Annotated in this window: 45 protein-coding genes, 1 tRNA gene and 1 pseudogene (1 of these 47 only partly in view); 24 read left to right on the top strand and 23 right to left on the bottom strand. The window is 67.1% G+C overall.

Annotation, left to right across the window (positions count from 1 at the left end; all coding sequences use genetic code 11):
• From BLR05_RS02745 to BLR05_RS02740, 3 genes and pseudogenes are all read left to right on the top strand, one after another.
• A pseudogene (locus BLR05_RS02745) lies at positions 1-217 on the top strand (IS5/IS1182 family transposase); the annotation flags it as partial.
• A 134-nt stretch (positions 218-351) separates the two neighbouring features.
• The gene (locus BLR05_RS27575; RefSeq protein ID WP_353615656.1) at positions 352-459 is read left to right on the top strand and encodes a DUF6232 family protein; all 108 of its coding nucleotides are present in this window, start codon (positions 352-354) and stop codon (positions 457-459) included.
• A 199-nt stretch (positions 460-658) separates the two neighbouring features.
• Positions 659-746: transfer RNA gene (locus BLR05_RS02740), tRNA-Ser, on the top strand.
• A 110-nt stretch (positions 747-856) separates the two neighbouring features.
• Here BLR05_RS02740 and BLR05_RS02735 read toward each other — a convergent pair.
• Positions 857-1,246, bottom strand: a complete 390-nt coding sequence (locus BLR05_RS02735) for an ester cyclase (RefSeq protein ID WP_092832155.1) — start codon at positions 1,244-1,246, stop codon at positions 857-859.
• 369 nt (positions 1,247-1,615) lie between these two features.
• On the opposite strand from BLR05_RS02735, the gene BLR05_RS26735 reads away from it, so the two are divergent.
• On the top strand, positions 1,616-2,671 hold the full coding sequence (locus BLR05_RS26735) for a hypothetical protein (RefSeq protein WP_196289140.1): 1,056 nt from the start codon (positions 1,616-1,618) through the stop codon (positions 2,669-2,671).
• 64 nt (positions 2,672-2,735) lie between these two features.
• Here the strand turns inward: BLR05_RS26735 and BLR05_RS02720 are convergent, their stop codons facing one another.
• Positions 2,736-3,971, bottom strand: a complete 1,236-nt coding sequence (locus BLR05_RS02720) for an MFS transporter (RefSeq protein ID WP_092832152.1) — start codon at positions 3,969-3,971, stop codon at positions 2,736-2,738.
• Positions 3,972-4,077: 106 nt separating this feature from the next.
• Between BLR05_RS02720 and BLR05_RS02715 the strand changes: the two genes are divergently transcribed.
• Entirely contained in the window at positions 4,078-4,701 is a 624-nt protein-coding gene (locus BLR05_RS02715) for a TetR/AcrR family transcriptional regulator (RefSeq protein WP_092832151.1), read from the top strand.
• A 10-nt stretch (positions 4,702-4,711) separates the two neighbouring features.
• Here BLR05_RS02715 and BLR05_RS02710 read toward each other — a convergent pair whose 3' ends face one another.
• Positions 4,712-5,320 (bottom strand): TetR/AcrR family transcriptional regulator, encoded by a 609-nt coding sequence (locus tag BLR05_RS02710; protein WP_092832150.1) that lies wholly within the window; start codon positions 5,318-5,320, stop codon positions 4,712-4,714.
• Between the two features lie 73 nt (positions 5,321-5,393).
• On the opposite strand from BLR05_RS02710, the gene BLR05_RS02705 reads away from it, so the two are divergent.
• Positions 5,394-6,005: an NAD(P)H-dependent oxidoreductase gene (locus BLR05_RS02705; RefSeq protein ID WP_092832149.1), complete on the top strand. Its 612-nt coding sequence runs from the start codon at positions 5,394-5,396 to the stop codon at positions 6,003-6,005.
• On the opposite strand, the gene BLR05_RS02700 is transcribed toward BLR05_RS02705, so the two are convergent.
• From BLR05_RS02700 to BLR05_RS02685, 4 genes are all read right to left on the bottom strand, one after another.
• Positions 5,995-6,894: an NAD(P)/FAD-dependent oxidoreductase gene (locus tag BLR05_RS02700; protein WP_092832148.1), complete on the bottom strand. Its 900-nt coding sequence runs from the start codon at positions 6,892-6,894 to the stop codon at positions 5,995-5,997. The two genes, BLR05_RS02705 and BLR05_RS02700, sit on opposite strands and share 11 nt — an antisense overlap.
• 2 nt (positions 6,895-6,896) lie before the next feature.
• Positions 6,897-7,340, bottom strand: coding sequence for an RrF2 family transcriptional regulator (locus BLR05_RS02695; RefSeq protein WP_092832147.1), 444 nt, complete (start codon positions 7,338-7,340; stop codon positions 6,897-6,899).
• Positions 7,341-7,417: 77 nt separating this feature from the next.
• On the bottom strand, positions 7,418-7,633 hold the full coding sequence (locus tag BLR05_RS02690; protein WP_092832146.1) for a DUF3606 domain-containing protein: 216 nt from the start codon (positions 7,631-7,633) through the stop codon (positions 7,418-7,420).
• Between the two features lie 148 nt (positions 7,634-7,781).
• The gene (locus BLR05_RS02685) at positions 7,782-8,672 is read right to left on the bottom strand and encodes a LysR substrate-binding domain-containing protein (RefSeq protein WP_092832145.1); all 891 of its coding nucleotides are present in this window, start codon (positions 8,670-8,672) and stop codon (positions 7,782-7,784) included.
• 98 nt (positions 8,673-8,770) lie between these two features.
• Between BLR05_RS02685 and BLR05_RS02680 the strand changes: the two genes are divergently transcribed.
• The 3 genes from BLR05_RS02680 to BLR05_RS02670 all read left to right on the top strand — a co-directional run bounded on the left by BLR05_RS02680 (position 8,771) and on the right by BLR05_RS02670 (position 12,451).
• The gene (locus BLR05_RS02680; RefSeq protein ID WP_092832144.1) at positions 8,771-9,769 is read left to right on the top strand and encodes a Bug family tripartite tricarboxylate transporter substrate binding protein; all 999 of its coding nucleotides are present in this window, start codon (positions 8,771-8,773) and stop codon (positions 9,767-9,769) included.
• Entirely contained in the window at positions 9,766-10,965 is a 1,200-nt protein-coding gene (locus BLR05_RS02675) for a M20 aminoacylase family protein (protein ID WP_092832143.1), read from the top strand. Before BLR05_RS02680 ends, BLR05_RS02675 begins: the two co-directional genes overlap by 4 nt.
• 283 nt (positions 10,966-11,248) lie before the next feature.
• Positions 11,249-12,451 (top strand): AAA family ATPase, encoded by a 1,203-nt coding sequence (locus BLR05_RS02670; protein WP_092832142.1) that lies wholly within the window; start codon positions 11,249-11,251, stop codon positions 12,449-12,451.
• 434 nt (positions 12,452-12,885) lie between these two features.
• Here BLR05_RS02670 and BLR05_RS25645 read toward each other — a convergent pair whose 3' ends face one another.
• The 3 genes from BLR05_RS25645 to BLR05_RS02660 form a co-directional block, all read right to left on the bottom strand.
• Positions 12,886-13,137, bottom strand: coding sequence for a hypothetical protein (locus BLR05_RS25645; RefSeq protein WP_143015848.1), 252 nt, complete (start codon positions 13,135-13,137; stop codon positions 12,886-12,888).
• A 181-nt stretch (positions 13,138-13,318) separates the two neighbouring features.
• Positions 13,319-14,386, bottom strand: a complete 1,068-nt coding sequence (locus BLR05_RS02665) for a 2,3-butanediol dehydrogenase (RefSeq protein WP_092832141.1) — start codon at positions 14,384-14,386, stop codon at positions 13,319-13,321.
• Between the two features lie 87 nt (positions 14,387-14,473).
• On the bottom strand, positions 14,474-16,276 hold the full coding sequence (locus BLR05_RS02660) for an NAD(P)/FAD-dependent oxidoreductase (protein WP_092832140.1): 1,803 nt from the start codon (positions 16,274-16,276) through the stop codon (positions 14,474-14,476).
• A 337-nt stretch (positions 16,277-16,613) separates the two neighbouring features.
• Between BLR05_RS02660 and BLR05_RS02655 the strand changes: the two genes are divergently transcribed.
• From BLR05_RS02655 to BLR05_RS02640, 4 genes are all read left to right on the top strand, one after another.
• Entirely contained in the window at positions 16,614-18,554 is a 1,941-nt protein-coding gene (locus tag BLR05_RS02655) for a sigma-54-dependent Fis family transcriptional regulator (RefSeq protein ID WP_092832139.1), read from the top strand.
• 166 nt (positions 18,555-18,720) lie between these two features.
• The gene (locus tag BLR05_RS02650) at positions 18,721-19,704 is read left to right on the top strand and encodes an ABC transporter permease (protein ID WP_092832138.1); all 984 of its coding nucleotides are present in this window, start codon (positions 18,721-18,723) and stop codon (positions 19,702-19,704) included.
• Between the two features lie 15 nt (positions 19,705-19,719).
• Positions 19,720-20,634 carry an ABC transporter permease gene (locus BLR05_RS02645; RefSeq protein ID WP_092832137.1) on the top strand — a complete coding sequence of 305 codons (915 nt, stop codon included), beginning with the start codon at positions 19,720-19,722 and terminating at the stop codon, positions 20,632-20,634.
• Positions 20,635-20,675: 41 nt separating this feature from the next.
• On the top strand, positions 20,676-22,412 hold the full coding sequence (locus BLR05_RS02640) for an ABC transporter ATP-binding protein (RefSeq protein ID WP_092832136.1): 1,737 nt from the start codon (positions 20,676-20,678) through the stop codon (positions 22,410-22,412).
• 16 nt (positions 22,413-22,428) lie between these two features.
• Here the strand turns inward: BLR05_RS02640 and BLR05_RS02635 are convergent, their stop codons facing one another.
• From BLR05_RS02635 to BLR05_RS02615, 5 genes are all read right to left on the bottom strand, one after another.
• Positions 22,429-23,271 carry an NADPH-dependent oxidoreductase gene (locus BLR05_RS02635; RefSeq protein WP_092832135.1) on the bottom strand — a complete coding sequence of 281 codons (843 nt, stop codon included), beginning with the start codon at positions 23,269-23,271 and terminating at the stop codon, positions 22,429-22,431.
• 7 nt (positions 23,272-23,278) lie between these two features.
• Positions 23,279-24,871, bottom strand: a complete 1,593-nt coding sequence (locus BLR05_RS02630; protein WP_092832134.1) for an ABC transporter substrate-binding protein — start codon at positions 24,869-24,871, stop codon at positions 23,279-23,281.
• A gap of 91 nt (positions 24,872-24,962) precedes the next feature.
• Entirely contained in the window at positions 24,963-26,618 is a 1,656-nt protein-coding gene (locus tag BLR05_RS02625; RefSeq protein ID WP_092832133.1) for a hydantoinase B/oxoprolinase family protein, read from the bottom strand.
• Positions 26,615-28,318 carry a hydantoinase B/oxoprolinase family protein gene (locus BLR05_RS02620; protein ID WP_092832132.1) on the bottom strand — a complete coding sequence of 568 codons (1,704 nt, stop codon included), beginning with the start codon at positions 28,316-28,318 and terminating at the stop codon, positions 26,615-26,617. Before BLR05_RS02620 ends, BLR05_RS02625 begins: the two co-directional genes overlap by 4 nt.
• Positions 28,315-30,492, bottom strand: coding sequence for a hydantoinase/oxoprolinase family protein (locus tag BLR05_RS02615; protein WP_092832131.1), 2,178 nt, complete (start codon positions 30,490-30,492; stop codon positions 28,315-28,317). Before BLR05_RS02615 ends, BLR05_RS02620 begins: the two co-directional genes overlap by 4 nt.
• A 474-nt stretch (positions 30,493-30,966) precedes the next feature.
• Here BLR05_RS02615 and BLR05_RS25640 point away from each other — a divergent pair, with 474 nt between their 5' ends.
• Positions 30,967-31,455: a DUF2726 domain-containing protein gene (locus BLR05_RS25640; protein WP_143015847.1), complete on the top strand. Its 489-nt coding sequence runs from the start codon at positions 30,967-30,969 to the stop codon at positions 31,453-31,455.
• An 85-nt stretch (positions 31,456-31,540) separates the two neighbouring features.
• Here the strand turns inward: BLR05_RS25640 and BLR05_RS02605 are convergent, their stop codons facing one another.
• From BLR05_RS02605 to BLR05_RS02595, 3 genes are all read right to left on the bottom strand, one after another.
• Complete coding sequence (locus BLR05_RS02605; protein WP_092832129.1) at positions 31,541-32,539, bottom strand: alpha/beta hydrolase; 999 nt, start codon at positions 32,537-32,539, stop codon at positions 31,541-31,543.
• Between the two features lie 383 nt (positions 32,540-32,922).
• Positions 32,923-33,399, bottom strand: a complete 477-nt coding sequence (locus BLR05_RS02600; RefSeq protein ID WP_092832128.1) for a GNAT family N-acetyltransferase — start codon at positions 33,397-33,399, stop codon at positions 32,923-32,925.
• Positions 33,400-33,417: 18 nt separating this feature from the next.
• Positions 33,418-34,500 carry an AraC family transcriptional regulator gene (locus tag BLR05_RS02595; protein WP_092832127.1) on the bottom strand — a complete coding sequence of 361 codons (1,083 nt, stop codon included), beginning with the start codon at positions 34,498-34,500 and terminating at the stop codon, positions 33,418-33,420.
• Between the two features lie 214 nt (positions 34,501-34,714).
• On the opposite strand from BLR05_RS02595, the gene BLR05_RS02590 reads away from it, so the two are divergent.
• The 10 genes from BLR05_RS02590 (at position 34,715) to BLR05_RS02545 (ending at position 44,815) form a co-directional block, all read left to right on the top strand.
• Positions 34,715-35,875, top strand: coding sequence for a methyl-accepting chemotaxis protein (locus BLR05_RS02590; protein WP_092832126.1), 1,161 nt, complete (start codon positions 34,715-34,717; stop codon positions 35,873-35,875).
• 12 nt (positions 35,876-35,887) lie between these two features.
• A complete protein-coding gene (locus BLR05_RS02585; protein WP_092832125.1) occupies positions 35,888-36,256 on the top strand; it encodes a response regulator in 369 nt (122 codons plus the stop codon).
• Complete coding sequence (locus BLR05_RS02580; RefSeq protein ID WP_092832124.1) at positions 36,253-36,570, top strand: STAS domain-containing protein; 318 nt, start codon at positions 36,253-36,255, stop codon at positions 36,568-36,570. Before BLR05_RS02585 ends, BLR05_RS02580 begins: the two co-directional genes overlap by 4 nt.
• Positions 36,567-38,747, top strand: coding sequence for a chemotaxis protein CheA (locus BLR05_RS02575; protein WP_092832123.1), 2,181 nt, complete (start codon positions 36,567-36,569; stop codon positions 38,745-38,747). Before BLR05_RS02580 ends, BLR05_RS02575 begins: the two co-directional genes overlap by 4 nt.
• A 130-nt stretch (positions 38,748-38,877) precedes the next feature.
• On the top strand, positions 38,878-40,530 hold the full coding sequence (locus tag BLR05_RS02570) for a methyl-accepting chemotaxis protein (RefSeq protein WP_092832122.1): 1,653 nt from the start codon (positions 38,878-38,880) through the stop codon (positions 40,528-40,530).
• 20 nt (positions 40,531-40,550) lie between these two features.
• Positions 40,551-41,087 (top strand): chemotaxis protein CheW, encoded by a 537-nt coding sequence (locus BLR05_RS02565; protein WP_092832174.1) that lies wholly within the window; start codon positions 40,551-40,553, stop codon positions 41,085-41,087.
• A gap of 30 nt (positions 41,088-41,117) precedes the next feature.
• Positions 41,118-42,377, top strand: coding sequence for an EAL domain-containing response regulator (locus BLR05_RS02560; protein ID WP_092832121.1), 1,260 nt, complete (start codon positions 41,118-41,120; stop codon positions 42,375-42,377).
• A 10-nt stretch (positions 42,378-42,387) separates the two neighbouring features.
• Positions 42,388-43,191 carry a CheR family methyltransferase gene (locus tag BLR05_RS02555; RefSeq protein WP_092832120.1) on the top strand — a complete coding sequence of 268 codons (804 nt, stop codon included), beginning with the start codon at positions 42,388-42,390 and terminating at the stop codon, positions 43,189-43,191.
• 36 nt (positions 43,192-43,227) lie between these two features.
• A complete protein-coding gene (locus tag BLR05_RS02550) occupies positions 43,228-43,710 on the top strand; it encodes a chemotaxis protein CheD (protein ID WP_092832119.1) in 483 nt (160 codons plus the stop codon).
• Positions 43,711-43,750: 40 nt separating this feature from the next.
• On the top strand, positions 43,751-44,815 hold the full coding sequence (locus tag BLR05_RS02545) for a protein-glutamate methylesterase/protein-glutamine glutaminase (protein ID WP_092832118.1): 1,065 nt from the start codon (positions 43,751-43,753) through the stop codon (positions 44,813-44,815).
• 36 nt (positions 44,816-44,851) lie between these two features.
• On the opposite strand, the gene BLR05_RS02540 is transcribed toward BLR05_RS02545, so the two are convergent.
• The 5 genes from BLR05_RS02540 to BLR05_RS02520 all read right to left on the bottom strand — a co-directional run.
• On the bottom strand, positions 44,852-45,457 hold the full coding sequence (locus BLR05_RS02540) for a GspH/FimT family pseudopilin (protein ID WP_230681092.1): 606 nt from the start codon (positions 45,455-45,457) through the stop codon (positions 44,852-44,854).
• Complete coding sequence (locus BLR05_RS02535; protein WP_092832116.1) at positions 45,454-45,948, bottom strand: type IV pilin protein; 495 nt, start codon at positions 45,946-45,948, stop codon at positions 45,454-45,456. Before BLR05_RS02535 ends, BLR05_RS02540 begins: the two co-directional genes overlap by 4 nt.
• Positions 45,945-50,456, bottom strand: a complete 4,512-nt coding sequence (locus tag BLR05_RS02530; protein ID WP_092832115.1) for a pilus assembly protein — start codon at positions 50,454-50,456, stop codon at positions 45,945-45,947. The genes BLR05_RS02535 and BLR05_RS02530 overlap by 4 nt, the downstream gene beginning before the upstream one ends.
• 7 nt (positions 50,457-50,463) lie before the next feature.
• Complete coding sequence (locus tag BLR05_RS02525; protein WP_092832114.1) at positions 50,464-51,042, bottom strand: pilus assembly PilX family protein; 579 nt, start codon at positions 51,040-51,042, stop codon at positions 50,464-50,466.
• Positions 51,043-51,107: 65 nt separating this feature from the next.
• Positions 51,108-51,485, bottom strand: the end of a protein-coding gene (locus BLR05_RS02520; RefSeq protein ID WP_092832113.1) for a PilW family protein. The gene runs 666 nt beyond the window's last position; 378 of the gene's 1,044 nt are visible here — the last part of the coding sequence; its start codon lies off the right edge, out of view — the gene reads right to left on this strand; the stop codon is at positions 51,108-51,110.

The raw sequence follows: 51,485 nt of genomic DNA, 5'->3' as shown, positions 1-51,485 counted from the left end.
CAAGGTGGAGCATGTGTTTGCCGGTCTCCGTCACCTGGGCGGCAAGTTCGTGCGCACGATCGGGCAGGCACGGGCCACGGTGGGCATGACGATGATGGCCGCCTGCTACAACATGAAGCGCCTGGCGTCCTTCCTGGACCGGGGAGTGGATGCATTCTTCAAACTCAAAAGCGGCGCCTGCAAGGCACAGGTGCGCCCGCGCACGGCGAACGCATGAGTCGCTGGGGCCGAAAGGCCCCTGAGCACGGGGATCGTCCCCAGGGCAGTTGCTATCGCGCTCCCGAAGCAGGTGAATGTGTGCGGATAGCCTTGATGCTGGGCTCGGATCAGGGGTTGTGAGAGGTTCCCATCATGCTTCGTACGTCGGGTGGCGAGACAAAAGCTCTGACGACGCAACAGAAGGAGTACCTTGACAAGGTAGTTTCAGCTCTCAATGAAGCCATAGTTCATCGGGGGTAATTCTGCTGCCTGACCGTAACGTCACGGTAGGGAGGCTGGGCCGAGGCGCCTTGCGGCTCGCTCAATTTACCGCGGCCCCCTCTGGGGTGCCCACCGCGAACAGCGACAATCAAGGCCTGCTGCGGTCGCTGGGAAGGTGGGATGCTGGGACGGAGGGGACCGAGCGCAGCCCCATCGACAGCGTAGAATCACGGCCTGCGGAGACTTGGGTGAGCGGTTTAAACCAGCAGTCTTGAAAACTGCCGACGGGCAACCGTCCGTGAGTTCGAATCTCACAGTCTCCGCCAGTTCAGCCCCCAGCGGGTGCCGCAACGGCTGTGCGGCTGTGGCGGAAGCGAAAAATCTCGCGCGACATTGGAAACGTGGGCGCCGCTCGCGGCGGCCACTTTCCTCCAGTTCATGGCAGCTGCGCTTCAATCGCCGACTTGTCGATGACGGACCAGACCCGGGCGATCTTGCCATCGCGCAGTTCGTACAACACGTTTTCCGAGAACACGACCCTCCTGCCGTTCACGGGCAGGCCCAGGAACTCGCCCTGTGGCGAGCAGTTGAACCCCAGTCGGCTCCCCACGCAGTTCCCATCGGCGACCAGCAACTCCACTTCGTAGCGAAGGTCAGGGATGCGGGCAAAGTCGTTTTCCAGCATCGCCCGGTAGCCCGTCAGGCCGAGCGGGCGGTCGTTGTGGCGCACGTCGGCCTCGACGAAGTCGCCCAGCCGGGGCCAGTCCTGCGCATTGAGACAAGCGATGTATGCGAGGTAGAAGTCTTGGGTGTTCGTAGCCTGCAATTGCGTTCTCCAACGTGTTTTCGTCCATCGGCTCCCTAGGACTCAGGCAACTGCCGCCCTGCAAGCGGCGGCCTTCCGGCCGTCGTGCCATGCCAAGATAAGGCGCAGGCATCGAGCGGAAGGTGTCAGCAAATGTAAGTTCCAGCGGTTTCAAAGGGGGCCATCGTGGACCTCCAAGCTTCGACAGGACACTCGGCGAATCCGCCGGGCTACAGCGTGAAACAGAACCCATGCGCTGGCGGGGTGAACTCTGCTCGGCCTTGGTGCCAATAATTTTCCTTTGCACTGGCGTGCGCTCCGATGCGTTGCAACGAACGATGCAACCGGACGGACTGCCGCCCCCCACTCACTAGCACCCCAAGGATTTCCATGAATGCTCTCGCCATGACCCGCCGCGCTGCGGCCCTTGCCCTGACTGCCTGCCTGGCCGCCTGCGGAGGCGGCGGCGGAGGAGACGTCTTCGGAGGCGGCGGAAATGGCGGCGGCGGCGGCGGCGGTGGAGGCGTGGACGGTGGTGGCAATGGTGGCGGTGGCGGCAATGGCGGTGGCGGCACCACTCCTCCACCCCAGGTCACCGGCCAGTACATCGTCCAGCCCGCCGCCTCCGGCGCTGCGCTGCTGGCCGCCCTGAACGACCAGGGCTCGCGCGGCTATGCCTACCTGTCGGCCATGGTGACGGGAGGCAGCGCGCAGAACGAGTTCTACGTAACCGATACCGCGCACAGCGGCTCGCGGCTGACCTATGAAACGGTGGCGCAGGCCGACTCGGGCGATGGCCTGGTGGCCCAGCTCAACCAGCAGGGCGCACGCGGCTTCGTCTTCAAGGGGCCCTACATGTCCGGAGACGGCCCGGGCATCAGCCTGCTGACGGTGCGCGACGCGGCGCGCGGCGCCACCTATTCCTACGAGCGGCAGGCCATCTCCGGCAGCCTGGGCAGCGATGCCTTCCAGGCCCAGCTGAACGCAGAAGGCGCTCGGGGCTTCCGGCTGGTCGGCCCGATCGGCGCCGGCCAGGACAGCTTCAACCTCTACGCCAGGGACTCCAGCGCCACCACCTATTCCTACACCGTGATCCCCGTGTCCGGCTCCGGCGGCATGGCCAGCGGCGACGCGCTGCGCCAGCGGCTGAACGAACAGGGTGCGCAGGGCCGCTTCTACCTGGGCGCGTTCTCGCTGCAGGGCGGCGCCATCGGGCAGGTCTTCGAGAAGAGCTCGGCGCAGAACGGCGCCGTCGAATACGACCTGAGCGCCGTCAGCCTGCAGCAGACGGCGGACCAGAAGCTGGCCGCCATGAACCAGCGTGCCGCGCAAGGCTTCTTCTTCGTGAGCGACCTCTCGACCGACGACAGCAGCACCTACACCCTGTCGGCGCGCAACGCGGCCAGCCTGCGCAGCCCGCTGGTCGGCGTCGCCTTCCCGAACTGAGGCAACGCTTTCCTCCGGGGCCCGATTCCAGGACACGGGTGGTGCCGGGCCGACAGCACGTGCTTCAATGGCCCGCCACCACCATGCTGGACGACCGAGGACCGGAAGGAAAGCCCCGCGAGCGGGCGGACCAGGCCACCAGCCAGCCGACCGACAGCAGCGCCAGGACAGCCCAGGGGAGAGACGCAACCCCCTGGGTGTCCAGCAGGACGCCACCCAGCAGGCCTCCGCCGGCAATCGCGCCGTTCCAGGCCACCACGTTCATCGACAGGGCCACGTCGGCGCCATCGCCCGCGGTATCGGCCAGGGCCGTCTGCAGGAAAGTGGCCGCGCCGCCGAACGTCAGCCCCCAGACCGCGACGCCCGCGCAGACGGCCAGGGGCGAAGCCGTCCACAGGCCGAGCGCCAGCGCCGTCAGGGCGAACGCGGCAAGGCTGGCCAGGACGCCCGAGCGCAGGCGGCGATCGACCCATCGGCCGGCGATCCAGATGCTCACCAGCGCGGCGAGCCCGAACAGCAGCAGGACCCTGTCCACCTGGGCCGCCAGGCCGGCGGGAGCCACGAACGGCGCCACGTAGGTGTAGAGGATGTTGTGGGCCAGCATCCATGCGATCACGACGCCCAGGACCGGGCGCACGCCCGGCGTCGTGAACACCCGGCGCAGCGGCATCGGTTCGCGGCCTGACTGGCCCGGATAGTCGGGCACCTTCACCTGCACCCAGACGATCAGCGCCAACGTCAGCAGCGACATGATGCCGAATGCGGTGCGCCAGCCGGCTGCGGCACCGAGCCAGGTTCCGAGCGGGACCCCCAGCGAGAGCGCGACGGGTGTTCCCACCATGGCGATGGCCATGGCGCGCCCCTGCTGGTGCGGCTCGACCATGCGGCGCGCGTAGCCCGCCAGCAGGCTCCAGGCCAGCCCCGCCGCCGTGCCGGCGAAAAAGCGGGACACCAGCGTCAGCCCGTAGTTCGAGGACAGCGCCGTGACGGAGTTGAAGACCAGGAACCCCACGATGGTCAGCAGCAGCACGTTGCGGCGCCGCCAGCCGCGTGTGGCGATGGTCAGGGGAATGGCGGCCAGCAGCGACCCCAGGGCATAGGCCGTCACCATCTGCCCCGCGAACGACTGGGAGACACCCAAGCCTTCACCGATCTGCGGCAGCAGGCCCGCCGGCAGCGTCTCGGTCACGATGCAGATGAAGCCGGTCATGGCCAGGGCCAGCAGGGCCGCTATCGGCAGTCGTCCGGCATCGGCAGGGCATGTCGCGCCCTTGCAGGGAGAGAGGATGGTTTCGGTCATTGCACCACTTTAATATCGATCGGTACAAATGTAGCGATGCCCGCCAACCCTTGTCAACGACTTTTGTATCGACTAGTATTTATCTGGTCCCCCAAAGGAGTTCTTCATGGCGCAAATGGGCCGCCCCCGCAGCTTCGACCGTGACGAGGCCATCCACCAGGCCATGCACATCTTCTGGGAGCATGGCTACGAGTCCACCTCGCTCGCCCAGCTCAAGGCCGGCATCGGCGGGGGCATCACCGCCCCCAGCTTCTACGCGGCGTTCGGCTCCAAGGAGGCGCTGTTCAAGGAGGTCGTGGCGCACTACCTGGCCACGCACGGGCGCGTGGAGGAGAGCCTGTGGGACGGGCGCGTTCCGGCACGCGAAGCCATCGAACGGACCTTGCGCCGCTCGGCGAAGATGCAGAGCGAACGCGGCCACCCCAAGGGCTGCCTGATGGTGCTGTCAGCCGCCGTCTGCTCGCCCGAGCATGCCCACGTGCAGCAACTGCTGGCCAAGGCACGCGCACGCACGCGCGAGGGCATCGCAGCCTGCGTCGAGCGCGCGGTGGAGTCGGGCGAGCTGCCGGCCGGCACGGACGTGCGCGCGCTGGCGATGGTGTTCGGGAGCTTCCTGGTCGGCCTGTCCACCCTGGCACGGGATGGCCTGACGTCGGCGGCCCTGGACAGCGCGGTGACCGAGGTCATGCAGGTCTGGGACGCAGCCGCTCACCGCGCCAGGACCGCGTGACGGAGCGGCATCAACCCCTCTTCGTGATCCGCCGGATCGCGTCGTAGATCTCCTTCTCTGCATCCACCGGATCCACCTCCCCCGCCAGCGCCGCGAAGGACACCGCTTCGGCCACCCCCAGCATGGCGCGCATGGCGGCCGGCTTCAGGGGCTTCTTCGCAAAAGGCTCGAGCGCGCGGCGGCACTTGTCCATGAAGAGGGTTTCATGCTCCTTCTTCAACGCTTCCAGCTCCGGTGAGCCTGTCAGCGCCGCGCTCACGCCCGGCATTTCCCGCCCCATGGTCATGACGCAGTCGACGTAGCTCGCGGCGATGACCTTGGCCACTGCTGGAAGTGTCCTGGCACAGGCGGCAAGGGCCTCGTCCAGCAGGGCATGCTGCCTGCTGTCGTACTCCTCGTAGAGCGCCGCGAGCAGACCGTTGCGCGCCCCGAAATGGTCATAGACGACAGGCTTCGTCACGCCCGCGCGCTCGGCCAGGTAGCCCAGCGTGAGCGCATCGCTGCCTTCGCTGCGGACGATGGACCAGGCGACATCCAGCAGCTGGCGCTGCCGGGCCTCCTTGGGAAGGCGCCGCTGGATCGCACGGCCCGCGTCCGGCTTCGTCGGGTGGTTGGACATCGATAACCTACCAAAGGTAATTTAACCTGCTAACATACCAACGGTAGTTTAAACCCCTCCTCAAGGACCTCCCATGCGCGCCCTCATCGTCGCCAGCCACCCCGATCCACAATCGCTCACCCACGCTGTCGCGCACGCGTTTGCCGAGGGCGTCGAAGAGTCCGGCAAGCACACCACGGAGCTGGCAGACATCGCGGCAGAGGGGTTCCAGCCCGCCTTCAATCCTGCGGACCGGGCCACGTTCCTGTTGCAGGCATCCGCTCCGTCCGACGTCCTGCGCGAGCAGGAGCGCATCGACCGGTCCGATGCGCTGGTGCTTGTGTACCCTGTCTATTGGTGGTCGTTTCCAGGGCAGCTCAAGGGTTGGATCGACCGCGTGTTCTCCAACGGGTGGGCGTATTCGGAAACCCCGGAAGGCGCCATCGAGAAGCGGCTCGGCCGTCTTGCCGTCCACCTGGTCGGGATCGGCGCCGCTGACGAGGGAACGTATGCGCGGCATGGCTACGACGCGGCGCTGCGCACCCAGATCGACCACGGCATCTTCGACTACTGCGGAGCCAGGGTGGTCACTTCCAGGATCCTGTATGGCGTCGATGGCGAGAGCGCTGCATCCCACATCGCCGCGGCGCGGGAGCTGGGCCGCAACGCATTCGCGCAGCACGGCCCGGGTGGCGTCACGGCGTGAGCGTCTCGGGCCAGACCAGCGAGCGGTGCACCTGGGCGCCCGCCATGGCCCCGCTGCCCACGGCCAGCGATACCGAATGGGGCACGCGCGCCACGTCGCCGCAGGCGAACACCCCGGCGACCGACGTCTTGCTCTCCACGTCGGTGCGGACCTGGATGCCCATGGGCGTGTCTTCCAGCGCGCAGCCCATGCCCTCGGCCAGGGCGTTCGATGGCGACGTGCGGGGCGCCGCGAACAGGCCTGCAAAGGGCAGCAGCCGCCCGTCGGCCAGCAGCACGTCGGCATGGCCTGCGATGCGGTCGATGGGCACCGGCTCGATGGCCACGCCCCGGTGTTCCAGTTTCGCGCGGATCCCGGGGCCCACCTCCACGGCTCCGTTGACGAGCAGCGTCACGTCACCCCATTCGGTCAGCAGTTCGGCCTGGTGGAGCGACAGCGGGCTGCTGCCGACGATGCCGATGCGCCCCTGGTTCAGCTCGTAGCCGTGGCAGTACGGGCAATGGAAGACGGACTGCCCCCAGCGCTCGGCCAGGCCCGGTACCGCGGGAAGCTGGTCGGCCACCCCGCTCGCGAACAGGATGCGGCGTGCATGGTGCGAAGTGCCGTCGGCCATCGTGACCACGAATCCGTCCAGTGGCCCCGTGATCGCCCCGGCCCGTCCGTCGCGCCAAGCCAGCGTGGGATAGGCTTCGAGCTGGCGGCGCGCCTGTGCCGCGATCTCGCCCGGTGGCACGCCATCCTGGCCGAGAAACCCGTGTGAGTGGCTGGCGAACCGGTTGCGCCGTTTGCCGGCATCGATCACCAGCACGCCGCGCCGCGCGCGGACCAGTTGCAGGGCCGCGGCCATGCCCGAATAACTTCCGCCGATGACGATGGCGTCATGCTGCATGCTCATTTCCTCGTGCGCCTGACGGCCGCATGCCGGCGCGCGAAGTCGGCGGCGAGATCGGCCAGGGTGATTTCGGAGAAACGCTGGAGCAGCAACGCCTCGGCCTCGGCGAACGTGCCTTCGAGCGCGGCATTCACCGATTGCTCGACCAGGCACTCCGGCGCCTCGTGGCGGTTGCCGATGGCGAACATCGCCGGCTCGCCCAGGGCCTCGTGCAGCTGGCGGAGGGTGACGGCGCGCAGGTCGGCCTGGATGCGCCATCCACCCGCGTGGCCTCTTTCGGACTGGACGATGCCGGCGTCCCGCAGGAAACCCATGGTGCGCCGGACAACGACGGGATTGGTTCCGAGGCACCGGGCCAGGGCGTCGGAGGTCATGGGACCCGGCTGCCCGGCCATGTGCAGCAGGGCGTGGAGGACCGACGAGAGGCGGCTGTCGCGTTTCATGCAACTTATGATGTTTCATTTGAAGCGAGAGGTCAAGCCAGGGCCCGCAAAGCCCCCGCCGTCGGCACTCCGTTGATCTATCGCTCCCTGGGGGGCGCCTGCTTCATGCGGTCTTCATTGGTGGAGCTGCGGGCGCCCTTGAGATGCATTTCGACATCGGCGCCCTTCGTACCCACCTGGGCGACGGCGTCTCTCAACTGGCTCTCGGTCGTGTCCAGTTCCTTGACCCATCGCGCGACGGAATCGGGATCCTCGAGGTTCACGAGGTCTGGCTTGGCTGCGGATGACTGCATGTTCACTCCTGGTCTGGTTGGCGGCATGGCGAGATCCAAGAGTAAGTGGCACCGAGTACCACCGATGTAGGCCGAAGCACCATCGCGGAAGGCGGACAGCGCCGTGCCACTGCCGCGCTCCTGCTGGCGCCACCAGCGCGTCGTGCCATCACCCTACCACTGCCTGCGCCTCCAGCCACCCCGCGAACTTCTGCAGTGCGGGAAACGGGGGGCCGTCACGCCGCGAGCAGAGGAAGTACCCGCGTCCGCAGGACACCTCGATGTCGAACGGCATCACCAGTTCCCCACCCGCCAGCTCGCGCTCCACCAGACAGCAAGGCACGACGGCGGCCCCCATCCCGGCCTTTGCCGCGATGATCAGGTGCATCGTCAGGTCGAACCCCGGCCCGAGCCGCGGCGTGCACGGTGCACCCGCCTTGGCGAACCAGCGCTCCCAGTTGTCGGGAAAGTTGGTGTGGTGGAGCAAGGCGGCGGCCTGCAGATCCTGCGGATCACGGTACCGCTGGCGCAGGCCTGGCGCGCACACCGGGACGAACTCCCGGCCCAGCAGGTAGCGCGTGCGGACATGCGCGGGCCATCTGCGCTGCGGCCGCTTGACTTCGATCCACAGGTCCACGTCGTCCCGCGTGAAATCCTCGTCGTGCTTGAACTGGCGCAGTTCGATCTCGATGCCCGGGTGTTCCACCCTGAACGCGGGCAGCCTGGGCATGAGCCACTGGATGCCCAATGTGGGAATCACGCTCAGCCGTACGCGTTGCGGCGCGGCCGAGCGCCCCATCGTCTCCGCGGCCGATTCCAGCGCGAGCACATGCCGCTCCGTGAGCTTGCGCAACTGCGCGCCCCGCGCCGTCAGGGCCACGCCCGTCACGTAGCGTTCGAAGAGCCGTTCGCCCTGCAGGTGTTCCTCCAGGCGCTGCACTGCACGGCTCACGGCCGCGGGCGTCACGCACAACGCATCGGCTGCGCGGCGAAAGCTGCCGTGCCGGCAGACGGCCAGGAACGCATGCAGTTCCACCAGCGACGGGGAATGGATCTTCATGGCGGGCAATTACACCATGTCAACACCCGAGGCGTATTTGTCGTTTGTTCCCGGCGCTCCGTTTTCTTAACCTCGCGGCATCTTCACCGAGGCACCACATGCAGATCAAGCGACGCGATTTCATGGGCATGGCAGCCGCCGCCACGGCAGCGGGGAGCATGGCGCCGCTGTCCCCGGCGCATGCGCAATCCGCCGCCTATCCCCAGAAGCCCATCACGCTCGTGGTGCCGTTCGCGCCCGGTGGGTTGGTGGACAATTCGGGCCGGCTGATGGCGGACCGCCTGGGCCGCGAACTGGGCGTGCCCGTCGTCGTGGACAACAAGGGCGGCGCGGGCGGCGCGATGGGCTCCGTCTATGTGGCGAGGGCCAGGCCCGACGGGTACACGCTGATCGTGACGTCGCAGAGCACGCACGTGGTCAACCCGGCCGTCAATGCCAACCTGCCCTACGATGCGGTGAAGGACTTCGCGCCCATCACGCTGATCGACCGGCTCGCCAACGTGCTGCTGGTGAATGCCGACCTGCCGGTGCGCTCGTTCGCCGACCTGGTGCAATATGCGCAGGCCCATCCGGGATCGCTGAACTACGCGAGCGCCGGCACCGGATCGGTCTCCCACCTGAGCATGGAGCTTTTGAAAAGCCAGGCGAAGATGCCGATGGCGCACATTCCGTACCGCGGCGCCGGCGTCGCGGTGACCGACCTCATCGCCGGCCAGGTGCAGGTCACCTGGAACAACCTGTCGTCCAACCTGGCGAACATCCGTGCCGGCAAACTGCGCGCCCTGGCCGTGGCCTCTCCGCAGCGGGTGCCGCAGCTTCCCGACGTGCCGACCTTTTCGGAATTGAAGCTGCCGGACCTGAACCTGACATCCTGGACGGGGCTGGCCGCGCCCGCCAGGACCCCGGACGCCATCGTCCAGAAGCTCTACCAGACCATGCGGAAAGTCCTGCAGGACCCTGCGACCCGCCGCGTATGGGAAGACAAGGGCATGATGGTGCCGGAGGACGTGAAGCCCCAGGCCTACCAGGCCGAGATCGCCGAGCGCATCCAGTTCTACCAGCGCATCGCCCAAGCCAACCACATCGTTCTCGAATGACCCGATCCCCAGACCCACGCCGCGCCCATACGCGCATCGACCAGCTGCTGCCCTACGAACAGGAGCTGGTCGCCGTGCGACGGCACCTGCACCAGCACCCGGAACTAGCGTTCGGGGAGCATGCGACATCCGACTTCATCGCGGGCAAGCTCACCGAGTGGGGATACGAGGTCACCCGGGGCATCGGCGGCACGGGCCTGGTCGGCAGCCTCCGCCATGGCGAGGGCACGAAGACCCTGGGCATCCGCGCGGACATGGATGCCCTGCCGATCCAGGAAGCGACGGGCGCTCCGCATGCCAGCTGCATTCCAGGACGGATGCACGCCTGCGGCCACGACGGCCACATGACCATGCTGCTGGGCGCTGCGAAGTACCTGGCCCGGCACCGTGATTTTTCCGGAACGCTGCACCTGATCTTCCAGCCCGCCGAGGAGCGCGGCTTCGACAGCGGCGGAAAGGCGATGGTCGAGGACGGGCTGTTCGAGCGGTTTCCCTGCGATGCGGTGTACGCCCTGCACAACCACCCGGGCGCGGCCCCGGGCCGGTTCCTCGTGCGCAAGGGGCCGTTCATGGCGGCAGGCGACCGGGTGTTCATCCAGGTGATCGGCCTCGGCGGGCACGCGGCCAGGCCCCATCTGGCCGTGGACCCGGTGGTCGCGGCCTCCGCCATCGTCATGGGCCTGCAGACGGTGGTGGCGCGCAATGTCGATCCGTCGGAACCCGCCGTCGTCACGGTGGGCCGCCTCCGTGCCGGGGACGCGCTCAACGTCATTCCCGCGGAGGCCGAAATCGGCATCAGCGTCCGGTCGTTCTCGGCAGAGGTGCGCGCGCTGCTCAAGGAACGCATCACCGCGCTCGTCACGGGCACGGCAGAAGCGCACGGGTGCCGGGCCGAGATCGACTATGTGGAAGGCTACCCGGTGGTCGAGAATGACGCCGGCGCAGCCGAGCTCGCCGCGCAGGTGGCCATCGACCTGGTCGGGCCGGAGGCGGTGGACGCGGAGTTCCCAAAGCTCATGGGCAGCGAGGATTTCGCGTACATGCTGCAGCGCCGCCCGGGGGCGCTCGTGCGCATCGGCAACGGCCCTGCGGAGGGCGGGCGCGGCCTGCACAACCCCAAGTACGACTTCAACGACGGCATCCTGCCCTACGGGGCTGCCTTCTGGTGCCAGTTGGCGGAGCGGTTCTTGCGGTGAGCCCGGACACCATCGCGCTCTCTGCCTACTTCAGCCGCGGCTGCACGGATGATCTTCAGAGTCATTGGTATAGAGCTTCAACCGCACTAGCCGTCGAGCGCCATCAAGCGCTGCGACAATATCGCCAACCTTTCGAGCATGCACAGAAGACATCGAGTTCAGGCTAACGGAGCGGTAGCTCCAGGTGGTGCTGAATAGGAAATTCGCTGTTGGACGCTGAGGTCCGCCGTTTTAAGCGAATGCTCGTTCCCCCTCCGTCGCAAGCCATCACTGGAGAAGAAAAATGATTCGGAAACTGAAGATTCGCGGCTTCAAGTCCATCACTGAACTGGATATCGAGCTGGGTGTGGTGAACTGCTTCATTGGTGCAAACGGCGTAGGCAAGAGCAACGTGCTGGAGGCCCTGGGCGTTCTGGGGGCAGCAGCCAATGGCGCTGTGGACGACGAGGCCCTGCAGCGTCGTGGCGTGCGCCCTGGCTTGCCTCGACTATTCAAATCGTCTTTCCATGACTTTCGTAGTCTGCCGCACATTGGTCTGGAAGCTGTAGCGCAGAGTGGCGCAACTTACAAGGTCAGTTTATTGAACCCGCTGGAGTCTCCAGACCCAGCTTGGTCGTTCAAGACCGAGACGCTGACAGATGGTCGGAGAACCATTCTGACCGACGGGGTCCGCAACAAAATCAATCTCAATCCGAAGGCTGGTCTCGCAGCGCTTAGATTGGTAGAGTTGCCTCCTGAAAGCCCGGCGGCTTTGATGTTGCAACAACTGCAGCAATACGCGATCTACTGTCCCAACACACCCACTTTGCGTGGCATCCTGCCTGACCAACAGACACGCGAACCACTGGGGTTATCAGGAGGACGACTGGCCGAGGCGATATCCGACTTAAAACGTTTCGCTGAAGAATCCCAAGGTGATTTACTGGATGACCTTCTTCGCCTGGTCGATTGGGCTGCGGATGTCGGAACCTCGCGCAGCGTGCAGGCGCTGCTATCCCCATCAGTAGCACGTAGCCAAGAAGTCTTAAAGTTCACCGATCGTTTTATGGCCGCCAGCCGTAACGAACTAACGGCTTTTGATGCCAGCGAAGGTGTACTGTATGTACTGTTTACCGCCGCACTGTGCTTGTCGCCGCGCAGCCCTGCGATGATCGCCATCGACAATCTGGATCAGGCGTTGAATCCGCGGCTGGTCACCGCGTTGACGACGCGGCTGGCGGGCTGGCTGACTCGGGTGCCGTTGGTTGCGAACGACACAGTTGGCCACAGCCGGCAGCTAATGTTTACGGCTCACAACCCTGCGGTACTTGACGGACTAGATCTGGACAATGACGAAGTTCGTCTGTTCGCCGTGGACCGAGACAGCAACGGACACACCGTGGTTCGAAGGCTGAATCCGACACCAGAGTTGAAGGCGCTGAATAGCGATTACCCGCTTTCGCGCTTGTGGACGATGGGGCACCTGGGGGCGGTACCGAATGTCTAGTCCGCTGCGAATTGCCTTGGTCGGCGAAGGCCCGACAGAGCGTGAAGTGATTGAGGCTGCATTGAGGCATGTTCTTGCTCCCCGCACCTTCGTGCTGACACAACTACAGCCCGAAGCGACCAAACCCGATATGGGCACCGGGTGGGGCGGGGTCTTGAAGTGGTGCCAGCAACAGGCAACCCGCAGTAAGCCCAATGGTAGGCCGATCGATGAAGACCCCACCCTATCGAACTTCGACTGCATCGTCATCCAATTGGATGCGGACGTGGCTACGTTCTCCTATGCAGACCTGCGCCCGCCCTACACAGATGCAGACGCCGTCAGCAAAGGCTGGAGGCCTTTGCCATGTCCTGTCCACAGCCCCCCCCGCCCCCCTCCAGTCAGATGACTTGCACGCTGTATTGCTGGCATGGCTGCAACCTGCAGTGCCAGGCTCAAAGACGATAGTGTGCATCCCGGCAATGAATACTGGCGCTTGGCAGGCTGCAGCTAAACTGCCTGACGATCATGCCTTGCTCGCCGATCTCGAATGCAATCTGCGGATTGAACCCCAAATGGCAAGCCTGCCTATCAAACTGCGTGTGGACAAGAAGAAGCGCGCGAGCCGCCTCGCCGCAGCGGATGCCGTCGCCAAGCACTGGAACAGCGTGACCGCCATGTGTACCCGAGCACAGGCCTTCGAGCAAGCCATGCTCCTCGCATTCCCAGTAATTGCAGCCCCCTCCGGGCCAACGGGTTAACTGACTGGCATTGCGGCTATGGCTGGGGTTGACGCCTTGCTGCCCATCCTCAACAGTTCTATGCCGCGGGCTGCTATCGACCCGCGCCCTCTAGCTCCCTCTCAGCGCGTCGAGGGTACTTCGCACTCTATTCGAGCCGCGGCTGCACGATGATCTTCACCGCCGATTCATTGTTGTGGATCAGCGTGTCGAACCCCTTCGCCACCAGGTCCTCCAGCTGGATGCGCTGGGTGATGAAGGGCTCCAGGTTGATCTTTCCCTGCTCGACCAGCCGGATGGTCTCCTGGTGGTCGTTGCAGTAGGCAATGGTGCCGCGCACGTCCAGCTCCTTCATCACCACGCTGTGCACGTTGATAGTGGCCGGGTGGCTCCAGATGGAGACGATCACCACCACGCCCGTAGGCTTCGTCACGGCCACCAGGGTGTCGAGCACCTGGTTGACGCTGGAGCATTCGAAGGCCACGTCCACGCCCTTGCCGTCGGTGAGGCGCATCACCTCGGCCACCACGTCCACTTCGGAGGGGTCGAGGATGTGGTCGGCCACGCCGGACTCTTGCGCCTTCTGCTTGCGCCTGGCGCTCAGCTCGGTGACGATGACTTTGAGCCCCTTGGCCTTCAGGATGGCGGACAGCAGCAGGCCGATGGGGCCGGCGCCACCCACCAGTGCCACGTCACCCGCTTTGGCGCCGCTGCGGGTGTAGGCATGGTGGCCCACCGAGAGCGGCTCGATCAGCGCGGCCTGGTCCAGCGGAATCGCGTCGGAGATGGGATGCACCCAGCGGCGCTTCACGGCGATCCGTTCGGAGAGACCACCGCCGCGCCCGCCCAGGCCTATGAAGTTCATGTTCTTCGACAGGTGGTAGTGGTCGCCCGGGCCCGTGGGCACGTCGTCGGCCACGATGTATGGCTCCACCACGACGTGCTGGCCGACCTGGATGTCTGTCACACCTTCACCCACGGCATAGACCACGCCGGAGAATTCATGGCCCATGGTGACGGGGGCGGATTCGCCCGAGATGGGATGCGGGTGGCCGCAGGGCGGGATGAAGATCGGCCCTTCCATGAATTCGTGCAGGTCGGTGCCGCAGATGCCGCACCAGGCCACTTCGATGCCCACGGTACCGGGCTCCACCACGGGTTCGGGAATGTCTTCGATGCGGATGTCGCCGCGGTCGTGGAAACGTGCTGCTTTCATGATTCAACTTTCTGATTGGTCAGGTGGGGGGGACAGGACGGCACACTGCCGTCCATCGTGATCCGGCGGGCACATTCGGCCCTTGCGCTAGCGCAAGTGGTGCACCTGCTGCAGGCCATAGACCTGCACGGGCAGGCCTTCCTGGCGCGCCTTGAGCTGCAGCGCCAGGTACAGGGAGTAGTGGCGCGACTGGTGCAGGTTGCCGCCATGGAACCACAGGGCCTCCTGCTGCGTGGGCTTCCACATGTTGCGCTGCTCGCCTTCCCATGGCCCCGGGTCCCTGGTGGTGTCGGAGCCCAGGCCCCAGACCTTGCCCACCTTGTCCGCCACCTCCTGGCTGATCAGGTCGGCCACCCAGCCGTTCATGGAGCCATAGCCGGTCGCATAGACCACCAGGTCCGCCGGCAGCTCGGTGCCATCGTCCAGCACCACGGCGTTCTCCGACAGGTGGCTGATCTCCTTGCCCGCCTGGAGCTTGATGCTGCCGTCGATCACCAGGTCGCAGGCCCCCACGTCGATGTAGTAGCCCGAGGCGCGGCGCAGGTACTTCATGAACAGGCCCGAGTCGTCGTCGCCGAAGTCCAGCATGAAGCCGGTCGCTTCGAGCTTGCGGTAGAACTCCGCGTCGCGCTCGCGGATGCGGTCGTACACCGGCACCTGGAAGTCGGCCATGATGCGGTAGGGCAGCGAGGCGAAGGTGAGGTCGGCCTTCCTGGTGGTCATGCCGCCGGCCACGGCGCGCTCCGAATACAGGTCGCCCAGGCCGATCTCCATCAGCGAATCGGAGCGCACGATGTGCGTGGACGAGCGCTGCACCATGGTGACGTCGGCGCCGTGCTCCCACAGGGCCGCGCAGATGTCGTGCGCGGAATTGTTGGCGCCGATCACCACCACCTTCCTGCCGGCATAGGCGTCCGGGCCGGGGTGCTGCGACGAGTGCTGCTGCTCGCCCCGGAACACCTCCTGGCCCTGGATCCTGGGCACGTTGGCCTTGCCGGACATGCCGGTGGCGAACACCAGGTGCTTCGGACGCAGCACCAGCGTCTCGCCATCGCGCTCCACGGTGACTTCCCATTCCTGCCTGTCTTCATCGAAGCGGGCGTTCAGGCACGTGGTGGACGGCCAGTAGTTCACCTCCATCACCCGGGTGTACATCTCCAGCCAGTCGCCGATCTTGTCCTTGGGCGCGAACACGGGCCAGTTGTCCGGAAACGGCAGGTAGGGCAGGTGGTCGTACCAGACGGGATCGTGCAGGCACAGCGACTTGTAGCGATTGCGCCATTGGTCGCCCGGGCGCGCGTGGCGGTCGATGACGATGTGCGATACGCCCAGCTGGCGCAGCCGCGCGCCCAGCGCGATGCCGCCCTGCCCTCCGCCGATGACCAGCACGAAAGGTTGCGTGTCACGGCCCAGTTCCTCGGCTTCTTTCTGGCGGCGCTCCTGCCAGGTCTGGCGGCCGCGCCGGATGCCGTGTTCGGCCCCCATGGGGCGGCGCGTGCCCAGGGGTTCTTCATGCCCCTTCAGTTCCTGGGCGGCCGTGAGCAGCGTCCAGATGCGCCCGTCCCGGATGCGCACATGGCCGCCTCCGCGCGCATGCCGCGTGTCGATCACGATCCAGGCGGACACCACGCCATCGGTCTCCTCCACCGTCTCGCGCTCGTCGAGCGCAAAGCGCACGGGCGCGGCGGCATCCAGCTGCGCGGCCAGCATGCCGGCGATCTGGCCCTGCCCTTCCAGGGTCTTGATGTTCCAGGTGAGCAGCACGAGGTCGCGCCAGTAGCACTCCCCGGCGAACAGGCGGCTCGCGACCGTGAAGTCGCGGTCCGCCAGAGCGCGGTTGAGTCGGTCGAGCAGCGCCTGGGCGCGGGCTGCAGCCGTCGTATCGGTCATCGTTGTCTCCTTGGATAGTGGTCGTGCCCGCTGGTTTTTTGTCCGGGCAGCGTTGCTCAAGGCAACCGCCATGCCAGATCCGCCAGGCCCTGCCGACCTGCACCGAATGCCAGGCAAATCAAGGGGTTGGGAGCGCACCTCTGGTGCAAACCCTTCGTCGCCTGCCCGGCAGACCACGGTCGCTGCATGCGACAGGCGGCGCACCGTGCGACACCTGTCGCATTCCGCGTGCTGCAGCGCAGCAGGTGCAATGGGTAAATCTCGATGGGCGCGGCACGGCACCGGGCACACAATCCCCACGGCACGTTCCAAGACAAGACCGCATCGACTCCACGCCATGCCTCTGCAGTCCTACACCTCGCACGTCCAGGAAATCGAAGCCTTCGGCTCGGGCTACCCCACGGGCAGCCAGGATCGCGACCGCGCCGTGCTGCGCAGCTGGCGCCGCTGCATCGACCACCATCGGCTCGATCCGGCGCAAACCAGCGAAGCCCACATCGTTCCCGATGGCGAGCTGCGCGCACACCGTGAAGAATCCGGCCCGCTGATCCACATCGCCCGCCATGCGCTGGAGCGGCTCTACCAGCAGCTCAAGGGCCTGGACTACGTGCTGCTGCTGGCGGACCGGCACGGCGTGGCGGTGGACTTCCTGGGGCACGAAGCCGACACCGGCGACCTGCGCCGCGCGGGCCTGTACCTGGGTGCGCAATGGCGCGAGGAGCATTCCGGCACCTCGGCCGTGGGGGCCTGCCTGGCAACGGGCGAAGCGCTGACCGTGCACCAGAGCGACCATTTCGATTTCACGCACACCCGCCTGTCCTGCACCGCCGCGCCCATCTACGACCTGCGCGGCGAACTCGCTGCGGTGCTCGACCTGTCGCTGCTGCGCTCCCCCGCCGAGCGGGCCAGCCAGAACCTGGCGCTCAACCTCGTCGCGGCCGCGGCGCGGCGCGTGGAGCACGCCAACCTGATGGCGCAGTCCGGCCACGACTGGGTGGTGCGCCTGGCACAGTCGCCCGATTTTCTCGACGTCGATCCCGACGCCTCCATCAGCGTCGATGCACGCGGCCGCATCCGCGCCATGACCCACGCGGGCGCACGCCTGCTGGCAGCCGCCGCACACCTGGACTGGCGCCAGCGCCACACACTCATCGGCCAGCCGCTGGAGCGTTTTTTCGACGTGGACCTGCGCCACCTGCCCGAGCTGCGCCGCAACCGCCCCGCGCAGGAGCGCATCATCCGCGCCCGCGACGGCAGCATCCTCTTCGCCCATGCCATGGAGCCCCAGCGCCGGGTGGGCCATGCGCCCGCGCAGGCCACGCCGGCCGAGCCCCCGCTGCCCCCGGCACTGCAGGCGCTGGACACGGGCGATGCGGCACTGCGGGCGCTGCTGCGCAAGGCGGCCCGGCTCGCGCCGCAGACGCTGCCCATCCTGGTGCAGGGGGAGACCGGCTCGGGCAAGGAATACCTGGCCCGCGCGCTGCATGCCGCCAGCGGCCGCAGCGGCGCCTTCATCGCCATCAATTGCGCGGCCATTCCCGAGGCGCTGCTGGAAAGCGAGCTGTTCGGCTACCTGCCCGGCACCTGGACTGGGGCAGCAGCCAGGGGCCGCGAGGGCCTGATCGCCGCGGCGCACGAAGGCACGCTGTTTCTCGACGAGATCGGCGACATGCCACCGGCCCTGCAGGCCAAGCTGCTGCGGGTGCTGTCCGAATCCGAAATCACCCCGCTGGGCGCCCGCGCGCCACAGGCGGTGTCCGTGCGCTTCATCTCGGCATCGCACCGCCCGCTGGCCGAACTGGCGCGCCGCGGCAGCTTCCGCGAGGACCTGCTGTACCGGCTCAACGCCGCCGAACTGCCACTGCCTGCGCTGCGCCAGCGCAGCGACCTGCAGGTGATCGCCGACCGGATGCTGGCCAACCTGGGCAGCCACCTGCACCTGGGCGACGCGGCCCGCTCCGTGCTGGCCGCGCATGCCTGGCCCGGCAACCTGCGCGAGCTGCACAACGCGCTGCGCTACGCCGCTGCCCTGTGCGGGGAGGATGGCGACGGCACCATCGAGCCCGGACACCTGCCTGATGCGCTGCGCGGCATGCCACCCGGCACGGCCTTGGCCAGCCCCACCGGCGAGCCCGCCGCGCAGGCGCTGGAGCAGTTGCTCGAACAATGCCAGGGCAACGTCTCGGAGGCCGCGCGCCAGCTCGGCGTCAGCCGCTCCACCATCCACCGCCGCATCCAGCAGCTGCAGCTGGGCGTGCGGCATGCCCGCTGGCGATGAGCCGCCCGATTGGCTCGCGCAACGCATAAGCATAGTCACGAATCTTCGTTCCGGCCGCGCCACCTGCCGCCTACAGTCCTGGAAGGCTTTCCATCCGCCCTTCCCTGCCGTTCCTTGCCATCACGGCACCGCCCCGCTCCCCTCCCTTCCCCTTGCACCTGCGCCCATGAGACTCAAGCTCGCACTCCGGGCGTTCGGCCGGACCTTGTGGCAGGCACTGCCCACCGTGTTCGGCGTGGTGGTGCTCAACTTCCTCCTGCTGCAGCTCGTGCCGGGCGATGCGGCGGACGTGATCGCCGCCGAGTCGGGCTCCGCCACCGCGGAAAGCATGGCCCAGCTGCGCAGCCATTTCGGCCTGGACATGCCGTTGCTGCAGCAGCTGGCCAGCTACCTGAACCACCTCGCGCATTTCAGCCTCGGCACCTCGCCGCGCTACAACATGCCGGTCACCGAACTGATCGCCGGGCGCCTGGGCAATACGCTGCTGCTGATGCTGGCTGCCCTCGGCCTCGCGCTGGCAGTGGGCATCACGCTGGGCTGCACCATGGCCAGCCATGCGGGACGCTGGCCGGACCGCCTGCTCTCGGTGCTGGCCCTGCTGCTGTATTCCACGCCCGGCTTCTGGCTCGGCCTGATGGCCATCGTGCTGTTTTCCGTTCACCTGGGCTGGCTGCCCACGGGCGGCAGCGGCACCATCGGCAGCGGGGCCACCGGCTGGGCCGCGGCCACCGATGCGCTGCGCCACCTGGTGCTGCCAACGCTGGCGATGTCCGGCTTCTACATCGCGATCTTCTCGCGGCTCACCCGCGCATCCATGCTGGAGGTGAGCCGCCAGGATTTCGTGCGCACCGCGCAGGCGAAGGGCCTCGCCCCGCTGGCCGTCACGCTGCGCCATGTGCTGCGCAATGCGCTGATTCCCGTCACCACCGTGGCAGGCATGCACTTCGGCACGCTGCTGGGCGGGGCCGTGGTGGTGGAAACCGTCTTCAACTGGCCCGGCCTGGGCCGGCTGGCCTTCGAGTCGGTGATGGCGCGGGACTACACCGTACTGCTCGGCATCCTGCTGCTGTCGTCGCTGCTCGTGATCCTCGCCAACATGCTGGTGGACCTGCTCCACGCCGTGCTCGATCCCCGCATCCAGGTCCGCTGACCCCGCCCGACCGCCATGTCCACACCGTTCCACGCACTGCCGGCCGCCGAGACCGCTTCGCCACCCGCACACACCGATCGCGCACCCGCCACCAGCCGGCGCGCGTCGCTGCTTGCGCTGGCGCGCAACCCTTTCGCGATGGCGGGCGCCGTGCTGCTCGTCCTCATGGTCATCCTCGCCTTCAGCGCACCGTGGCTGTATCCCGGCGACCCCCTCGACATGGTGGCCCCGCCCCTGCTGTGGCCCGGGCAGGACGCCCGGTTCCCGCTGGGCAGCGACTCGCTGGGGCGCGACGTGGCCGCGGGGCTGGCCCACGGGGCCAGGGTGTCGCTGGCCGTGGGTGTCGTGGCGGCCGCGCTCAGCCTGCTGATCGGTATCGTGGTGGGTGCGGCGGCCGGCTACTTCGGCGGCCTGGTGGACGACGTGCTGGTGCGCATCACCGAGCTGTTCCAGACCGTGCCCTCGTTTCTCTTCGTGGTCGTGGTGGTGGCCATCGGCCAGCCCTCGGTCCCCGTGATCGTGCTGGCGATCGGCCTGGCATCCTGGCCCGTGATCGCGCGCCTGGTGCGGGCGGAATTCCGCGCCCTGCGCGAGGCCGAGTTCATCCTCGCCGCGCGCAGCCAGGGCTTCGGCCACCTGCGCATCATCGTGCAGGAGCTGCTGCCCAACGCGCTTCCGCCGGTCATCGTGACCACCTCGGTGCTCGTGGCGAGCGCCATCCTCATCGAATCGGGCCTGTCCTTCCTCGGCATGGGCGACCCCAATGCCGTCTCGTGGGGCAGCATGATCGGCGAGGGGCGCGAGCTGCTGCGCACCGCCTGGTACCTCACGGCCCTGCCCGGCCTGGCCATCGTGCTCACCGTGCTGGCGCTCAACCTCCTGGGGGACGGGCTCAACGATGCCTTCAACCCCCGGCTGCGTGGCCGCTGACCCCGCCGCACCCTGCAGCCCCCGCACCCGCCATCCCTTCCATGACTTCTTTCGACGACGCCACCGGGGCCCGCGCTGCCCATGCACCCCTGCTGGACATCCGCCAGCTGGGCATCCGTTTTCCAGCCGCGCAAGGGCCCGTGGATGCCGTGCAGGGCCTGGACCTCACGTTGCAGCGTGGCGAGACCCTGGCCCTGGTGGGCGAATCGGGATGTGGCAAGTCCACCACGGCACTGGCGCTGCTGCGCCTGCTGGCGCCCGGCGCCCAGGTGCGGGGAAAGATCCTTTTCGAGGGCAGGGACATCCTGGCGCTGCCCCCGCGCGACCTGCGGGCCCTGCGCGGCAGCGACATCTCGATGATTTTCCAGGAGCCGATGACCTCGCTGAACCCGGTGCACACCATCGGGGCGCAGATCGCCGAGACCCTGCGCCTGCACGAAGGCCTGCCCGCGGCGGCGGCGCTGCGCCGGGCGGTCGAGCTGCTGGACCTGGTCCGCATTCCCGATCCGCAGCGCCACGTCCACGACTACCCGCACCAGCTCTCCGGCGGGCAGCGGCAGCGCGTGATGATCGCGATGGCCGTGGCCTGCCGCCCCCGCCTGCTGGTGGCCGACGAGCCCACGACCGCGCTGGACGTGACCATCCAGGCGCAGATCCTGGAGCTGCTGGACGGCCTGCGGCGCGAACTGGACATGGCGCTGCTGCTCATCACGCACGACCTGGGGCTGGTCGCGCAATGGGCAGACCGGGTGGCCGTGATGTACGGCGGCCGCAAGGTGGAGGAAGCGCCCACGGCCGCGCTGTTCGCGGCACCCGCCCATCCGTACACCCGCGGCCTGCTCGGCGCCTCCCTGCATGGCGGCCAGGCGCAGCACTACACGCGGGCGCGCCTGCCGGAGATCCGAACCCGCGTGGAGCCCGCGACCGGGGAGCCCGGCTTCGCCCTGCATGTGCCGGCCGCACGCGCTGCCGCCCCCGCGCGCATCGCCGGCGCCGCCCCGCTGCTCGACGTGCAGGACCTGCGAACCGATTACCTCACGCGCGGCGGCGACGTGGTGCATGCCGTCGATGGCGTGAGCTTTCACATCGGTGCGGGCGAAACGCTGGGCCTGGTCGGCGAATCGGGCTGCGGCAAGTCCACGCTCTCCCGCACCCTGCTGCGGCTGGTGGCGCCGGCCTCCGGGCGCATCGGCTTCGACGGCACCGACATCGCGCCGCTGTCCGAGCGCGCGCTCAAACCCTGGCGGCGGCGCATGCAGATGGTGTTCCAGGACCCGTACGCATCGCTCAATCCGCGCCGCAGCGTGTTCGACATCCTCGATGCCGTGCTGACCGTGCACGGCGTAGCCGAACGCCAGGAAAGGCGCCGGCGCATCGCCGCCATCCTCGAGCGCGTCGGCCTGCCCCGCGATGCGGCCAGCCGCTATCCGAACGAGTTTTCCGGCGGCCAGCGCCAGCGCATCGGCATCGCACGCGCACTGGTGGTCAGGCCCTCGCTGGTGGTGCTGGACGAGCCCGTCTCGGCGCTCGACGTCTCGGTGCAGGCCCAGATACTGAACCTGCTGGCCGAGCTGAAGGAAGACTTCGGCCTGTCGTACCTGTTCATCTCGCACGACCTGTCCGTGGTGCGCTACATCGCCGACCGCGTGATGGTCATGCACCAGGGCCGCATCGTCGAGACCGGCAGCCACCAGGACATCTGGGAGCGGCCGCAGCACCCCTACACGCGCAGCCTGATCCGGTCGGTGCCCGGAGCGGAACAGCGCAAGGCGGCCTGACGCCGCCGGCGGCGGCTCACCGCAGCGGGAACCCCAGCCCTTCCAGAATGCCGCGCAGTTCATAGCGGGCGTCGCCACTGTGCTTCACATTGCCCAGCCGGCGCGCGAGGTGGCGCGTCCACAGGGGGTGGTCGATGGACTGCTTCTTCCAGAACGCATCCAGCGCCCGGTCGTACGTTTGCGCGGCGGCCTCGTGGCCGCTCGCGTCGTAGCGCTCCCGGTGCAGAACGGCCGCCTGCGGCAGGCGCGGACGGACGTGGCTGGCCCTGTCCTGCGCAGGGTAGCCGATGGCCGTGCCGAAAACCGGGTACACATACGGCGGCAACTGCAGGTCCTGTGCGATGGCCTGGACGTGGCTGCGGATGGCGCCCACGTACACGGCGCCCAGGCCCAGCGACTCGGCCGCGAGCACCGCGTTCTGCGCGGCGATGGCCGTGTCCACCGACGCGAGGATGACAGACTCCAGGTAGTCCGTTCCGTCGATCTCGACACCGGGCGGCGCGTCGGCCACCCGGCGCACGCGCGACAGATCGGCCAGCCAGACAAGGAACAGCGGTGCCTGCCGGATGAAGTCCTGCTGATTGGCCCAGCCGGCCAGCTCGCTCTTGTGCTGGCGGTCCTCCACCGCCACCACGCTCCAGACCTGCAGGTTGGACGAACTGGACCCCGACTGCGCTGCCGCCACCAGGGTTTCCAGCGTGCCCTGCGGCAAGGGCTGGGGCCCGAAGGCACGCACCGATCGGTGGCGCAGGATGTGACGAACGACGCCGTTCTCGATGATCTCGAAAGCCGGCGTCTCGCCGTAGCGCAATGCCAGCAGATCCTCGGCCGGAACCGGGTTGGGGGTGGACAGGCTCATGGTGCGATCACTTCTTCGGTTCGACCCACACGTCGGCCAGGTTCGATTCCACCCCGTCGGCCGTCAGCGAGTGGTCGTGCACGCGCTGGTTCGCGATGGTGATGAACGCCGGCTGGTAGAGGTTCAGGTCCGGCACGTCGCGGGCGACCACGTCCTGGAACTCCTTGAACAGCTGCCTGCGGCGCGCGGAATCGTTCTCCACGGCGGCGTCTTCGAGCAGTTTGTCCACCACGGTGCTGGCGTAGTGCGTGCCGTTGGAAAAAGGCACTCCCTTGATGAAGTTCTTGCTCCAGTAGAGCCGCTGCACGCCCACCGTGGGATCGAACAGGTTGCTGGCCCCGTTCGTGGTGAAGGCGAAGTCGCGGTCGGTGTAGATGCGCTTGATGAACGCGCTGGGATCCTGCGCCCGCACCGTCACGGCGATGCCCACGCGTGCCAGGGCCGAGCGGATGTAGTCGGCCAGGCGCTGGCCGTCGCCGCTGATGGGGTTGAAGTCCAGCGGCACGGCGAAGCGGCTCGCACCCCGCTTGGGGTAGCCTGCTTCGTCGAGCAGCGCGTTGGCCTTCTTCAGGTCGAAGGCATAGGGCGACGGCGCGGGATCGTGGAACGCCTTGAGGCCGGGGGCGATGGGCGAATAGCTGACCTGGCCGTAGCCGTAGTTGACCACCCGGACGATGACGTTGCGGTCCAGCGCATGCGCGACAGCCTGGCGCACCTTGTCGTTTTTGAAGTACTCGTTGTCGAGGTTGAACTCCAGCCGCGTCACGTTGTGCGAATAGCTGTTGCCCTTGGTCTCGAAGCGCAGCGTGGGCACCTTCTTCAGGCGGTCCAGGTCGGCCTGCGGCACGGGCGTGCGGTAGCCCAGGTCCACGGTGCCGGTCTCGAACGCCACGGCGGCGGCGGCCGGGTCGGTCACGAAACGCACGATGAGCTGGTCGATGAACGGCTTGGGCTTGTCCCAGTAGTCGGGGTTGCGCTCATAGACGATGTGGCTGCCGCGCACCCACTCCTTGAATTTGAACGGGCCCGTGCCCACGGGCGCGTTGTTGGCGGGGTTGGCCTTGGCGTCCGTGCCGTCGTACAGGTGCCTGGGCACGATGGGCGTCTCGGAGGCCACCAGCGCACGGATCAGGTATGGCGCGGGCCTGGACAGGCGCAGCACGGCCGTGTACTTGTCCGGCGTGTCCACGCCCGTCACATTGGCGAAGGTGTTGCGCCCGCGGGGGTGGATCTGCTTGAGCAGGTTGATGGAGTACGCCACGTCGGCCGAGGTGAACTCCTTGCCGTCATGCCACTTCACGCCCTGGCGCAGCGTGAAGGTATAGGTCAGCCCGTCCGGGCTGATGGCCCATTTCGTCGCCAGCTGCGGTTGCGGATTCACGTCGTAGTCGTACTTGAGCAGGCCTTCGGTGACCTTGGCACTCACGCTGAGGATGGGCGTGGCGACGTTGCTGACGGTGACCAGGGCCGTGGGTTCGGACGGCAGCAGCAGCGTGAGCGAGCCCTCGTGGTTCGGCGGGGCGGCGTGGGCTGCAAGGCCCGCGGCCAGCAGGCCGGCGACGAGGATGGATCGGGGAATCAGGCGCAGGAACGGAAGCATGGAGCAGAACGATGGAGGAAGGGAAACAGGGACACCGGCAGAGCGGAGCATTCGGAATCGGGAGGTCATCCTCGGTGCATGGAGCGGCCTCTCAGGGCACCAGGCCGAGAAGGCGGTCCCGCTGGCGCGAGGCAGGGTCGCGCGCGGCCGGGTCTCCCAGGCCGCCGCCTCCGGGCGTCTCCACCACCAGGCGGTCGCCGGCCGGAACGACCTGGCGGCCCTTGGGGGCTAGTACCCGGCCCGAGCCCAGCCGCAGCACGCCGGGCGCGCCGTCCTGCCCGCCCAGGGCGCCGCGCGCCGGGTGGTGCACGCGGTCGAAGGCCGCGGCGATCACCAGGGCCGCATCCGGCTGCGCATGGCGCACGGCGATGACCTGGCCCAGGCCGCCGCGCGCGGCGCCGTCGCCCCCGGAGCCGGCGCGGTACTCCTTGCGTTCGAAGACCAGCGGGGCGGCGGTTTCCAGGATCTCCAGCGAGACGTTGCGCACGCCGCTGGGGTAGGCCGTGACCGACAGGCCGTCCTTGCCCGGCCGCGCGCCCGTGCCACCCGTGGAAAAGCTGATGATGTTGAAGCGCCGGCCGCGTTGCAGGGCCGCGGCGTCTTCGGCACTCGCGCCGGGAAGGGCCTCGCCGCCCACGAGCTGCAGGTTCCACAGGGAAGACGCTCCCTCGGCCGGCACGCGGTCGGGCCGCGCCTGGCGCAGCGCGCCGAACACCACGTCGGGCAGCAGCTGGCCCACCACGTGCCGCGCCGTCACGGGCGCGGGATGCAGGGCGTTGAGGATGCAGCCTGCGGGCGCGCTCACGCGGATGGCGGCCAGCGAACCCGCGTTGTTGGGCACATCCTCGCCGATCAGGCAGCGGATGCCGAACGAGGTGTAGGCATCGGTGTACGCCTTGGGCACGTTGATGCCGCGCGCCACCGTGCCCGAGGTGCCGGCGAAGTCCACGTGCACGCCGCTCCCGTCGATGGTGACGGCGGCCTGCAGCGTGATGGGCGCGTCGTAGCCATCGGCCACCAGCGTGTGGTGCCAGGTGCCGTGCGGCCAGTGCCGCAGCGCCGCGCGCATGGCCTCGGCCGAACGGTCGATGGCATAGGCGCCCAGCGCCTCCAGATCGGCCAGGCCGAACTCGCGCAGCAGGGAGCGCAGGCGGCGCGCGCCCACGTCGTTGCAGGCCACCAGGGCGAAAAGGTCGCCTTCGACCTGGGCCGGGTCGCGCACGTTGGCATGGATGATGGCCCGCACCGCCGGGTCCACCGCTCCCTGGCGGATGAAGCGCAGGATGGGCAGGAACAGGCCTTCGTGGTAGATCTCCAGCCCGTCGGGGCTGGAGCCGATGCCGCCGATGTCGATCACGTGCACCGTGGCAGCGAACAGCGCCACCATCCTGCCGCCATGGAACACGGGCGTGACCATGGTCATGTCGTAGAGGTGGCCCGTGCCCTTCCACGGGTCGTTGGTCAGGAACACATCGCCGTCCTGCATGGTGGCGGCAGGAAAACGCGCCAGGAAATGCCGGACCGACTCGGCCATGGAATTCACGTGGCCGGGCGTGCCCGTGACGGCCTGGGCCACCATGCGCCCGTCCGGCAGGAACACGCCGGCCGACAGGTCCCCCGCCTCGCGGGTCGGCGTGCCGAAGGCGGTGCGGATCAGGGTCTGCGCCTGCTCCTCGACCACGGACAGCAGGCGTGCCCAGGCGAGCTGGTGGCGGATGGCCGTGCGGGTGGGTTGCGCCCTGCTCATGCCGCCACCTCGCCGGCCTGTTCCACGCCGTACTGCGCGCGGGCCGCCTCGCCGGTGATGAAGCCCGCCTGCAGATCCCGTTCGATCAGCGCCGGATCGCGCCCGGCCGGATCGCCGAGCCCGGCACCGCCGGGCGTCTGCACCACCAGCACCTCGCCCGCGGGCACCAGCTGGCGGCCCTTGCCGCGCAGGACGGCGCCGCTCTTTTGCAGGTAGGCACGGCCGGGCGCGCCGTCGAGACCGCCCAGCGCCCCGCGGGGCGGGTAGATCACGCGGTCCCAGGTGGCGGCCAGCACCATGGGCTCGCCCAGGGCGTGCTCGATGGCGATGGTCTGGCCCAGGCCGCCGCGCGTGGTGCCGGCACCGCCCGAGTCGGCGCGGTACTCCTTGCGCCGGAAGGTCAGGGGTGCCTGCGTCTCCAGAATCTCCAGCGACACATTGCGCACGCCGCTCGGATAGGCCGTGGCGGAGAGCCCGTCCCACCCGGGCCGGGCCCCCGTGCCGCCGGTGGTGAAGCTCACGATGCCGAAACGCCGCCCCCGGATGAGCTGGTCGTTCGGTCCGCCCGCGATGGGCTGGCCGCCCGCGAGGCGGATGTTCCACAGCGACGAGGACCCTTCGGCCGGCACGCGGTCGGGCCGCGCCTGGCGCAGCGCGCCGAACACCAGATCGGGCAGCATCTGGCCGATGGCGGCACGCGCGGCCACGGCGCAGGGCGGCAGCGCGTGGACGATGCACCCTTCGGGCGCGACCACGCGGATGGGCGCGAGGGAGCCCGTGTTGTTGGGCACGTCGGCGCCCACCAGGCAGCGGATGCCGAACGAGGTGTAGGCATGGGTGTACGCCTTGGGCACGTTGATGCCGCGCGCCACCGTGCCGGAGGTGCCGGCGAAGTCCACCAGGATTTCCGTGTCGCTGATGGTCACGGCCGCGTGCAACTGCACGGGCGTGTCGTAGCCGTCCACCGTCATGTGGTGGCGCCAGGTGCCCCTGGGCCAGTCCTTGAGCGCCTCGCGCATGGCCAGGGCGCTGCGCTCGATGATGTAGTCGCCCTGGGCCTGCAGGTCGGCCAGGCCGAACTCGTGCAGCAGTTGCCGCAGGCGGCGCGCGCCCACGGCATTGCAGGCCACCAGGGCATGGAGGTCGCCCTCCACCTGCTCGGGCTCCCGCACATTGGCGCGCACGATGTCCAGCACCGCCTCTTCCATCACGCCGCGGGTGACGAAGCGCAGGATGGGCAGGAACAGGCCTTCGTGGAAGATCTCCAGCGCGTCCGGGCCGGCGCCCAGGCCGCCGATGTCCACCACATGCACCGTGGATGCGAACAGGGCCACCAGCCTGCCCCCGTGGAACACGGGCGTGACCATGACCACGTCGTAGAGATGGCCCGTGCCCTTCCAGGGGTCGTTGGTGAGGAAGACATCGCCGTCCTGCATGGTGTCCGCAGGGAATGTGCGCAGGAAGTGCAGCACCGAATCGGCCATGGAATTCACGTGGCCGGGCGTACCCGTGACGGCCTGGGCCACCATGCGCCCGTCCGGCAGGAACACGCCGGCCGACAGGTCCCCCGCCTCGCGCGTCGGCGTGCCGAACGCCGTGCGGATCAGCGCCTGGGCCTGCTCCTCGACCACGGCCAGCAGGCGATTCCAGACCAGCTGCTGGCGAATGGTGTGGCGGCTGGAAGAGGCAGCGGCACTCATGCGGCCACCGCGCTTTCCGCATCGGCCTGCACCTGCGCCGCCAGGGCCGCGGTGTCGGTCAGCACCAGGGCGCCCAGTCGGGAGATGCGCAGCTCGAAGCCCGCGATCACGTAGGTGGTGGTTTCGTCTTCCACCACCAGGGCCGGGCCGGCCAGCCACTGGCCTGGCTGCAGCCCGGTGCGTTCGTAGACGGCAATGTCGCGCCACGCGGCAGCATCCGCGTCATAGACACGGCGCGTGCCGTGGGGAATGGCAGGGCCGACATCGGCGGGTACGGCATCCGGCTCGGGCGCCGCGCGGCCGCCGGCCTCCACGGCCACGGACCAGCTCACGGCCTCGGTCGCGATGTGGGGCAGGCTGCGTCCGTAGAGGGCGGCGTAGCGGGCCTCGAAGCGCGCATGCAGGGCCCGGGCCGCCGCGGCATCGAACGGGCCTTCCGGCAAATCGACCGGGATCTCGTGGCCCTGGCCGGCGTAACGCATATAGACCGTGCGCTGGCGCGCAAGGCGCGCACCCGGCGCGGCGCGCAGCACCACGTCGTCGGCATGGGCGGTGAGCTCCGCCAGCAGCGCCTCGACGGCGGCGTGGTCGGCCTGGAGGATGCGCTGGTGCAGGCTGCGCACCGTCTGGTAGGCCACGGGCGCCCAGAGAAATCCCAGCGCCGAGCCCACGCCGGCCGAGCCCGGGACGACCAGACGCGCGATGCCGAGCTTGCGCGCCAGCAGGGCTGCGTGCAAGGGGGCCGCGCCGCCGAAGGCGATCAGTGTGCTTTCATCGGCGGACTTGCCCAGTTCGGAGGCGTGGACGCGTGCGGCATTGGCCATGTTCTCGGTCACGATGTCGATCACGGCCTGGGCCGCGGCCTCCACCTCCAGGCCAGTTTGCGCTGTGAGCCCCTGCACCAGGGCGTCGCGTGCGCGCTGCGGCTCCAGCCGCACCTTGCCCACGGCGAAGCGCGCGGGGTCCACGGTGCCCAGTGCCGCATGCGCATCGGTCACCGTCGGCTGCTCGCCGCCGAGGCCATAGGCCGCCGGGCCGGGACTGGACCCCGCGCTGTCGGGACCGACCTGGACCACGCCCAGGTGGTTGACCCGGGCGATGGAGCCGCCACCCGCCCCGATCTCCACCATCTCGATGACGGGGATGCGGATCGGCAGGCCCGAGCCCTTGAGATGCCGGTGCACACGCCCGAACTCGAAGCTGCGGCTGACCTGCGGCTGGTAATCGTCGATGAAGCAGATCTTCGCCGTGGTGCCCCCCATGTCGAAGGACAGGGCGCGCGACGCGCCGATCTGCTCGGCCACCTGGCGTGCCAGCACGGCGCCCCCTGCGGGCCCGGACTCGACCAGGCGCACGGGTTCGTCGATGCCGGTCTGCAACGTGGTGATGGCTCCGCCCGACGTCATGAGGAAAGGCTCGCCGCGCAGGCCGCGCGCCTTCGCACCCTCGTGCAGGCGCGAGAGGTACCCCGCCACCTGGGGCTGCACATAGGCATTCGCGCTGATGGTGGACAGGCGCTCGTACTCGCGGATCTCGGGGCACACGTCGGATGCCAGGGACACCCACAGGCCGGGGGCATGGGCCAGGAGCAACTCGCGCACCCGGCGCTCGTGCACGGGGTTGGCATAGCCGTGCAGGAAGCACACCGCCACGCTCTCGATGCCGTCGGCCTGCAGTTGCCCGGCCAGCGCGATGACCTGGGCCTCCTCCAGCGGCGTGAGCACCTGGCCGGCGGCATCCACGCGTTCTTTGACGCCATGGCGCCAGTGGCGCGGAACCAGGGGAGCGGGCTTTTCCAGGAACACGTCGTACTGGGCGAAGCGGTCTTCGAGGCCGATCTCCACCAGGTCCCGGAAGCCTTCCGTGGTGATCAGCGCAGTGCGTGCGCCCTTGCGTTCGATCAGCGCATTCGTTGCGAGCGTGGTGCCCAGGATCAGCAGGTCCACATCGGCCCAGCCCAGCGCGGCCTGCTGCAGGACCTCGTCGATGCCGCCCAGCACCGCCAGTTCGGGCGCACCGGGGGTGGTCAGCACCTTGGCGGTGAACCGGGCATCGCCGCGCAGCAGAACGATATCGGTAAAGGTGCCGCCCACATCGACGGCCAGGCGCAAGCGGGTACCGGTTGCCGCAGCGCGCGGCGAAGAGGAAGCGGAAACGGGGGAAGGAAGGGACATTGCAGGCAGGCGGCTGTCGCGGCAGCCGGCGTTGGAAGGAACGGGGGATCCGCGACGGGCGGCAACGGCCGGTCGCTCCCCTGCACGACCGCGCAGGGAACCATGAGCCTAGTCAACGTCTTCCCCGGCGTGAACCGCGCTTTCCGCATGTGCATATGCGAAGGCCGCCTGAGCAGCGGCCATTGCCACGGAAAACGAAGCGCGCGTTCACTCCGCAGATGGTCGCGGTGCCGGTATTGCCGCCTTGCAATTCCAGTCGGATTTTCTCCGCCCTGATATCCTCGTGGAAAACTACAAGGAAGAACGATGGGTTTCGATCCGTTGGGAACGATGACGCGCAGGCGCTATGCGTCGCCGGAGAACATCACGCCGGCCCTCGTGAAATTGGACTGGACGCACCCGCCATGCCCTCTCCCTTTGACATGGAGGGTGAATCCGGCCTCGCCATACGAAGAACCTGCGCTGAGAGCGCTCATGCATTCCGTTCTGGGCCGGAAATACCATTTCATTCCCAACGTACCTCTCGCAGACATATTCTCCATCGACATCAAGGCCTTCCTGCAGTCATACAAGATCAAGCCGCACTGGACTGGAGGCAATCTTTTCAAGGCGAATCGCAAGGCCATCCGCCGATCCGCACTTGCCGCCCTGCGCGGTCAGATCGGCAGAAAAGCCGTAGATGTGCTGGTATGCAATACTGCAGGCAATATAATCGCAGGCCTGGAAATCGATGGGCCGCACCACGGAAAATACCCGTACCAAGGCTACGATTTCAGCAAAAGCATGCTGTTCCGATGCAAGGGCATCCCCCTTCTGAGGGTGGCCAGCAGAAACCTCGCGCAGTGGACGTGGAACACGGCTGACACAGCGAAGTTCTTTCAGGAGCTGAGAGTCGCCAGGACCTGCTGGCCCGTTTTCGATCAAAACCCGAGCATTGCGACCATGCAGATGCATGCGCCGTGAACATGGTCTGCAGAAGATCCGTCCATTCGCCGCATAGCTGAATCCATGCATGGAAACACGCCACGGAACACACCACCGATGGTATTCACTTGTCTGCGACCAGGCGCCAGCAACTCTCCCTCGTGGCACCCTCTCCCACAGACGCACATTGCGCACGCCTGTCCAGCCGGCGGCCAAATACGGTATGGCGCGTTGCCGGATTTTTCTTCAGAAGAAGTTCCATGTCATCGAGCAGATCGTTGAATTCGGCAAAATAGCTATGACCCATTTGCAGAAGGCCGGTTTTGGCGACGACTTCGACCGTGTCGATTCCCTGGACCCTGGCGAATTTTGGAGGAGCCCCTACGCGGCCCACGTCATGAAGGTGCCTGGAAAAATTCACAGGCTTGTCCGCCTTGGAAACATACAGCGTGGTGCGTTCCGATATCTTGGGATAGACCTGGGCCATGTCCTGGAAAAGATCCGCATCTACATCGGGGGCGGCCAGAATGATCTGTCCGAAGCGCAGCTTCCCCTGCAATGTCTCCGCCACCCGCAGCAGGGCGCGATTGCCCATGCTGTGGGCGATGAGGTGAATGGGCTGGGTATCGCCAACCTCCTGGCGCAGTCGCGTCAGGAACTCCCGTAGGTACTTTTCACTGTAGTCCACGGTGGCTTCATCCACTGTGTACGAGAAAACCCTTGCCTTGGATGGCCAGCTGAAGAATGCGGGGATGCCCGTCAGCCGGAGATCTGCCCATAACTGTGCCGTTCGGCGGGCCGCCTCGACAAAACTGGTGTTGTATCCATGGATGAAGACGAGTACGACTTTTTCGTTGCCCTGGGCACTGTGAAGCTTGCTCCTCAGATTCTCCCAATAGGCCGTCTCCTTCAACTCGCGGGCAAACTCGAAGGTTATTTTCGTGCTTTTCCTGGGATCGAAGAGATCTTCGCTTCCCATCGAGCCGCGCGGACGGCTTTTAGGTACCCAGACTTCAGCCGTGCCGTAATTCAGCCTGGAGTCACGCTCGGATCCGTAAGGATGGGACTCCCGGAATGGAACCGATGGTTTCCGGTTCGTTCCGTACCACAACGTCACCGCCATGCCCGGAGGCTTTTCGAGTCCTGTCGACGTGCTGGGGAGAGGTGGCAGGCTCGGCACATCGATGGCCGAGGGAGGAGCAGGAGGAGCCGTTGCGGGAACCGGCGGCGGTGGCGCTGAAGGGGGCAGTGGCACTGCGGGAGCCGGAGGAGCGGACACCACAGGGGCGTCCGACGGCTGGTGCTGCGTGGCACATCCCGCAACGAGAACAGATACGGCGACAAGAATAGAAAGCCGGTGGCCGATTTCCATGATTCCCCCTCTCCTGCTCGCGTCGGTCATCTTTGAATTCAACGGGGCCGTTGCCGCAAGTCGAAGAAGTTATACCCCCTGATTTCATCTTTGTCAGCAGCAAATGGCCGAGTGTCCAGCGCCGCAGCGCCCCGTCAGCCGCTTGCGAGTGCCACCACAGGCCCCGGCCCCACCGGCCGCTGCTTTTCCAGACGGATATCCCCCGCCCCCACATCCCGCGCACCGCCCCACCCCAACCTGCGGTAGAACCCCGCGGCCCGGGTCTCCCGCCCGGTCTCCAGCCACGCCACCGCATGGTGGCTGAACAGGGCCTGCTCGGCCTCCTGCACCAGCCGCCGGCCGATGCCCCGCCCTTCATGCGATGGCAGCACGAAGGCCGCGAACAGCGCGCCGGCCTCCAGGTCCGCGATGGCGAAGCCGACCACCCGCCCGCCGTGGCAGGCCACCCAGGCGCAGGGCAAGTCCGCGGACAGCATCGCGGCCACGGAGGCTTCGGTGATGCCCATCGCCTCGAGCTCCGGACGAGTCAGGGCGTTTTCGGTGACGGAGGTGCGGACATGGAACACGGCGGCGACGTCGCCGGGCAGAGCATTCCGGACGGAAAAAGTCATGGAGCCGATGATTGCCCCTCAGTCCGTTGCGCCAGGGTCCTGCTCCGCCCCGGGGGCGCCGGACTCCGCCCGGGCCGCCGCGCGGACGAGCGACGGGCCGCTGCCCGTCCAGCGCTGCACGGCGCGGCGCAGGCTGCGCGCGCTGGAGTAGCCCGTCTTCACCGCCACGTCTTCCATCGACTGGGTGGATCGGCACACGATCGTGAGCGTGCGGCGGCGGCGCTCCTCCGTCACCAGGCCGCGGTAGGTCAGCCCTTCCTCGGCCAGCCTGCGGCGCAGGGTGCGCTCGCCAAGGTCCAGCGCAGCCGCGATGTGCGACAGCGGCGGCGCGAGCGTCTGGCTGCGCCGGAGGATCTCCACGACGGCGGCGCCGAGGTCCGTCCCCGGCTCCGGCGGCCAGGCTTCCAGCAGCAGTGCCCGCATCCGCTCCACCACGCCGGCCTCGGCCGTCCTGAGCGCGGTGGCCTGCGGCGACAGGCTCAGCAGATGGGCACCCGATTCGAATTCGACCCGGCAGCCGAAGGCCTGCTCGAATTCCGATATGTCCGCCGGCCGCGGCAGTGCGAACTGCACGCAGAGGGGATGGAATTCCGTGCCCAGCACCTGCCGCACCATGGCGGTGATGGATGCCAGCGTGTACACGGTCAGGAAGGGTTCGACTTCCGGATCATCGAAACGGGGCTCCACCACCACATGGAAATGCTGTTCCGTCCGTTCGCTGTACACGCTCAGCAGGCAGCCTCCGGCGCGCTGGAACTCGATGAGGAACTGCAGCATGTCGTGGATGTTCGCGCACGCCATCATGCCCAGCCCCAGCGCACCCAGCGCGACGATGTTCGCCTGGCCACCGAATCGCAGCCCCTGCTCGACGCCCGGCACCGCGTTCCAGAAACGGCGGGCGACCTCCAGGCTCTGGCGGTATGACACCTGCAGCCCGGGAGCGTCCAGGGCGAGCGGCTCCAGGCCCAGCCCGCGCGTCAGCCGCTCGGCAGTCAGGCCGCGGGTCCAGGCTCTGGAAACCAGCAGGCGCACGAACAGCGGGGAGAGGTCCGCGTGGTGCCCGTTCCGGGCGGCGCCGGGTTTCGATGTTGTTTTCTGCATGTTCTCTCAATTTTCACACTTTCCGCAAAAAACATTGCAACACAGCATTTTCAGGTGCGGAATTTATCAAATACACCTACAATTGGCCGAATGGGTACCGCATTCTTGTCAATTCGGTCCCCATGCTCGAGCAGCCTGAGATTTAAGGTTGTCCTATCGGCAGACAGTGGCCCATATCTCCGGCCATGGCTGCCTTCACGGGGGGCGTTGCCATATGAACGGAGATAGGGAAAAGGCCTGGAAAAGCCTGATCGCACCATGCACCGGATTGCTCGGTGCGGTCGCGGCGCTCGGGTTGTCCGGCGCGAGCCTGGCGGGCATGGCATGTGCCGCGGCACTCGTGGCCTGCGGTGCGCTGGGAGGCTGGATTGCCTGGCGCCCCCGGCACACCGTACCCGATGAGCTCCTCCGGCTTCTCGCGGAGTTCGAGGCCTTCAGCGCAGCCATGGCCCCCGTCTGGTCCGGGCAGATCGAATCGTCGCGCGGCCAGATGGAAGACGCGATCGCGCAGCTCAGCGCCCGGTTCGCCAACATCGTGCAGCAGCTGTCGCGCACGCTGGACCAGTCGGCGCGCGACGGCGCGGGCCCGGGGGATGCGGAAGCCGTGTACGCCCGCAGCCAGGCGCAACTGCAGGAGCTTGTCGGATCGTTGCGGGACGCCATGCAGGGCAAGGCACAGATGCTGGCCAAGATCGAAGACCTGCAACGCTTCGTGGGAGAGCTGCAGGACATGGCCGAAGCGGTCTCCCGCATCGCCCAGCAGACCAACCTGCTGGCGATCAACGCGACCATCGAAGCGGCCCACGCAGGGGAGCGCGGCCGCGGCTTCGCGCAAGTGGCGCAGGAAGTCCGCTCGCTGTCGCAGATGTCCGGGGACACCGGGCGCCGGATCATCGCGGCCATCAATGCCATCCATTCGGCGATCAACGAAACCCGTGCCGCGGCACAGCTGTCCCAGAACCAGGAGCACCGCGTCATGGCGGATTCCGAGAGCCGCATCGGCCAGGTGCTGGAACAGTTCCGGCACCTGACGGACCACCTGGCGCAGTCGGCGGACCTGCTGCGCCAGGAGAGCCGCCAGATCCAGCTGGAAGTGAACGACTCGCTGGTGCAACTGCAGTTCCAGGACCGGGTCAGCCAGGTGCTCAGCCACGTGCGCGACAACATCGGCCGCATGCCCGCGGTCGTCCAGAGCCACCACGCCCAGTGCGCCAGCGAGGGTGCGCTGCGTCCCCTGGATGCCGGCGAACTGCTGCAGGAACTCGAGGCCACCTATGCGATGGCGAGCGAGCGTTCCGTGCACCGCGCCGGCTCGGCGAAGGCAGGCGCTCCTGCGCCCGCGCCTGCGCAGCACGAAGAGATCACATTTTTCTGAAGGACCTTCTTTATGGCAAAGACCATTCTGATCGTGGATGACTCCGCTTCCGTGCGGTCGGTCGTGGGCATCGCACTCAGGGGCGCGGGCTACGACGTCATCGAAGGCTGCGACGGCATCGACGCGCTGCGCCGGCTCACCGGCCAGAAGGTGCACCTGATCATCAGCGACGTGAACATGCCGAACATGGACGGCATCACCTTCCTCAAGAGCGTGAAAGCCATGCCGGCCTACCGCTTCACCCCCGTGATCATGCTTACCACGGAGAGCCAGGAGGCGAAGAAGCGCGAGGGCCAGATGGCCGGCGCCAAGGCCTGGGTGACCAAGCCGTTCCAGCCGCCCACCCTGCTGTCGGCCGTGGAAAAGCTGGTGCTGCCATGACCTCCATCACCACGCTGGCGCTCGACGGCGAGCTCACCATCTACCGGGCTGCGGAAACGCGCACGGGCCTGCTTGCAGCCCTCTCCGACAGCCCCGACGGGCTGGAGATCGACCTCGCGGGCGTGACCGAGATCGACAGCGCAGGCGTGCAGTTGCTCATGGCAGCCCGCCGCGATGCGCAGGCCAGGGGCCAGTGGCTGCGCTTCACCGGCTGCAATGCGCCGGTGTCGGACGTCTTCGCGCTGTTTGACCTGTCCGCATTCTTCGGCGAGACCCTCGCCGCCGGCACACCGCCCGAGGGAGACGCTTCATGAACATGGAACAGGCATTGCAGGCCTTCATCGCCGAGAGCGGCGAGTTGCTGGAGGACATGGAGCAGGCCCTCCTGGGGGTGCTGCAGGAGGAGGACCCGTCCGACTCGGTGAACGCGATCTTCCGTGCGGCGCACACCATCAAGGGATCCGCGGGCCTGTTCGGCCTGGACTTCATCGTGGATTTCACCCACGTCGCCGAGAGCGTGCTGGACAAGGTGCGCGACGGCGCCATCGCCCTCGACGAATCGGTCGTGTCGCTGCTGCTCGCCTGCGGCGACCACACCGGCCGCCTCGTGGCGGCCGCGGCGGCCGGCCACACCCAGGCCGACGAGCAGTTGCAGGCCGATGCGCAGCCGCTGCTGGATGGCCTGAACCGGCTGCTGGAGAATGCCGGCGCCGCGCCGCGCACCGAGCAGCCCGCCCGCCCGGCAGAAGGCCTCGCGCCCCCGGCACCGGCCGCGACCGGAGGCCGCGCGCCGGACCACTGGCACATCTCCCTGCGCTTCGGCCGGGACGTGCTGCGCAACGGCATGGATCCCCTGTCGTTCCTGCGCTACCTCAACAAGCTCGGAACGATCACGGGCATCGCCACGCTGCCCGACGATCTGCCCGCGCTGACGGACATGGATGCGGAGTCCTGCTACCTCGGCTTCGAGATCGCGCTGCGCAGCAGCGCCAGCAAGGCCGACATCGAAGGTGCCTTCGAGTTCGTGCTCGACGACTGCGTGGTGCACATCCTTCCGCCGGACAGCGAGATCTCCCGCTACATCGACCTGATCGGCACCATGGGGCCGCACGGGCAGGATGCCTCCCTGCGCCTGGGCGAGATCCTCGTGCACTGCGGCAGCCTGACGCGCCGGGAGCTCGACGAAGCGCTGCAGCTGCAGCACCACGGCGCGAGCGAACCTCTCGGCCAGTTGCTGGTGGAGCAGCGCCGCGTGCAGCAGCCGATCGTGGAAGCCGCTCTGGTGCGCCAGAAGCAGATCAAGGAAAGCCGCTCCGCCGAGCACCAGTCCGTGCGGGTCGATGCAGAAAAGCTCGACCGCCTCGTGGACCTGGTGGGAGAGCTCATCACGGCCACGGCCACGGCCACGCAGGCGGGCCGCCACGTGCAGAACGCGGCCCTGCAGGAGTCGCATTCCACGCTCAACGGCCTGGTGCAGGAGATCCGCGACAGCGCACTGCAGCTGCGCATGGTCCGCATCGGCGCGACGTTCAACCGGTTCCAGCGCATGGTGCACGACGTCTCGCGCGAGATTGGCAAGGACATCGTGCTGCAGGTGCGCGGCGAAGACACCGAACTGGACAAGACCGTGGTCGAGAAGATCGCCGACCCGCTGACGCACCTGGTGCGCAACAGCATGGACCACGGCATCGAGCCGGTCGCCCTGCGCATCGAGCGCGGCAAGCCCGCATGGGGAACCGTGTCGCTCAACGCCTACCACGACTCGGGAAGCATCGTGATCGAGGTGGGCGACGACGGCGGCGGCCTGTCGCGCGACCGCATCCTGGCCAAGGCCGTCGAGCGCGGCCTGGTCGATGCGGGCAAGGCGCTGGCGGACGAAGACATCTACAACCTGATCTTCGAGCCCGGCTTCTCGACGGCCGACCAGGTCACGAACCTTTCGGGCCGGGGCGTCGGCATGGACGTGGTCAAGCGCAACATCGCCGCGCTGCGGGGCACGGTGTCCCTCGACAGCCGCCCGGGCCTGGGCACGAAGACCACCGTGCGGCTGCCGCTGACGCTGGCCATCATCAACGGCTTCCAGGTCGCCGTGGGGCGTTCGGTCTTCGTGCTGCCGCTCGAGGCCATCGAGGAATGCATCGAGTTCCGCGAAGACAGCGGCCACGATTACACCGAGCTGCGCGGGCGCGTGCTGCCGTTCATCCGGCTGCGCGCACTCTTCCACGTGCCGGACCCGGCCGGTTCCCGCCAGAGCATCGTGGTGGTGCGGGAAGGCTCGCAGCGTTTCGGCCTGATCGTGGACCGCCTGCTGGGCGAGGCCCAGGCGGTGATCAAGCCGCTGGCGCAGATGTTCGCCCACCTCCAGGGCATCAGCGGCTCCAGCATCCTGGGCACCGGCGAGGTGGCGCTGATCCTGGACATTCCGGCGCTCGCCGCGAAGGCCATGGCCGCCCAGCGCCCCGTCTCCGACACCGTGGCCGCCGCGCCGTAATGACGGCTTTTACCCGGCCACCTGTTGCTGATCGATGCCGCCCACGTCACTGATGAACGCGCTCACCTTTGTAAAACAGCCCCAAAAGGCACTTGAGCAACCTATTCCAACGATGTTTTAAGGAGTTCTCATGAACAAACTCACGGTCACCCAGAAATTCCTGGTTCTGATCTTGCTCGCCTTGGCCGGGATCCTCACCTTGGCGGGATCAAGCTTCGTCCAAATGGGGCAGGTCTTCAAGGCTGCCAGCTACGCGACGGAAAACAGCGTGCCTTCGCTGGTCAACATCGCGGAGTTCAGCAATGCCATGATGAACGCTCAACTGGAGACTTGGAAAACTGTCGCGGATACCGATGTCGATCGAATGAAGCGCTACAGCGCTGCCATCAAGGAGCAGTTGCCAAAGGTCGATGCGTCGCTGAAAAAATACGAAGCCAACAATATCAGCGACGACACGGACCGTGCGCTGTTGGCGGAAGTCAAGTCCTCGTGGGCAAATTATCAGGGACTGCGTAGCCGTCTTGAAGAGTTGGGTTTGGCTAACAAAGGTGAAGAAGCAATAACGCTGAACGAAAAGGAACTGGCCAAGGTGGATCAGTTGTGGAAAGCGGTAGGCGATATCCAGGCCTACAACGAAAAGCTCTCCAAGGAAGGGGCAGCCCGCGCGGACGCCACCAGGCAATCCGCTTTCATGAGTTCCATGGCGGTGGCTGCCACTACCCTGGTCCTGGTGACTCTGATCGGCATCCTGATCGCGCGCAACCTCATCAAGCAACTGGGAGGCGAGCCTGTCTACGTGGCCGAAATCGCCAACAGCGTGTCCAACGGCGATTTGACGATCCAGGTGGCCACGCGCAGCGGGGACACCACCAGCGTGCTGGCCGCGATGAAGAACATGGTGGACAAGCTCTCGCGCGTGGTGACCGACGTCAACAGCGGCGCGGAATCCCTGGCGGGTGCGTCCGAAGAGGTGAGCGCCACGGCGCAGTCGCTCAGCCAGGCCGCCAGCGAGCAGGCCGCCGGCGTGGAGGAGACCAGCGCGTCGCTCGAGCAGATGACCGCCTCCATCTCACAGAACACCGAGAACGCCAAGCTCACCGACAGCATGGCCACCAAGGCCGCCTCCGAGGCCACCGAGGGCGGCGAAGCCGTCAAGGCCACCGTCGCGGCCATGAAGCAGATCGCCCAGAAGATCAACATCATCGACGACATCGCCTACCAGACCAACCTGCTGGCCCTGAACGCCGCCATCGAGGCCGCACGCGCCGGCGAGCACGGCAAGGGCTTCGCGGTCGTCGCGGCCGAGGTGCGCAAGCTCGCCGAGCGCAGCCAGGTCGCCGCCCAGGAAATCGGCGACGTGGCCAGCTCCAGCGTCGAACTGGCCGAGCGCGCCGGCACCCTGCTGGGCGAGATGGTGCCCAGCATCCGCAAGACCTCCGACCTCGTGCAGGAGATCACCGCCGCGAGCGAGGAACAGTCGTCGGGCGTCGGCCAGATCAATGCCGCCGTCGGCCAGCTCAGCCAGACCACGCAGCAGAACGCATCGAGCTCCGAGGAACTCGCCGCCACCGCCGAGGAAATGAGCAGCCAGGCGGAGCAGCTGCAGCAGACCATGGGCTTCTTCAAGCTGGCGGGCAGCGTGCCGGCCAGGGCGCCCTCCGGTGCGCTCCGGAACGCTGCGGCGAGAAAACCCGCGCAGTCCCGCAGGCCCGGCCCCAGCCTCGCCTTCGCGGGCGCCGCGGGTGCGGACGGGATCGACGAATCCCAATTCACCCGCTATTGATGGCTGCCCAGGACGCCCGCATGCCCAACGCCAAGCATTCCCCCGCCACGGACCCCTCCGACGGGGCCGCCGCTGATGCGGCGCAGTACCTCACGTTCCAGCTCGGGCGCGAGATGTTCGCCATCGGCATCCTTGCCATCAAAGAGATCATCGAGTATGGCGATCCGACCACGGTGCCGATGATGCCGCGCTCCGTGCGCGGCGTCATCAACCTCCGGGGCGCCGTGGTTCCCGTCATCGACCTGCAGGCGCACTTCGGCGGCGAGCCCGCGGCCGTGGGCAAGCGCACCTGCATCGTAATCGTCGAGGTCGGCGCGGACCAGGAGCGGCAGGTGATCGGCGTCGTGGTGGATGCCGTCAACGAAGTCATCGACATCGCCCCTGCCGACATCGAGCCGCCGCCCCCCTTCGGTGCCCGCATCCAGGCGGACTTCATCCAGGGCATGGGCAAGGTGCGCGACCGCCTGGTGGTCCTGCTGAACCTGGACCGGGCCTTCTCCACGCAGGCCCTGGCTGGGCTGGCCCTGCTGCCGGCGGACACGGCCGAGCCCCGTTGAGACTCCCGCCGCCCGACCGCCCGCCACGGAATGACCGCACCTGACCTGTTCCCGCCGAGCGCGGCCGCACCCCGGGGGTCGCCACCTGCGGCCGCCTGTTCGGTCCTCATCGTCGATGACAGCCGGACGCAGCGGCAGCATGCCGTGCAGCTCTGCCACCACCTGGGCATCGCACAGGTGCTGGAGGCCTGCGATGGCCGCCAGGCCCTGGAGATGATCGCGGCGATGGTCCCGCAGCCCAGCCTGGCCATCGTGGATCTGGAGATGCCCGAGATGGACGGCATCGAACTCATCGAAGCCCTGCAGCAGCAGGGCCTGCGCATCCCCATCGTCCTGCTGTCGGGACACGGGGACGCCCTGCTGGACTCGGTCCAGTCGCTGGGCACGTCGGTCGTGCGCGGGCTGCACAAGCCGCTGAAAAGCGGCGATCTGCAGTCGGTCCTCGAGCAAGTCCTGTCGCCGTCGGCGCCCCTCCCCGAGCGGCGCCGTGCGCCCCGCATGCCGATCGACGCAGCCATGCTCGATCAGGCCATCCGGGAGGGAGGCATCACGCCCCACTTCCAGCCGAAAGCGGACACCCGGACCGGCATGCTCCGCGGGGTGGAGGCCCTGGCGCGCTGGAACCATCCGGTCCTGGGCATGGTGCCGCCGGACGAATTCATTCCGCTGGCCGAACGCGTGGGACTCATCCACGCGCTGACGCTGTCCATGATGGAGCGCAGCTTCCTGCAGTGCGCCGCCTGGCAATCGCGCGGCATGCGGCTCACGCTGGCCATCAACTTGTCTCCGCAACTGCTGGCCTCTCCGGACATCGTGAACGAGATATGCGCGCGGCAGCTGCGGTACGGCCTGGCGCCCTCGCAGCTGATGCTGGAAGTGACCGAAGGGTCGATGGTGGAGACCTGCAGCGCCGCGCACGCGGCGCTGGTGCGCCTGCGGCTCAAGGGGTTCGGTTTGTCCATCGACGACTACGGCACCGGGTTTTCCTCGCTGCAGCAGCTGTCGCGCATTCCCTTCACCGAGCTCAAGATAGACCGCTCGTTCGTCCACGGCGCCCACCGCCGCAAGAGCCTGCGCGTGATCCTCGAGTCGGCGCTGGACCTGGCGCGCCGGCTCAACCTCTCCACGGTGGCCGAGGGTGTGGAACACCTGGAGGACTGGCGGCTGCTCCAGGACTTCGGCTGCACCAGCGCCCAGGGATGGCTGATCTCCAGGGCGATGCCCGGGGAAGACCTGCCCGCCTGGAACCGCTCCCACCGAACGCGCCTGGACGATCTGCGGCTTCCCTGACCACCACCCCATGCCATCCAGAACCATCTCCGATCTCGAGTTCGGGCACTTCCAGCGCTTCATCTTCGACGCGGCCGGCATCACACTGTCCCCGGCGAAGAAAGCCCTCGTCTGCGGACGCCTGGCCAAGCGCCTGCACGCGACGCAGATGGCGGGGTACGCGGAATACTTCGCACTGCTGCAAAGCGGCCAGGATCCCGCCGAAGTGCAGATGGCGGTCGATCTGCTCACCACCAACGAAACCTATTTCTTCCGCGAATCGCGGCATTTCGATCTGCTGCGCAGCGCCGCGCAGCAGCCCGGCGCCACCTCGCCGTTCCGCGTGTGGAGCGCCGCCAGTTCCAGCGGCGAAGAGGCCTACAGCATCGCCATGGTCCTGGCGGACTGCCGCGGCGGCCAGTCCTTCGAGGTGGTAGGCACCGACATCAGCACGCGCATGCTGGACAAGGCCCGCACCGGCCACTATCCGGAGCAGCGCGCCCGCCAGATCCCCCAGCCCTACCTGCGGCGGTTCTGCCTGAAGGGCCAGGGGCCGCAGGCAGGAACGCTGCTGGTGGCGCGCGAGTTGCGCCAGAAGGTCCGCTTCCTCCACGCCAACCTGAACACAAAGCTCCCCGACCTGGGCAGCTTCGACGTCGTGTTCCTGCGCAACGTGATGATCTACTTCAACGGCGAAACCAAGCGCGACGTGGTGGCCCGCGTGATCTCGTTCATCCGGCCGGGCGGGTATCTCTACATCGGCCATTCGGAGAGCCTGCACGGCATCGACTCCGCCATGGTGCAGATCGCGCCCTCGGTTTATCGCAAGCCATGATGCCCGGAGCCGCACGTGCCGACGCCTTCCAGGCCCATGGACGTTTTCCTCCAGCCGGGGGAATACTTCGTGGGTGACGACACCATGCGGCTGCGCACCATGCTGGGCTCCTGCGTGGCGATCACGCTGTGGCATCCCGCGCGCCGCATCGGCGCCATGTCGCATTTCCTGCTGGCCGACCGCGGCCGCCCTGCCCGGCCCGGCGAACTGGACGGCCGCTACGGCGAAGAGGCACTGGAACTGATGGTGCGCGGCCTGCGGCGCGAGCGGGTGCCCACCGCCGAATGCGAGGCCAAGGTCTTCGGTGGCGGCAACATGTTCCCCACCCGGCCGGAGTCCGTGATGGACACCGTCGGCACCCGCAATGGCCACGCCGCGCGGCAACTGCTGGCCGGCCGGGGCATCGCGGTGCGCAGCGAACACCTCTTCGGCGACGGCCACCGGCAGGTGGTTTTCGACGTCGCCAGCGGCGCGGTCTGGGTCCGGCAGATCCCGCCGGCCGCACTGCGGCAGCCATAGCCGGTCTCACCACAGCGCTTTACAGCAGACGCAACAACCCATGAAACCCATCCAAGTCATCGTCGTGGACGATTCCGCCGTCGTGCGCCAGGTACTTACCGGCCTGCTCGGAGAGGCGCCCGGCATCGAGGTGCTGTATGCGGCAGCCGACCCGCTGCTGGCCATGGAGCGCATGAAGCAGCAATGGCCGGACGTGATCCTGCTGGACGTCGAGATGCCCCGCATGGACGGCATCACCTTCCTGCGCAAGATCATGGCCGAGCGTCCCACGCCCGTCGTGATCTGCTCCACCCTCACGGAAAAGGGCGCCAGGACCACGATGGAGGCGCTCGCCGCAGGCGCGGTATCCATCGTGACCAAACCCCGGCTCGGCCTCAAGTCCTTCCTGACCGAGAGCGCGGACGAACTGGTCGCCACCGTGCGCGCCGCAGCGCGCGCCAACGTGCGGCGCCTGGCCCGCCCGGCCGTGCCGCTGGCGCCCACCGGCAAGCACACTGCCGACGCCATCCTGCCGCCCGGCGCGGGCCGGGCGATGGCCCAGACCACGGAGCGCGTGGTGGCCATCGGCACCTCCACCGGCGGCACGCAGGCGCTGGAAGAAGTGCTCACCGCCCTGCCCCGCGTGTGCCCCGGCATCGTCATCGTGCAGCACATGCCGGAAAAATTCACCGCCGCCTTCGCCAGCCGCCTGGACGGCCTGTGCCACATCGCCGTCAAGGAGGCGGAAAACAACGACCGCGTCGTTCCCGGCCGCGCGCTGATCGCCCCGGGGGGCAGGCACATGCTGCTGCGGCGCAGTGGTGCGCAATACCACGTCGAGGTGCTGGACGGCCCCCTGGTGAACCGCCACCGCCCCTCGGTGGACGTGCTGTTCCGCTCCGTGGCCAAGAGCGCGGGCGCCAATGCCCACGGCATCATCATGACCGGCATGGGCGACGACGGCGCCGCCGGCCTGCTGGAGATGCACCAGGCCGGTGCCCGCACCACCGCCCAGGACGAAGAGAGCTGCGTGGTCTTCGGCATGCCGAAGGAGGCGATCAAGCGCGGGGGAGTGGACAAGGTCCTGCCGCTGTCGGCGATCTGGAGGGAGATCGGGGGGGCTTAGGGCGAGTCTCTCCACCCGGCGCCAGGCAGCGGACCGTCAGTTCCCGCCGCTCGAGCAGGTGGCGTCTGTCGCGGACGCCGGCTTGCAGACGCGCACGCGGCCCGTCTTGGAGATGATGACCCGCCGCGTCTGTTGCAACAGCGCCGCATCGGAAAGATCGTTGCGCGCGATTTCCAGGGTGACGTTGCCGAAATCCTTCACGTACCCCGAAGAGTTGAATGTGACGAAGGGCGTCGTACCCGCCGCCGTGCCCGTGCCGCTCACGGAAAAATACGAAGCCAGTGCAGGCTGCGCGGATACGACCAGGTCGTTGGCGGCATTGAACGAGCCGGTGCCATCCACGTCCACATACACGGTCCACCCGGCGGCCCAGGAACGGCCATCGGTGGGATACACCGTGGCATTCATGTTGCGCTTCATGGCCTCCGTGCGGGCCGAATTGATGCTCGAAAGCAGCCCGTTGGCAGCGGAGGTCAGTTCGGAATTGCGCTGGAAGCTCACGAAGCTCGGGATGCCGATGCGCAGAAGCACTGCCACCAGCACCATCACCACCATGAGTTCGATCAGGGTGAAGCCCCGGGGCCGCCTGGCGGCCACGCTGCTTCGGAGGGCCTGCGGCCCATGGCGCGCATCCGTCGTCATGGCCAGCACAGTTTCGGATTGGTAGTGCTGGCCGTGCCGGTACATGCTTTGACGCCCATGCTGGTCAGGGAGAGATCGCCCACGGCGGGGTCGGACTTGACCGGGCTGGCCACGACCTTGACACAGTCCGACAGTGTCAGGCTGCTGTTGCAGGTCGTGGCCGACAACTGGTAGGTGGCCGAGCCGGGATTCTCGCCCGCATACGTCTTGAAAGGCACGGTGAAGGAGGTAGCAATGCCGCAGTTCGTGTTCGCCGTGGCGGTGGCACTGCCCCCGCTGTTGCTGAACCCGAGGTAGCAATTGCGCTGCGTCATGAAACGCTCCTGCTGCTGCATCAGTTCCGCCAGGGCCGTGCGAGCCTGGGCGCGCCTGCCCTTGAGTACGGAGTCGGTATAGGCAGGGTAGGCCACCGCTGCCAGGATACCGATCACCGCCACGACGATCATCAGCTCCAGCAGAGTGAAACCACGGTTGGAAAGAGGTTGTGTCATGGGGTTGTCGCGTCCTTGCGGAGTTGCCGGTAATCGTAGATCTGCCGCCAGCTGAGCCGGCCGACCACCTCCTGCACCGGGGTGCTCTTGCCTTCGGTGACGCCCGAGGAGCCGGTCTGCAGGCTGCGCTTCATGATCGTGCGCACGGCTTGGCCGGTGCTATCGTAATTGGTCACCGTGGAACTGGCGGTGTCCTCGATCACCACGAATGCGCTCAGCAGCCCTACCTGGGACTCCGCCGTGCTGCCCGTGCCCGCGGCGACATCCACCGTGTATTGGCGTCCTGAACCTGGATTGGCGTTACAAGCTCCTGCAGAGGTGACATCTCCCGGGATGACCGTGCTGAACGCCACCGTCAGTCCGCCGAGGTCGGTGAAGCCGCTGATGGACCGCTCGCCGGAACTCGGCAGATCGATGTACCAGCCGGCGCGCTGGGTGGTGTCGCCATCGCTCTGGGGGCGGCCCCACTTGAAGCTGGCGACACTCACCGTCTGTGCCGTGGTGCTCACCGTTCCCGGGGCCATCCGGCTCCGTCCGGAGATGGCCGCAGCGGGAGTGGAAGAGTCGGCCGTGGATGAGCCGTTGTCGTAGAGGGCGTACACGCTCTGCGTGCTGGTGGAAGTCCGGTCAGACGATTCCAGGTACTTGCCGGTTCCGATCAGTACGTAGAACGTCTCCTGGCTGTTCACGATCGGACCGGTGAAAAGTTGCGGCGCCGAAGTGATCGGCTGCGCGTTGCCCGAAGCATCCTTGGCAATGAAGAAGGGGTACGGGGTTCCGCCCGAGCCGAAACTGCTCAGGCCGGCCACCGTCCAGCTGCTGGTGGCCTTGTAGCCATATGTGCAGGAAGAGCCGGCAGCAGTGGACGTGGCGCAGGTGAAATCCAGTTTCCACAATTTGCCATGCAGGTCTCCGGCATAGATCTGCGTGACCTCCCCACCGCGGGCGTAGAGAGGCGTGAAATTCGCCATGCCCGTGGCCACGGTGGCAGCGAGGGTCGCGTCCACGGGGAAGATCAGCTTGAAGTAGTTGGTCCCTTCGACCCAGGCATCCCCCGAAGCCTTGTCCAGCGCGAGCAGGAAGAGCGCCGGACGGCCCCCGCCGCCCCCACTGTCGAAGGTGCTGGAGTAATTGTCCGCCCCGCTGGCCACGACGGCGAACCAGCGATAGGTATCCGCCCCGGTCCGGAATTTGAGGATCTGCGGGCGCCCGATCACGAAGCCCATGTCCGAATCGTCGGCACCGGTGAATTCCCACATCGCATTGCCGACTGCAAAGGTTTCCGGCTTGGAGACATCGAGCGCGAACACACCCCGGCCGCCGGCGCCGGTGCCGGAAACGAGCACGGTCTTCCAGTCGGTGGCACTGCCTGCGCCCGACGTGAAAGCGACCTGGGCCTCTCCCACGGCAGATGGGGCGTCGACATAGGCCTGGTGGTTGTTGACATAGGTCGGCGAAGTCAAGGCCGAGAGCTTCGGGCCCATCCAACTGGGAACATAGGCAAACAACTCGTCCCCTGCGGTGATGCCCTTGCCAGTGTCCGTCTGGGCGGCGAAGGCGTGCAGCATGCCATCGTTCGCTCCCGCGAACACCACGGGGGAACGGCTTCCATTCGCACTGCTGGCGCTGAACAGGGCATAGCTGTTCCCGGTGAATGCCGCTGGGGGCGGACCGGAAAACGTGACACCGGAGTTCACGATGTCTCCCAGGAGTTCCGTTCGCACACGGAACTGGGCACCTGCGCCCTCATTGGTTCGCACCCCGCGCAAGTAGTCCAGACGGTCGGGCCCCAGGGAATCCGCCGCCGCGCTCGGAGACGCCTTGCTCAGGGACGTCTGCATCGGCTTGCCGCTGATACCGCTCCACGTGAACTCCGTAGCAGCCTGCCGGCTGCCATGACCGGCGAAGATCTTCCGATCGGAAGCATTCTTGGCCTTCAGGCGGGCAGCGGCACTCCACACCGGGTTGGACGACACGGAAAGGCCGGCCGACGCCCCTGACCCCGATCGCGTGATCTGCTCTGCGATCACGTCACCCGTCCACGAAGCCACGTCGAACTTCGCGGAATACAGGAAGTTGTCCGCACTTGCCTGCACGCGGGAGGCAGAAGCGCTGCCAGCGATACTGCGCGCGCTGCCGATCGAACTCTCGAAGATGGCCTTGAACGCGGCCAGCACCCCCCGTGCATCGCTCTGCAGATAGTAAGTCGACGCTTCGCCGGGGGAACTCGGCTTCTGCCAGACGTTGTTGTCGTTTGTGTTGGTGGCCTGGTTCCGGAACGGATTGCCGTAGGCATTGTAAGGATCCACCGAAGCGTTAGAGGACGACGATGTCGATGAGGTCGAGTTGAAGCCCCCGTACTTGGCGGCCATGAAGAACTGGTTGCGGGTCTGCCGGGTAGTGACATCGTTCTGGGCCGCGTATTCGTTCACGTCGAACAGGAATGTCTTCACACGCAATCCCGGGCGCTGCTTCGCGGTGGCCGCAGTCCATCGGGTTCCGCGGATGTCCTGGGTATGCGCCCAGTACGCGTACCCCATGATCTGGCTGGTCTGGCTATTGGAAGGAACGTTCGGATTGGGCGTGTTGGGATTGGACGTCGTGCGGTTGACGCCCTGGCCGTCCACATAGGCCATGGACGTGCCTTTCTCGAACGCCTGTACCACCTGGTGCCACGTGCGGAAGTTCGTGGCATTGTTGGCCGGATCATCGGAGGTGGGGATGTTGCGCCAATTGCCGTCGTGGGTATTGATGTCCCCGATCACCACGATATTGCTGCGGACGCACGAATAGTTCTCCGAAGGAGAACGAGAGCCACCGTAGGGATCGATATTGGTCCAGTCGGTATAGACCGGATAGCCGTCGTACAGCGCGCTGCCGGTGGAAGGGGTACCCAGGCCGGAAATCGCATCCCCGGTGGGCGCCAGGCCCTGCATGTACCGCAGTGATTGGTAATACAGTTCTCCGACCGGGTCGTATATCTTGTAGCGCCCCGGCACGGGCCCGGTCCGGCCGAACTGGTTCAGGTAATTGATCACCCCGCTGATCCCGAAGACAGTGTCGGACTCGGGATTCTTGTTGAAAATGCCCGTGTTGATATTCCACTCGGCCTTCGCATTCGTCGTGGTTTCCTCACGACCCAGCACATCGAAGGTTTTCTGCCCGACGTACTTCATGGGCGCACGCAGTACGCCACCATAGCGGCCATTGTTGTAGCTTGCCGTCTGGTCCATCAGGTAGCCGAATGCCGCCAGCCTGAGCTGGTCGGAATACTTCTGGATCACGCCCACGGGCTTGTAGTTGCCACTCGGGTATTGGGTACACAGGCCGTAGTCACGGATATCCTGCAGCAGGTCGCCGGTCTTGTTGCAGACCTGCACGCGCGAATAGAAGAAACCGTCGGAATTGAGCGCCGTGCTTTGCGGGGGCTGCCATGTACCCGTGTAGGGGCGCGTATAGCAATTCTTGCCCTGGCCGGGGGCAGGATCACCGATCACCTGGTAGTTGCAATTGATGCCATTCGAGGCGGGCACGACGGCCCAGTTCTGGCGCGGGAAAAGGAAGGACGGCGGAACGCCGAACCACACCTCGCGCACGCCGGTGAAGTTGCACATGGCGTTTTCTGCCGTGCACAGCACGGCATCGTTCGGCAAAGCTACATTGTTCTGGTAGGTGGTCGTGCCACGGCTCTGCGTCGTCGTGGGCGCACCGAGCATATATCCGCTGCTATCCGTGCAGGATCCCGCGGCAGACGCCCCCGCCCGGAAGTACACCCGGTTCAGCGTGTTGGCCACCCAGATGTCGTTGCCGTTGGCGCCGGTCACCATGGCATTCGGCACGGCACCCCAATAGGAGTTCGCTCCGCCCCCATCCTTCGCCAGCCGCTTCGCCGGAAAGTTGTTCGAATTCCACATGCAGATGGGATCGCCGTTCGGCAGCACGGCCCGCTGCAGGATGGTCAGCGTCGAGGTATCGACATAGCGGTCGCCACCGGAGAGCGCAAGGCGCAGCATGTCCACGGCGGAATTGGTGGCCCAGTTCAGGAAGTTTCCGCTGAAGGCATCGTTGCATTTGCGGTTCGTGGCTCTTCCGATGGGATCGAAGCGCTTGTAATCAGCGGCTGTCCTTCCGCTTTCCGGCGTCTCGGTCGGCGCGTCGTTGTACCGGTAGCAGCTTTCCGCGTCGTAGTAGCCGAGGTATTCATTGGTGTTGGCGTACGAATCGTCGGTGTTCGTGTTGGGCACGTTGACGTACTGGGCACCCACGGTGGGATATTCCACCGACAGGGCCAGGGCCATGGTGGGTTTGTCCTTCACGTTCACCGCGTACAGCGGGTCGCTGGACAGATTGATCGGCGGCGTGGTGACGGGCGAGCCGGCGCCGATCGCCAGGAAAGACGTCCCGAACGCGACGAGGCCCGCCAGGATGGCCACGGCCCCGAGGAACGGCTTGCTGATGAAGCCCCGCTGGCGCAGGGAGGGCCGGTAGGATGGACTCTGGGCGTTCATGGCGGGCTCAGTTTCTGTAGACGATCTGCAGGACGCCCTGGGTGGAGGCACTGGGGCCGAATCCCATGGCAGTCACGCGGTAGATGTATTTGCGGTCCTTGGGAGCGGTGGGGCGGGCGCCCTCGGGGTCTTCCACCAGTTCGATCACGTAGCGCGGCGGCGCGGCGGGCTGGAGTCCCACCTGGCCCGACGGAAACACACGCCCGGTGAAGGTGCCGAAGGTCACGGACTGGGGGTTGGTGGACGATGCCAGGTCCACCGTCAGCCATGCAGGCGCCACGCCGGGCAGGGAGTAGCACAAGCCCAGGTTCTTGGCGCGTTGATCGCTGCCGCAACCCGGGAGGAACTTCGAGACATCCGTGCTGCCCCGCTTGAAGACCTCTCCGCGCTTGGTGACGGTGGCGGCATCGGGTTTGCCGAGGATGTCCAATTCCGCATCGATGAGCGCCGCCTCGGCGGACTGCCACGCCACCTGCTTGTCGCGGTCGTTGCGGGTCGAGCGCTCGCCCATCATCGAGATCTGGATGCCCGCCACGCCCAGGATGGACACCACGACCAGGATCAGCAGCACGACGATCAGCGACATGCCGGCCTCTGTCCGGACACTAAGCACCGAGCGTCGTACGCAGTGATCGGTTCGAGTACGGGACATCATCCAGGCTCCCGCTGGTTGTTGCGCAAATGCACGGTGAAGGTGACCACCTGCCGCAGCCGGCCGTCGGCGGTCGGCGTGAACACGGCTCCTGGATCGTTCGTGTCATCGGCGAACATGCTGCCGATGGCACCGCCGCTCGATCCCTTCGCGGTGCCCAGGGGGTAGTAGGTCTGCGAGGTGCGGTCTACGGCCGAGTTCGGCGCGCCCCGCAACACCATGCCGATCCGGATGCTGCGCACGCGGCGCCAGTTCGCGGCAGACACCAGCGGATCGGAGACCGTGATCTGGTCGGCACGCAGGAATCGGTCCTGCACGCTGTCCACCGTGGAAGCGGCAGGCATCGTGGCGTTGTTGGCAGGAATGCCGTCCACGCC

The sequence above is a fragment of the Paracidovorax cattleyae genome, from assembly GCF_900104515.1.
Classification (GTDB): domain Bacteria; phylum Pseudomonadota; class Gammaproteobacteria; order Burkholderiales; family Burkholderiaceae_C; genus Paracidovorax; species Paracidovorax cattleyae.
The sequence above is the reverse complement of the archived record's forward strand: the minus strand, read 5'-3'. Positions and strand labels throughout refer to the sequence as shown.

Coding starts and splice junctions, on each gene's coding strand:
- BLR05_RS27575 (WP_353615656.1), top strand. CDS start 352: ATGCTTCGTACGTCGGGTGGCGAGACAAAAGCTCTGACGACGCAACAG.
- BLR05_RS26735 (WP_196289140.1), top strand. CDS start 1,616: ATGAATGCTCTCGCCATGACCCGCCGCGCTGCGGCCCTTGCCCTGACT.
- BLR05_RS02720 (WP_092832152.1), bottom strand. CDS start 3,971: ATGACCGAAACCATCCTCTCTCCCTGCAAGGGCGCGACATGCCCTGCC.
- BLR05_RS02715 (WP_092832151.1), top strand. CDS start 4,078: ATGGCGCAAATGGGCCGCCCCCGCAGCTTCGACCGTGACGAGGCCATC.
- BLR05_RS02710 (WP_092832150.1), bottom strand. CDS start 5,320: ATGTCCAACCACCCGACGAAGCCGGACGCGGGCCGTGCGATCCAGCGG.
- BLR05_RS02705 (WP_092832149.1), top strand. CDS start 5,394: ATGCGCGCCCTCATCGTCGCCAGCCACCCCGATCCACAATCGCTCACC.
- BLR05_RS02700 (WP_092832148.1), bottom strand. CDS start 6,894: ATGCAGCATGACGCCATCGTCATCGGCGGAAGTTATTCGGGCATGGCC.
- BLR05_RS02695 (WP_092832147.1), bottom strand. CDS start 7,340: ATGAAACGCGACAGCCGCCTCTCGTCGGTCCTCCACGCCCTGCTGCAC.
- BLR05_RS02690 (WP_092832146.1), bottom strand. CDS start 7,633: ATGCAGTCATCCGCAGCCAAGCCAGACCTCGTGAACCTCGAGGATCCC.
- BLR05_RS02685 (WP_092832145.1), bottom strand. CDS start 8,672: ATGAAGATCCATTCCCCGTCGCTGGTGGAACTGCATGCGTTCCTGGCC.
- BLR05_RS02680 (WP_092832144.1), top strand. CDS start 8,771: ATGCAGATCAAGCGACGCGATTTCATGGGCATGGCAGCCGCCGCCACG.
- BLR05_RS02675 (WP_092832143.1), top strand. CDS start 9,766: ATGACCCGATCCCCAGACCCACGCCGCGCCCATACGCGCATCGACCAG.
- BLR05_RS02670 (WP_092832142.1), top strand. CDS start 11,249: ATGATTCGGAAACTGAAGATTCGCGGCTTCAAGTCCATCACTGAACTG.
- BLR05_RS02665 (WP_092832141.1), bottom strand. CDS start 14,386: ATGAAAGCAGCACGTTTCCACGACCGCGGCGACATCCGCATCGAAGAC.
- BLR05_RS02660 (WP_092832140.1), bottom strand. CDS start 16,276: ATGACCGATACGACGGCTGCAGCCCGCGCCCAGGCGCTGCTCGACCGA.
- BLR05_RS02655 (WP_092832139.1), top strand. CDS start 16,614: ATGCCTCTGCAGTCCTACACCTCGCACGTCCAGGAAATCGAAGCCTTC.
- BLR05_RS02650 (WP_092832138.1), top strand. CDS start 18,721: ATGAGACTCAAGCTCGCACTCCGGGCGTTCGGCCGGACCTTGTGGCAG.
- BLR05_RS02645 (WP_092832137.1), top strand. CDS start 19,720: ATGTCCACACCGTTCCACGCACTGCCGGCCGCCGAGACCGCTTCGCCA.
- BLR05_RS02640 (WP_092832136.1), top strand. CDS start 20,676: ATGACTTCTTTCGACGACGCCACCGGGGCCCGCGCTGCCCATGCACCC.
- BLR05_RS02635 (WP_092832135.1), bottom strand. CDS start 23,271: ATGAGCCTGTCCACCCCCAACCCGGTTCCGGCCGAGGATCTGCTGGCA.
- BLR05_RS02630 (WP_092832134.1), bottom strand. CDS start 24,871: ATGCTTCCGTTCCTGCGCCTGATTCCCCGATCCATCCTCGTCGCCGGC.
- BLR05_RS02625 (WP_092832133.1), bottom strand. CDS start 26,618: ATGAGCAGGGCGCAACCCACCCGCACGGCCATCCGCCACCAGCTCGCC.
- BLR05_RS02620 (WP_092832132.1), bottom strand. CDS start 28,318: ATGAGTGCCGCTGCCTCTTCCAGCCGCCACACCATTCGCCAGCAGCTG.
- BLR05_RS02615 (WP_092832131.1), bottom strand. CDS start 30,492: ATGTCCCTTCCTTCCCCCGTTTCCGCTTCCTCTTCGCCGCGCGCTGCG.
- BLR05_RS25640 (WP_143015847.1), top strand. CDS start 30,967: ATGCATTCCGTTCTGGGCCGGAAATACCATTTCATTCCCAACGTACCT.
- BLR05_RS02605 (WP_092832129.1), bottom strand. CDS start 32,539: ATGGCGGTGACGTTGTGGTACGGAACGAACCGGAAACCATCGGTTCCA.
- BLR05_RS02600 (WP_092832128.1), bottom strand. CDS start 33,399: ATGACTTTTTCCGTCCGGAATGCTCTGCCCGGCGACGTCGCCGCCGTG.
- BLR05_RS02595 (WP_092832127.1), bottom strand. CDS start 34,500: ATGCAGAAAACAACATCGAAACCCGGCGCCGCCCGGAACGGGCACCAC.
- BLR05_RS02590 (WP_092832126.1), top strand. CDS start 34,715: ATGAACGGAGATAGGGAAAAGGCCTGGAAAAGCCTGATCGCACCATGC.
- BLR05_RS02585 (WP_092832125.1), top strand. CDS start 35,888: ATGGCAAAGACCATTCTGATCGTGGATGACTCCGCTTCCGTGCGGTCG.
- BLR05_RS02580 (WP_092832124.1), top strand. CDS start 36,253: ATGACCTCCATCACCACGCTGGCGCTCGACGGCGAGCTCACCATCTAC.
- BLR05_RS02575 (WP_092832123.1), top strand. CDS start 36,567: ATGAACATGGAACAGGCATTGCAGGCCTTCATCGCCGAGAGCGGCGAG.
- BLR05_RS02570 (WP_092832122.1), top strand. CDS start 38,878: ATGAACAAACTCACGGTCACCCAGAAATTCCTGGTTCTGATCTTGCTC.
- BLR05_RS02565 (WP_092832174.1), top strand. CDS start 40,551: ATGCCCAACGCCAAGCATTCCCCCGCCACGGACCCCTCCGACGGGGCC.
- BLR05_RS02560 (WP_092832121.1), top strand. CDS start 41,118: ATGACCGCACCTGACCTGTTCCCGCCGAGCGCGGCCGCACCCCGGGGG.
- BLR05_RS02555 (WP_092832120.1), top strand. CDS start 42,388: ATGCCATCCAGAACCATCTCCGATCTCGAGTTCGGGCACTTCCAGCGC.
- BLR05_RS02550 (WP_092832119.1), top strand. CDS start 43,228: ATGGACGTTTTCCTCCAGCCGGGGGAATACTTCGTGGGTGACGACACC.
- BLR05_RS02545 (WP_092832118.1), top strand. CDS start 43,751: ATGAAACCCATCCAAGTCATCGTCGTGGACGATTCCGCCGTCGTGCGC.
- BLR05_RS02540 (WP_230681092.1), bottom strand. CDS start 45,457: ATGACGACGGATGCGCGCCATGGGCCGCAGGCCCTCCGAAGCAGCGTG.
- BLR05_RS02535 (WP_092832116.1), bottom strand. CDS start 45,948: ATGACACAACCTCTTTCCAACCGTGGTTTCACTCTGCTGGAGCTGATG.
- BLR05_RS02530 (WP_092832115.1), bottom strand. CDS start 50,456: ATGAACGCCCAGAGTCCATCCTACCGGCCCTCCCTGCGCCAGCGGGGC.
- BLR05_RS02525 (WP_092832114.1), bottom strand. CDS start 51,042: ATGTCGCTGATCGTCGTGCTGCTGATCCTGGTCGTGGTGTCCATCCTG.